Raw genomic sequence first — 53,047 nt, forward strand, 5'->3', positions numbered from 1 at the left:
GGTCGAATTCGATGAAATTTTAAAGGATCGACCCAAACAGACGTTTTCCCAAAACGTCAAAGGAAAAAAGAGCGGTTTTTTACATGAAATCCGTTTGGAGGGCCTTAAGCCGAATACCAAATACCGATACAGGGTACGGAGTACCTTTGCCAACGGTCGCGAAATGGTTAGTGAACCGTCCAGCTTTAAAACGGTGGTGGGTAATGATGATGGTGTTTTCTTTGCCTTTATCGGCGATACCCAACAACAGCCAGTTACCCCTTGGGCCTGGGGCAAAATTGCCCAACGGCTCTGGGAAGAACGTCCGCAATTCATTATCCACGCCGGTGATTTGGTCGATAAGGGCGAACAAAAGTCGGATTGGGTGGAACAGTTTTTCCCCGCAGGGCAAAAGGTGATGTCGCATTACCCCCTGTATTCCGTTTTAGGGAACCACGAACACGATGCCCAATTCTATTACGACTATATGGCCAATCCGGCACCTGAATATTATTATACGTTCCGTTATGGTCCCGTGCAGTTTTTTATGCTCGACACCAACAGGGATGTGTCGGAAGGTTCGGAGCAATACAATTGGTTGGAGTGGGCCCTGGCAGAATCGGATGCTCCTTGGAAAATGGTGGTGCACCACCATCCGCCCTATTCCACTGAGGAAGACAATGCCATTTCCACTTTTAAGAGTTTTGCCCGCAATCTTGTACCATTGTACGAGGCCTACGGGGTGGATTTTTGCCTCTTTGGGCATACGCATCTCTACGAACGTAGTTGGCCCTTGTTCAATGATCGGATCAGTATGGAAAATGGTATCGTATATATCAATTCTGGAGGTGCTGGTGGCGGATTGGACGATTTTGACCCGCATCGTTCCTGGTTTACCAAAGAACTGGAGACGGGACACCATTATACTACTTTCAGCATTTTTGAAAACCATTTATCCTTCCGTGCCATTGCGCATGACGGCCGTGTTTTCGATTTTTTTGAAATGGAAAAGGACAAATATGCCAACGGCAAACAGCTGGCCAAACTTTTGGTGCCTCCCCCACCCCGCATCGATTTTGATTATGCCGTTTTCGACAAGACAAAAGAAGTGGTGTTGACCCCGCTTTTCAAGGAACACCAGATTTATTATACCCTTGATGGTTCCGAACCTACACTGAACTCCCTAAAATATACCGGGCCTATACAGATCAAGGAAACCTGCCAACTGAAAACACGGGCCTATACCCAAGATCATAGGGCAGGAAGGGTCATCTCACGGAATTTTAAAAAAATGGATCCCCTGAAGGCCACAAAAGTAAGATCGCCCAAAAAAGGATTGCGGTTCACCTATTATGAGGGCGAGTGGATGGAGGTTCCTGATTTTGAAAAACTACAAGCCGTGGCATCCGGAGTGGTCAAAATGGTTACCGATAAAGTGGATGCCCCAATGCGTAAAGATCACTTTGGGTTGGTGTTGTCGGGCTATGTCCACATTGAAAAGACCGGAACCTATAAGTTATACCTCAATTCGGACGATGGTTCCAAAATGTATATTGACGGGCAGTTGGCGGTAGATAATGACGGCTCCCACAGTTCCAAGGTAGAAAAAGGAACCCTGGTGTTGGAAGCGGGGAAACATCGCATCCGAATCGAATATTTTGACGATTACGGAGGAGACAACCTGAGTGCCGGAATCGTAGACGAAGAAGAGGGACTTATCCCATTTACGCCTTGGCAATTGACGCATTAGTCGAAAAACAATCACGGAACAAGGTTTGTGTCTTAAACACTGATTTCGATTATCGGATTAAAATTTTAATCCGCATGAAAATCCTTTAAAACAGCATCTAGGTCCGTTTTGGGATATAGTATTGATTTTGCTTGACAAATCGTGGTGAAATCAGGTAATTTAAGCCAATGGTAAACTTCTCATAACTTCAATATATTTTCTTGTAACGAAATTTGAATTGATTTTTAACGCTATTTTTTATCATCATGAAAAATTTTGTTTTGGCTATGGGGGGCTGTCTTGCTTTTTTGAATGTGACCCAAGCCCAGTTTCGGCCCAAAAAGGAAGGGGATTTTAGAATCGCCGTCTTGGCCTGCATTCGTCAGTTTGAGCCTGCGCCTGCCTTTGCCAATTATGTAAAGGCCGACCCCGACCTCTGCCTTTGGATCGGGGATAATATTTATGCCGATGCCGATACGGAGGCCCAATGGATCCAAACCTGTTATGATACTTTGGCCGCAAAACCCCATTTCTCGGAATTGAGAAATGATTTTGATCTGATGGCCACTTGGGACGACCATGACTTTGGGTTGAACGATGCCGGAAAGGATTATCGATTTAAGAAAGAGAGCAAGGCCTTTTTTCGAAAATTCTGGGGTTTGGAGGATGTAATTCCCCAAAAACAAGACGGTATTTATTACGCCCGGGATTTCGAGATTGGTGAAAAAACCATGAAGATCATTATGCTCGATGCCCGATATAACCGAGATGACCCCGATACCGATGGCGATGTCTTGGGAGAACCCCAATGGCAATGGCTTAAATCGGAACTGCAAAAAAGCAGTGACCTTACCTTGATCGTATCCGGATTCCAGATTTTGTTGGATAAGGATGCCGGTTCGGAGACTTGGGACAAATTCCCCACGGCCAAACAACGCTTGTTCAATACGGTTCGCGAAGCACAGGCGGAAAATGTACTGTTCCTCACCGGAGACCAGCATTATGGGGAAGTGTGCCGTACCCGAAATACCATGGATTTTGATGCCATAGAACTGCAATTCGCAGGGGTCAACCAAATTGAAGGTCCCGAGTTCAACTTTAATCGGGTATCGCCGGTCATCAAATCCCTGAACAGTATTGCCCTGATCGATGTGCAAATGGAAACCACCGAGGAAGATATCCCCCATTTGCTCTTCCGTATCGCGAATGCCACCACGGGCGAAATAGAACTGATCTATCGGGTGAACCTGGATGAAATCGCCTTGGACCTCAATTTTTCGGAACCGACATCCTTTTCAGAGAATACCAAGGTGACGCTCCAGCACCGATATCCCGATTTACGCGTACGCTATACTACGGACGGAAGTGAACCTACTGTTCGTTCGTTGGAATACGCAAAACCCCTTGCCATTGAAGAGACTACGACCGTGAAAGCGCGTTTTTTCACCCAAGACAACAGACCCCGCAGCAAGGTATTTGTCCAGACCTATGAAAAATTGGAGCCCATAGCGGCTTATGCCCCAAAAGGAAAACGCCCCTCAAAAAAAGGCCTGACGTATACCTATTACGAAGGGGATTTTACGAAACTTCCGGATTTTAATGCCCTAAAACGGACAAAAAAAGGAACCGTGGCAACGGTCGATTTAAAGGAAATTCCACATCGGGAAGACCATTTTGCCATCAAGTACAGGGGTTTTGTCGACATCCCCGAAACGGATACCTATGCGTTTTATCTGATTTCGGATGATGGATCTAAATTGCATATTTCCGGAAGAGATGTCGTCAACAACGACGGTTCGCATAGCAAGCGCTTCAAAAAAGGGTTGATTTCCTTGGAAAAAGGGCTGCATCCTATTGAAATCGAGTATTTTGAAGATTACGGTGGACAAGCCTTAAAACTGGGGTATGTAAAAGAAAACGGGACACCAGTGGAGCTTTCGGCCGATATGTTTTTTCACTAGAGTGGTTGGTCGTCAGTCATTTCCCTCCATACGATCGGTAAAGAAATAGATTACCAGATATTCCACCGTGGTCGTGGTTTTGTTCAAGGGTACATGGGGCGCCATGCCATCAAAGAAGAAGGAATCCCCCTCACGGATAAAAACGGTTTCCTCGCCGATCAGGTATTCCATTTCCCCTTTGAGCACATACAGGAACTCATAGGCATCGGTACGTACTTTTGGGCGTTGATTACCGGGTTCCAAGCTCACATGCGACACCTGAAAGGAACGGTCTTGTATGGATTTGTCCAAAATGGATTTATAGCCAAAGCCCTTCGCTGTTTCTTCCTTTACATACGGAATATAGGCCTCTTTTGGAATCAACCGATGGGCATCCGAATGGGAATCGTGTTTGATTTCCTTAAAGAAATCTTCGGGGCTGATATCGAGGCAATTCATAATGTCCAAAAGCTTGGGCAAGGTCGGCACCATTCGCCCGTTCTCGATTTTGGACAGCAGGGCGTTGCTCATTCCGGTCGCCTCGGCAAAATCGGTAAGTTTCATGCCCTGCTCTTTTCGCAGTTCCCGGATTTTGGGCCCGATCAAGTGAATGGGGTAGTTTTTTGTGGATTCCATATAAGGTATTCAAAATTATGTGTTGCCAAAAATGGTACAAATGGCACATTTTCCCAAAAAAGAACCCAAATAATTTCATTATATCGAATTACTTTTTCTTTACATGAAATTTATTAAAGCTTCTAAAAATAGTATTGTTTGTGTTTTTTTCTAATAAAATAAAGGGTTTTATCGTTTTTAATTAATGTTCATTTAATCTATAGAAGATTTTATTTTTTCAAATTAAGAAATATATTTGCAATAAGTTTCTTAATTGGAAAATACAATGCGCACTATAAAAAAGGCCAAAGCTGCTATTTTTACCGGAACCGATGAAGTCATGCAGCTTAAGGAAATCAGCATCCCAGAACTCTTCAACGGACAGATTTTGGTCAAAAACCAATACACCACCCTTTGTCGGAGCGATTTGAATACCTATTCGGGAAAACGCAACGAAAAAACACCTACGATATTGGGGCATGAAATTGTAGGGACCATTGCCGAGTTTGCCAATGGTATGCCAACACAGGATTTGGCCGGGAACGACCTGAAAATTGGCGACCGAATCACTTGGGCCATTTATGCCAGTGACCCGGAAGATGCCTTGTCAAAAAGGGGCATTCCCCAAAAAGCGGCCGACCTTTTTAAATATGGCCATGAAGAAATCGCCGGGAGCAAAACCCTACATGGTGGCCTGGCCGAATATACGATCCTAAGGCAAAACACCCCGGTCTTAAAATTGAAGGAGGAGGTGCCCAATGGTATCGCTGCCTTGATCAATTGCTCGGTGGCTACCGTGGCCGGAGGTATACGTTTGGCAGGGGATATCAAGAACCGTCATGTACTGGTTAGCGGAGCGGGCATGTTGGGTGTAATGGCCTGTGCCATGGCAAAGACCATGGGTGCCAAAACAGTTAGCGCCATGGATATTAACGATGACAGGTTGAACATAGCTCTTGACTTTGGGGCGGATTATCTTTTTGACCTTAAGGAGGATTGGGAAGAACATATGATGCGTCATCTGGGAAACCCCAAACCATTTGATGTGGCCCTGGAATTCAGTGGTGCCGCTTCCGCCATGGAAAACACCTTGAGGTTGTTGGGCATTGGGGGTACGGCCATTTGGATTGGAGGAACCTTTCCGCAACGCGATTTACAGCTGAATTCCGAATATTTGATACGTAATATTCTAACGGTAAAAGGGTTGCACAACTACAATGAAACGGATTTTAAAAATGCGGTGGACTTCATCGGAACGTATCATGATCATTTTCCATTTTCACAATTGGTCGAGGATTATTGCACGTTGAATGAGGTGAACGAGGCCTTTGAACATGGGTTGAACAGCAATGCTTTTCGTGTAGGGATTAGTATAAAACATTAAATAATACAGATAGATGCAAAAGATAAAATTAGTGGTCTTTGACCTTTCGGGAACCACCGTTGAAGATGATAATGCGGTAGCCAAAAGTTTGCACCAGGCGGCCGTGGACTATGGATTGGACGTTCCCCTTGTTGAATTTCAAAAAACCATAGGTACGAACAAAATCCATCTCTACCAGTACATGATCGCCCAAAGCAAGGGGCAGGATGTCGCTATTGAGGATTTTGAGAAATATGATTTCCCCGAACTTTATGCCGAAGCGAAGGTGCTTTTTGACAACTATTCGGTGATTATGCTCGATTATTACCGCAACCATGTAAAGGCCATGCCGGGGGCGGAAGACGTTTTTGAATGGTGCCATCAAAACGATATAAAAGTGGCGACCGACACCGGTTTTCACAACGATGTAAACCGTACCATTATCGATAGTCTGGAATGGCAGGAAAGAGGTTTGGTTGATGTTAGCGTTGATGTTGAAATGACCCAAGGTACGGGGCGCCCCGCACCTTACATGCTTTTTTACGCCATGCAGCAACTGGGGGTGCAGAGTGTGCACGAGGTCGTAAAAATAGGGGATACCCCTGCCGACCTACTTTCGGGCCATAACGGGGGCTGTCGGTATAACATTGGGGTGCTGAGCGGTGCCAATGACAGGCAAACCCTTGAAAAACATCCCCACACCCATATTTTTGGTAGTGTAGCCGAACTTCCCCAACTTCTTGAGCAAGAAGCCTAGTAAAAACATGAACACTTTAGTCCCGCCCTCCACAAAGATAAAAACGGCCCTGTTCTGTATGTTCGGGGCCTTTATCACCTACTGCAGTATGTATGCCTTTCGCAAACCTTTTACGGCGGGTATGTACGAAGGCTTGTCGCTTTGGAATATCGATTATAAGATCGTATTGATTACTACCCAGGTCTTAGGCTATATGCTGTCGAAGTTCATCGGGATAAAATGGGTGTCCGAAATGGCCCCAAATAAACGGATTTCCAGTATTTTGATATTGATTGGGATAGCTTGGGCCAGCCTATTGCTCTTTGCCGTTGTACCTCATCCCTACAATTTTATTTTGCTCTTTTTCAATGGACTGCCCTTGGGGATGATTTGGGGCATTGTCTTTGCCTTTTTGGAAGGAAGGCGAAACACCGAGCTGTTGGGAGCGGCCATGGCCTCAAGTTTTGTAGTGGCCTCGGGTCTGGTCAAAGGCGTGGGGCGTTATTTGGTAGAAAACATGGGCGTCACCGAATTTTGGATGCCTTTTTTAACGGGATTGATTTTTGTGCCCTCCCTGCTTTTAGGGGTGTATTTATTGGGAAGGATTCCCCCACCCAATGCCGAGGATATTGCCCAAAGAACGGAACGGGTGCCGATGGACAAAAAACAGCGCAGGACTTTTTTCAAGACCTTTTCCCTAGGGATTGTCCTGACCGTTTCCATATATATCGCCTTGACCATTTTTAGGGATGTACGTGATAACTTTGCCGTGGAGATTTGGACGCTCTTGGGCTATACCGATGTGCCACAGGCCCTCGCCTTGGCCGAAATACCCATTGCCCTTGGGGTTTTTGCCATTATTGGGGCCATGATCTATATCAAAGACAACCGGAAGGCCTTTTTTGCCAATCTGGGCATTATCGGGTTGGGCGGGTTGTTGTTGATTTTGACCACTTTTCTCTTCAAAAACGACATCATATCACCTGTTCTATGGATGATTATGGTGGGTTTTGCCATGTACCTTTCCTATATCAGTTATCATACCATGCTCTTTGAACGATGGATCGCCCTTTTTAAATACCGTAGCAACATCGGGTTTTTAATGTACCTCGCCGATGCCTTTGGTTATTTGGGCAGTGTGGGCATCCTTTTCTATAAGAATTTTGGCCAGCAAGAGGTCGATTGGCTTTCTTTTATTTTGTCGATTTCCTATGTGGTCGGCGGGGTGACCATTATTCTTTCCGTTATAGCAGGACTTTATTTTATAAGGTCTGTGAGGGTTTTTTGACCGCATGCTATAAACAAAGTTGAAGTGGCCTTACAACTAAAAGTACAGGTTAAAAAACATAAGTTTTCAATACATTTCTCAGTAATTCAACTCATCTAATAAACTTTTCTAATCCAATTCAATAACAACTCTTAAGGTTTCCAACTTTAAAAATATGTTAGCTTTGTTTCTAAAAATCAGCATTAAACAATAATAATAAGCAGTATATGGATTTATTGAAGATTGATATCAATGAGGATTCGAGGGTTCCAAAGTATCAGCAAATAGTAGATTCCATAATGAATGATATTGCCTATGGCAAACTACCCATAGGAAGTAAAATTCCATCAATAAATGAACTAAGTGAAACATTATTGCTTTCTAGAGATACGGTTGAAAAAGCTTATCGAAAACTTAAGACACAAAAAACTATTATCTCTGTAAAAGGTAAAGGATACTACATTGCCAAAACGGACCTTATCTCTAGAGTAAACGTATTTTTTTTGATCAATAAGCCAAGCTCATATAAAATGCGGATTTACAACTCATTTGTTAATGAAATGGGAACAAATGGCCATGTTAACCTCTTCATATACCATTGCGAGGAGTCTCTTTTTGTGAGATATGTTGAGAGAAACCTTGGTGCATATGATTATTATGTAATAATGCCACACTTTAAAGATGCTGACCTAAGACATAAAAGCACCACAGAAAGAGTAATGCAGGTATTGGAAAGAATACCTAAAGAAAAACTGTTGATACTCGACAATGCAAAGATTCAATTAGATGGTAACTATGGCGCCCTTTACCAAGATTTTGAGCTTGACATCTATGAGGCACTTAAGGAAGCTAAGGATTGTCTCTCCAAATATGACAAACTCATATTAGTGTACCCCAGTAAAAGTGTATTTCCTTATCCTGCCCGTATTCTATTCGGTTTTAGAAAGTTCTGTGTGGAATTTGCCTATAATTTTGAGATTCTAGATCAGATATATGACGATATGGAACTACAAAGCAAAGATGCTTTTATTACTATAGAAGAGATGGATTTAGTAAATCTAGTAAGACAAATAAGAAAAAAGAATTTAACCATGGGAAAAGATGTTGGTATCATTTCCTATAATGACACACCTTTGAAGGATTTATTGGGTATTACCGTGGTCAGCACAGATTTTACTGCAATGGGCGAAACAGCAGCATATATGGTCCTTAAGAAAAAACAGGAAAAAGTCAAAAATGTATTTAAATACATAGAGCGAAATTCCATTTAGGCATTCCCCTTCCTTATTTTTATACATCACAGCACAGGACAGTTCCTTAGACCGAAACCTCTATTTTAGTTTTCGTACAATTATAAAAAATGATCAAAAAAAAGGGAACTACCTTATTTTATGTGCTCTTGTGCCTTTGCTTAGCCGGTATGGCACAGCAAACTGAAAAGATTTACCTGTCCGGAACTGACTTTGAGCATCCCAAAAGATGGGAATTTAAATGCACTAATGGCCAAAATTGCGAGCAATGGTCCAATATAGATGTTCCTTCAAATTGGGAGTTACAGGGTTTTGGCGAATACACCTACGGAAGATGGTACAAAGAGTTAAATCTAAAAGAGCCCAGCAAAGAACAAGGGTTATACAAGTATCATTTTAACATCCCTGCCGAATACCAGAAAAAACACATCAATATTGTTTTTGAAGGTGTAATGACCGATACCGAAGTTTTTATCAATGGTAAAAAGGCAGGCCCTACCCATCAAGGCGGTTTCTATCGGTTCAAATACGACATTACTAAACTTATAAACTTCGATTCTCAAAACTTACTGGAAGTCAATGTCAGCAAACACTCGGCCAACCATTCGGTCAACCGTGCCGAACGTTATGCCGATTGGTGGCTATTTGGAGGTATTTACAGACCCGTTTGGTTAGAAATCCTGCCAAAAGACCACATGGTTTCCTTGAGGGTCGATGCAAAACATGATGGCAAACTCACTTTGGCGACTGAAATCAACCATACGATTAAAAGCCCCTCTTTATCCATAGCTCTTAAAAAGCTGGGAGATAAAACTTATGGCCCAGAAAAATCGTTTCCTCTATCCAAAAACCAAAAAAAGGATACCATATCCACTTCATGGGAAAACATAATTCCTTGGACACCTGAAAGTCCAAATCTATATGAGTTAAAGGTTGAGCTTAAATCCAATAACGCCATTTTACATCAAAAAGTAGAACGCATTGGTTTTAGAACATTGGAATTCCTTTCCAAAGATGGCATTTATGTGAACGGAACCAAAATCATCATGAAGGGCGTGGACCGCCACAGTATTTGGCCAGAATCGGGCAGAAGTTTGAGCAAACGTATCAGCATAATGGATGTAGAGTTAATCAAAGGCATGAATATGAATGCCGTGAGGACCCACTATCCGCCTGCCACCCATTTTCTTAAGGTTTGCGATTCGTTGGGACTCTTTGTCCTAGACGAACTCGCCGGATGGCAAAATCCCTATGACGATGCTTTGGGAGCCAAACTGGCCAAATCAATGTTGGATCGAGATGCCAACCATCCTTCTATTATTATTTGGGACAACGGCAATGAAGGTGGATGGGGACCTGGAGCCGACAGGGTCTTTAAAACCGAAGACCTACAAAAAAGAATTGTTATACATCCTTGGTCAGATTTTGAGGGCTGGGACACCCACCACTACCCCACCTACCAAACGGGCGTACACCGCTTCAACAATGGGGAAAATGTATTTTTCCCTACCGAGTTTATGCACAGCACTTATGATAATGGTGGCGGTGCCGGTCTAGAGGACTTTTGGAACAAATACATCCAAAGTCCTTTGTTTACGGGTGGTTTTATCTGGGCCTTTGTTGATGAAGCCGTTTTACGAACCGACTGGAAAGGTGAACGAAAATATGATTCTGCAGGGTCTTTAGCACCAGACGGTATTGTCGGCCCTCACCGCGAAAAGGAAGGAAGCTACTTTTCAATTAAAGATATTTTTTCTCCAGTTCAGTTCAAACCCACTCGTATTTCTAAAAACTTTAATGGCGCACTTACCGTAGGTAATACTTCCCTGTACACCAATTTAAATACCTATACCTACATTTATAAAATTTTTAAACTGGATGAAAATGTGCTGTACAACCATGCCCAACCCATGGAAATACATTCTGAAACAAAACACTTTCCAGATGTGATGCCAGAAGAATTCAGAAGAATTCAACTTAAGCTACCAACAACTTTCTTTGAGGGTGATTGGGTACAGCTGGAAGCTTTTGACCAAACTGGAAAATCCATCAACACATTTACGTGGCCAATTCACCATAACAATTATTTTTCCAGTAAGCTTCAAGCAAAACAATCCGTAGAGCAAAAAGCCTACTTTAAAGATATGGACAACCAGATTTATTTATCAGCAAACGGCATGACCATCAAGCTAGATAAATCAACAGGTTTTCTTACGCAAATTACAAATGGAAAAGCCACAATTCCTTTGACCAACGGACCAAAACCAGTGGGCATGGAAGCAAAGGTTGATTCTGTAAAAAGCTACATTCAAGGTAAAGATGCGATTGCTGATGTTTTTTATTCAGGTGCTTTGGATAAAATTACATGGACCCTAACTGCAGATGGGAGACTAAACCTAAACATGACCGCTCTACAAAAAGCTAAGACTATCAATGGTTTTGACGGCCCCATTTTTGACGATAAGATAAATGCCTTCGGAATCACTTTCGATTTTCCCGAAGATGTGGTGAAAGGTTTTACCTGGTTTGGAAAGGGTCCGTACCGTGTTTGGAAGAATAGACAACGTGGGACACAATTTGGTTTATGGCAAAAAGACTACAATAATACTATTACTGGTGAAAGTTTTGATAATCTTATTTATCCAGAGTTTAAAGGCTATCACGCCAACTTTTATGCAGGGACACTAGATGCAGGTGATGGCTCCTTCAAATTTTTCAGTGAGAATGACAACACTTTTTTACGCTTATTCACTCCAGATGAACCCGAATATGCTATAAAGGGACGAAGCCACCCTCAACCTGAATTTCCAGAAGGTGACTTCTCATTTCTTTATGAAATTCCCGCCATGCGTTCCTTTAAGCCCATTCCTCATCATGGCCCCAATAGTCAACCCAGCAGCATTCGCATTAAAAAAGGTGATGAAGGAATCCATATGAGTATTTGGTTCGATTTTAGAACTATTAATCAATAACATGAAAAAAACAATTACACTTTTTTGTCTTGCGCTGAGCGCGATTTTTATCAGTTGCAATCCAAAACAAACCAAAGTACCCACCCTGTACACCGTTGGAGATTCCACCGTTAAAAACGGACATGGGGATGGTGCCGATGGACTATGGGGCTGGGGCGATTTTCTATCCCAGTTTATGGACAGCACAAAAATAAAATTGGAAAACCACGCTCTGGGTGGAACCAGTACTCGAACTTATATCGACAAAGGTCTGTGGGATTCAGTATCTACCAAACTAAAAAAAGGAGACTACATACTCATCCAATTTGGTCACAATGATGATGGACCCATCAACGACACCATACGTGCCCGAGGTACGATAAGGGGCATTGGTAATGAAACTGAGGAAATAGACAATATGTTGACAGGCAAGCACGAAGTGGTACATTCCTACGGGTGGTATCTGCGCCAAATGATTAAGGATGCCAAAAACAAAGGGGCTAAACCAATTTTGATAACACCTATCCCCAGAAACCGATGGCATGAAAACAAAGTGGCCCGAAATACCAACGACTATGGCCTATGGGTAAAACAAGTCTCGGAACAAGAGGCGGTTCCCCATATAGATCTAAATGATTTTATGGCCACTACCATGGAAAAAATTGGGAAACAGGGCATCACCAACACCTATTTTTATGATTGGGATACCACACATACCAATGACAAGGGAGCTGCCTTGGCTGCAGAACTGGTTGCAGATGCCCTTAAGGGTTTGGACTCTTTTTTTATAAAAACTGTATTGAACAATCCAGTGATAAACTATCCTTCAAAAAGAAACATCTATTTAATTGGTGACTCCACCATGGCCAATAATGATAATGAAAATGCCGTGGGTTGGGGCGTCCCCTTTCTTCAGTATGTAGATACTTTAAGAGTCAACCTATATAACAAAGCTAGGGGTGGTCGAAGTAGTAGAACATTTCGCTATGAAGGCCTATGGGATTCGGTAAAAAAAGTACTGACCCCAAGAGATTTTGTCATCATACAATTTGGCCATAACGATGCAGGAAACATCAGTACTAAAAAATACCGTGGTTCCCTATCTGGAATTGGAGAAGAAACTCAAAAGGTTACACGTAACGATAGCATTAAAGAAACCGTGCACACTTTTGGTTGGTACCTAGAGCATTACATAAAAGACTGTAAGGAAATTGGTGCCGAACCATTATTGATGAGTCTTACTCCCAGAAACGAATGGCCAAATGGAAATGTTGAACAGCGCTCGGGCACCTACATTAAATGGACCAAACAAATCGCTGAGAAAGAGAGAATAAAATATATTGACCTTAGCGATAGTATTGCCAAAACTTATCAAAAACTTGGAGCCGTAAAAGTGGCTGATTTTTTCCCAAAGGACCATACCCACACCAACATGGCAGGTGCTGATCTTAATGCCCGAATTGCAGCAGAATCTTTAAAAAAACTAAAAGGGTCGGATATTACATACTTTATTAAATTGTAATAGCTATGTTTCGCTTTTGGGCAGTAAGTAATTAATGATACACCCCGGATAAATCAACATTACTATGGCTCACCTTTACTTTGGAACTGTCTGATATCTGTAATCGGACATTATGAACACTCCAATCGTCACTATAGGCAATGTTGCCTGCTGTTATAGCATTTACAGTAACATTATTCATATGAATTGCGTTGATTTGGGATACTTCTAGACCACTAACATTTATTGCTGTTTTGGCGTTTCTAACCTCAACATTGTTAATTTTAATATCCCTAAACTTAGGAATGCCTTTTTCTTCGGGCACTACCTGAAGCATGGTTTTCCAATGGGCAGGTACTTTATCTATATCATAGCCTTCGGGCAATTTTGAATAACTGTAGGATGGGTTCCAATTCATGCTGATACTTAAAAAAGTATTTACGCTATCCATTTTCATGTTCTCAAAAACAATATCCTCGACCACACCACCACGGGTCGTTGCTGATTTTAATTTTAGACCAGCATCTGTACCATTCCCTCTAATATTTGAAGCATAAACATGGCGTATGCCTCCACTGGTCTCACTACCCAAAGTCAATAACCCAGCACCTCTTCCCGTTGTACAATCTTTGATGACAACGTATTCGGTCGGTTTGTTTACTCGAAGCCCGTCCCAATCTCTACCCGCTTTTAGACAAAAATTGTCATCATTGCAATCAATAGAACAATTTTGAACCAAAATATAACTACTGGAATCAATATCGATACCATCGGTACTTGGTCCATGGCCCCCAATATTGTTTTTGATAATTAAACCATCCACCGTTACATATGTAGAATAGAGCAATTGCACCGTCCAGAAACCGGCACGTTGTAGTTGTAATTCTTCCAATAATATATTTTCACTGTTCTGTATTAAAATGGTACGTGGTCTTTTGGCGTCATAATCCACAATCCAACGAAGACCCTTTGGTTCGTATTCATTCTTTCTCATGTTCCAGTACATGTCCCAGAAAACCTTTCCTTGCCCATCTACCAGACCTTTACCACCAATCTTTACATTTTTTTGATCAATACTGTTTATCAGTGCAGCTGGCCATTTCATTTCTATACCGGCAACACGGGTATCAATCTCTTTATAATCTCCTATATGTTGGCTTCCCAAAAGGGTGACTCCTTCATCTATTTGTAAGTGTACATTTGATCTTAAAAAGATGCTCCCTGACAAATAACGCCCCGGTTGAAATCTAACAACACCTCCACCGGAATTGGCACAACTATCCACAGCCCTTTGAATGGCATCGGTTGCCAGTGTTTCCCCATCGGGTTTAGCACCAAAAACATTCACAAAAAATTCTCTTTGAGGAATGACCACTGACTTTGCCCCAACGGTTTTCGTCCATCCGGGCTCAAGACTAATCATATTTTCCCCATTTGTTTTAGAAGCGCTTTCCCTACAACCCAAAAAAGAACTTAAAACAAATAAAAAAAAACATCTAACCAGCATACTATTCAGTTTAGGGTAAGTGAAATACTTCTTTTAATTGAAATTCTACGGGACTATTATCTTGATTAACATCCATAATATCGGCCATATAGGCCCACCATTTTTTTACGATGGGATGACTAGGAATCTGTTCTGGATCAAAGCCTTCCGCTAATTTTTGAACAGCGAATAGTGTATTTGTTCTTTCATCCAAAAAAATGGAATACTCACTAATTCCTGATTCTGAAAGTAACAAAGTTAAGTCTGGCCAAATTTCATCATGACGTTTTTTATATTCCTCGGCATGACCTGGTTTTAACTTCATGACAAAAGCGTTTCTTTTCATTTTATAACAATTTTTGGCCCATTTACAGTTGGGGCATCTTTGGCGAATTCTTGTTCCAATAATCTCAATAGTTCTTGACCTATTAAGGATTCTGATGTCCAGATATCATTTTTTTCCTCGGGATCTTTTTTCAAATGATACAATTGTAGTTTTGTCCCATTTTCTAACCGTGTCCTCACCAACTTAAAGGGAGGCTTGATGATGTTTTCCTGCAAATGGCCTCGAATATAAATGTGATTCGTTTTTGAAATATCTTTACCTTGAAAAAGCGATAAAAAACTATTTCCCTTGACGGTATTGGGCTTCGGGGTCTTCCCTACCAAATCCAATAATGTGGGCATTATATCTATCACCGAGATAAATGAATTTGAGGTATTTGGCACAATGCGGCCCTTCCAATAAGCAATTGCCGGAACCCTGATTCCGCCTTCATAATTGGATGTTTTGTAATCCTTTAAAGGTGTATTGTCTCCCAACACAGAATTTGGCCCATGCCTTCCTCCATATTGGTCTTTAGGAAACCAATTTTCCATTCCGCCATTGTCACTCATAAAAAGAACCAAGGTGTTTTCATCTTTTCCTGTTTCCTGTAATTTTCCCATCACTTTACCCAGAGCGTCATCCATATGGGTCATGGCTGCCGCAAAATCTACCCTGCTACTATCGGAAATGATGTTTCTATAGAGTGCTTTCCAGCGTTTCTCCTCCTGTAACGGAAAATGTGGTGCGCTATAAGCCAAGGTGATAAAAAATGGGGTTTCTTCAGGTTGTTCCAAATAGTCTAAAGTAGCCTTGGTCAACAAATCGGTCACATGTCCTTCCTCTTGCAGCAACTTCCCATTTTTATGCCAACTGGGGTCACCGTTCTTATATTCGTGGGTGTACTGGTCAATCTGTCCATGTAAAAATCCGTAAGAGATATCAAAACCATAGGCTTGTGGACCATTTTCAGCAGTAAGACCCAAATGCCATTTACCAAAAAGGGCAGTTCTATAGCCCAACTCTTTTAAAGCCTTGGGCAATGTGATTAAACTATCTGGCAAGGCCATCTTACTCTTGCCACTTATTGGTGCCACAATTCCCAATCTACTTGCAGGCATACCTGTCAATAAAGCCGCTCGGGTTGGTGAACAGGTGGGAGCAACATAAAAACGATCTAAAACCAATCCATTATCCGCTAGAGCATCAATGACTGGAGTTTGTATTTCCGAACCATGATATCCGACATCGTTCCAACCGGCATCATCTGCTATTACCATTAAAATATTGGGGCGTTTTTTTGTATTGTTTGAAACTGTTCTAGGTGTTTGCCTACATCCCCATAAAATGAAAGTGCAAAAAATAGCCGACCAAATGGTATGTGAAACTATTTTACTCATCCACACTAAAAATTGGGGCATCAGTAACTATGGGATGGTCATAAAATTGTACGGCGCTATCATTCATTTTGGGATTGGTATTTTCTAAAAGCAAGAGCATCTCTGCCCCAGCCAATAAGACTGGACCATAACCATGTGCCGCATAAACGTTTACCGGTCTGTAATAATAAAAAGCAGGGTCAAAACCCATACCCGTTCCCACACAAGTTCCCATTACCTGTCCTTTGTCGTTAACTTGTTCTGCCAAAGCATTCCAGGCCAAACAAACTATTGGCCCGTAGGACCTAGCATCTATGTAACCTCTATTAATGGCCCTCGCAATGGCATAAGTAAATATGGCAGTAGCCGAAGTTTCTAAATAGGAGTCGTTCTTATCCAATAATTGATGCCACAACCCCTTGGGTGATTGCAACCTTGTCAATCCATGGATATGCTCCTTTAAAATTCTTAGCACTTTTTGATAGTTGGAGTGTTCTTTCGGCAATATTTCCAACAGTTCTACCAAGGTCATGATGGCCCAACCATTCGCCCTTCCCCAAAAAAAAGCAGGGTGAGCATCCATATCTTCGATATAAGCATGCATAAACAGTCCCTTCTCTTTTACAAACATTCTTTCAGCAAATTGTATCAGTTGCTTTGTGGCATCGTCAAAATATCGTTGTTCTCCCGTATAATTTCCCATCTGGGCCAAAGCCGGCACACTCATAAATAAATCATCCAACCAGATTGAATTCTTCATAGGTCGATTTCTTACCAAGGTACCATCGGGCAAACGTAATTGCTTGTTACTGATGTAATCGATAAAATTATTTATCATAGGGTCAACATCGGCCTTAAGGCCATTCTGTTTGGCCTTGATCATTGCTGCGCAAATGGCCCCTGCATCGTCGAGAGCGTTGGGATGCAATACAGAGTGCATGGGATTTTCTCCTGATAGATTCTTCTCTTCCCAAATCTTTACCAGTGGGAAAAGCTCTGCCAAAAAAGCAATACGCTCATTGGCGTAATTTGCATATTTCTCATCTTTTGAAGCTTTTGAAGCCAATAACATTCCAGCATAGGTAACTCCCCATTCGTAACTCACTAGTCTAAAATCTGCCTTGCCAAAAGCCAAATTTTTCACCTTATTCAGTTTATTGAAATTGTTAATTTCTCCACCTGTATCTTTATTCACCAAAGTTGCCGGTGTTACAGCATCTAAATAAGAATGAATCCTTGCAAGCACTTTGTGAATCTCAATTTCATTAGGTATACCGTATGGGGTCTCGTATTGTGGTTTTATCAAATGTAAGGGTGCCGTGGCATCATTGGGCCGTTCCTGACCCCATACGATTCCACAAACCAATACCAAAATCAGTTTATATCGATATAGCATATTTCATTTATTAATAGTTCATTGGTTTAAATAGAAAATTAGAGTTTGAAATGAAATATCAATAGGTCTACCATCATTACCACAGTGAACTTTTTACAAAAAAGTATTGGGGTCAATATTGACCCCATACTCAAAATAAAAATTAACTAAATGCAAATCGATTAGTATCCTGAATTTTGGGATAAATTGGGATTGGCATCAATAGCTGCCCTTGGTATCGGATAAAGTGTTCTAAAATCTTCAGATTCTTCTTTAAACTCCCAAGCATCACCAAATTTCCCAAAACGTATCAAATCTCTTCTTCTTGCCATTTCAAAAGCCAACTCACGTCCTCTTTCATCAAGAATATCATCCAATGTAAGTGAAGCAAGAGGTGTTGCACTACTTCTTTCTCTTACTTGATTGACCAAAGGCAACGCAGCTGCAAAGTCTCCTTCCCTTGCCAAAGCTTCTGCCTTGACCAGTAAAATATCAGCATATCTAACAAAAGCAATGTCATTTCCGGCATTTCCTCCATTAGTGTTAGGGTCCAATCCCCATTTTACCCATTTAATCCCAGCATTCATAGGTTGTAAACGAATACCAGTTGCAGGAATAATCTCATAAGGAACGGGACCTTCAGTAGAAGTTGAGGAATCATATAAAGTGGAATTATTGTCTGGTACAATACGTTCCACCATAACGGTTTCACCATTTCTAGGATCTATCAGCGGACCATATCCTATAAACATATTTCTTCTATCATCATCTTCCTCATACAAGGCCAATACAGAAGGGCGTGTGCCAAATCCGTTTTGTGGAGTATAGGGCAAACCAAAAAGTCCGCCTTGTATTCCAGGCAAAACCTTTTGAACCAGTGGATGTCCAATTCCTCCAGAAATATCTGGGGAATAAACCGCACCAAATATGAACTCGGCATTGTTTTCATTGTTGTACACAAAATTGTCAAAATAGTCAGGCAACAAACTGTACTGTCCAGAATTAATTACCAAATCTGCATACTCAATAGCTTTATTGTTCATTGCACTGCCGGTATAAACCTCAGCATTAAGGTAAATGACCGCCAAAAGGGCTTGGCCCGCTTCCTGGGTCAATCTACCATAGTATTCACTTCCAGATGCGGATTTCGTTGGTAGATTTTGTAAAGCCGCCTCCATTTCCGAAGTCACAAATTCAAAAACCTCGACCCGTGTGTTTTGTACAGGTAGATTTAGTGGGTCTACTTTGGGGTCAGTAAATATGGGAACATTGCCAAACAAGTCCATCAAAAAGAAGTAAGCATAGGCCCTAAGTGTCCTTAACTCAGCAATGGGACCATCTACCAAACTTCCATCTAATCCAGAATTTTCCAAAGAAGCAATTAGTGCATTAGCTTGACCTACAGTTCTAAAATAAGTATTCCAAGCTCCATTGATATAGCCATGGTTCTCATCCCATTCATGCTCCATAAGTTGTGAGAAGTTAGCACCTCCCCACCAGCCTTGAATCTTTTCATGCACCACAACTTGATCCGCAGAAAGTTCTAAACAGCGGTATTCCACTCCCATTCCTGTTGTACCTGCAAAGAAGCGGTATACCCCAGAAAGGGATGATAATATTTGTTGTTCGTTCGCATAAAAAGTTTCTGGTGTATAAATAGAATAGGTATCTTCTTCCAACGAACAACCTAAAAGTGTGATTGCAAGACCAAAGACCATTGTCTTAGCCAAGTATTTCTTATGTTTTAAATAATTCTTCATTGCTTTTTTTTTAGAAAGTTATACTTGTTCCAATCTGAAAAATTCTTGGTCTTGGATACACCAAATAATCAATACCTACCGATCTTGTTCTAACTTCTGGATCGTAACCAGTATATCCTGTAATTACAAATAAATTACTGCCAGAAACATAGACCCGGGCCTTTTTAAATATTTTGGAATTATCAGTATTAAAATTATATCCCAATGTCACATTATCCAGTCGTAAGAAACTAGCATCTTCAATCCATTGTGATGAATATTGGGCCACTTGTTCTCTACTGGCACCCGTATCAAAAGCGGAGCGTAGCACATTTACCCCAGGAAACTGGCTTATATAGGAAAATTCTGCTCTTGTATTGTTATACAAATCGTTACCAATGGTTCCTCTCAAGTTAATATTGGCGTCAAATCTGTTGAACCTAAAGGTGTTATTGAAACCGAACACCAAATCTGGGTTGGCATCCCCAATAACTACTTCATCCGGAGTTCCATCATTGTCTTCGTCCAAATAAGTTTCCAAACCATCAGCATCATATCCAGTAAATTCCCAACCATAGAAGGTATTCAATGGAAGGCCCGGTTTAATGATTTGGGTAGACGCATTATTACCCACAACCCCTGAACCACTGGAAGTATTGATTTCTTCCCGTTCAAAGTTTTCATTGGACAAGCTTATAACCTCGTTCTTATTGGAGGAAAGGTTAATATTTGTACTCCAAAATGCTTTGTCGTTATCAATAATATCTGCATTGATACTGAATTCAATTCCTTTATTTTCCACTTCACCAACATTGGCCCATTGCGTTGTAACAACAGAAGGTGCCGCAGTTGAGAACGACAACAGCAAGTCATCAGTTTTTTTGATATAATAATCAATGGAACCGTAAACTTTATAATTGAACAATCCATAATCCAAACCAAAATTCAACTGACTTGTTTCTTCCCATTTAAGATTCGGGTTAGGATAATTTGTAGGCAATACACTTGGTACTGCTTGCCCGCCAAAAACGTAGATTGACGACCCTGAAATGGAAAGTTGTTCCAAATAGAGGTTATTTGGAATTTCTTGGTTACCAGTCACTCCATAACCAAGTCTTAATTTCAGGTTATCTATTTTAGAGTTGTCCATGAAGGTTTCATCAGTAATATTCCAAGCTAAAGCTCCGGAAGGGAATGTACCCCATTTGTTGTTGGCACCAAATCTGGAAGAGCCATCACGTCTTAAAGTAAATGTCAGTAAGTATCTATCTTTTAACTTATAATTTAATCTCCCGTAGTACGAGGCCAGACGATTGGCATCTTTGAAAGAGGTATTAGATTGAATAGAACCAGACTGTATAAGATTCCATTCTGTAGCATCTGACACAAAGTTATTTGCAGAAGTAAATGTATTTTCGGTTATAAACCTCTGAAATGAATACCCTGCCAAAAAAGTAATCTGGTTATCTTCATTTAAGGTTTTATCATAAGTCAAAGTGGTTTCCGATAAAACATTGCTGTTTGTATATTTATTAAGGGATCCAAAGCCACCTTGCCCTTCACCTGCTGGATGCGTAGAGGGTATATAAGAAAATCTACTTACCTTTTCATTAGAGTAGCCAAAGCTTGTTTTTAGGGTAAGTCCCTCTATCAATTCATAAGAAACATTAGTATTTCCCAAGAACAAAGTGCTATTGCTCTCATCTGTCACATCTCTCCATGAAACAGGGTTTATCCGCAAAGCACCTATTTGATAATAAGAACCATCTTCATTATAAACAGGCAAGGTTGGTGCCCAACGTATGGCATCCTTCAAAATATTACCGCCTTCATCCCCTATATTTGAATTCAATGCAGGACGCTGCTCGTCAATGTAAGAATAAGTCATGTTCACGCCTATTTTCAACTTATCATCCAAGGCGGCATGATTGGCATTTAACCTACCTGTGTATTTTTTAAGACGTGAGTTAAGCAAAACCCCTTCTTGATCATTTAATCCCACAGAACCTGTTACATTGGTAGTTTTTGATCCCCCAGCAAAAGAAACATTATGGTTATGGGTAAGGGCTGCCCTAAAAACTTCTTTTTGCCAATTGGTATTTGCCCCCTGATCTGAAAATGGCAAATCATTTGCATTTGCTCTTTGCCTATATTCATCAGCTGTAAGAACCGGCAAATATTCACGAACATTGGAGATTCCGGTATAAGCATCGTAAGTAATAAAATCACCATAACTTCCTTTATTCTTCGTAGTGATAACAATTACCCCATTAGCACCTCTAGAACCGTAAATGGCAGTTGCAGAGGCATCTTTTAATACATCAATGCTTTCTATATCGGCAGGATTAATTAAGCTAAGAGGGTTTGTTGCTTCTTCGGACAAGGGAGAGGAACCAGAGGTAGCGACTCTAATACTATTATTTGCACTACCAAACTGTAATGGCACCCCGTCTATTACGTAGAGAGGATCATTACCTGCAGAAATTGAACTTGTACCTCTAATACGAACCGTGGATGATGCCCCTGGCATCCCACTACTTTGAACTATATTGACACCGGCCACTTTACCTTGCAATAACTGTTCTGGCTGAATAGGTAGGGCATCAACAAAGTCATCTGACTTAATTGAGGCAATTGCCCCTGTAACATCTTTTACTTTTTGGGTGCCATAGCCTATTACCACAATTTCATCCAATACTTGAGAACTTTCTTCCAACACAATGTCTATTGCAGTTCTACCGTTGGTGCTAACTTCTTGGGTTTTAAAACCAACATAAGAAAACATTAAAATGGAAGCTGCATCTGACTGCAATTGTATGGTGTAATTCCCATCAAAGTCTGATGAAACACCATTTGCGGTTCCCTTCTGAATAATATTTACACCTGGAATAGGATCGCCGTTTACATCCGATATATTACCGGACACTGCTGACTGGGCCATAATACCCAGCGGAAAAAGCAGCAAGGTCAGAATCAGGACTGACCATAAGTTTAGTTTCGTTTTTAGCATGTTTTTAGTTTTTCAGTTTGTGTAATCGATTACAATATCAATTAAGGCTAAACTATACAAACGAATCATCTCCCCTGTCCTGTACTATCCTGAACAAAAACCATTTTAAATATTAATATCTTAAGATATTAACTTTAAAATTTCACTATTCTCAGTTTAGTGTCTTTCGATGTGGCATCAGGAACATAAACAAATAATCTTCCATCCATATACTTATATCCGCTACTATTTTCGTAGGATTTTTTTGATTCATTCAATGGTTTGCCATTTAAATAAACCTCATTAGGCGGTATTGTTAATTGCATTTCAACCGTATATGATCTATTTCCGATTTTAAAGCTTCCTTTTGGTTTATCAATATTTACTTCGATGATATTTTCACCATCTAACTTTGTGGTAATCTGCGTTATCGCATACACCTCTTTTGTGGCATATTGATTAGAGATTCCATCATCATCGTACAATTCAAAATTACCGTCACCACCATCATAAATATTCAAATTGATATGATTTACAACACTTTTATCAACATACTGCACTACCCTCTGAGTGGGTATAATGGCTCCAACTTTAACAAAAATGGGCATAATATCTGCAGGACATAATACGCTGATAAACTGTTGACCATCATATTGTTTTCCATTCCAAAAATCCACCCACTTTCCTTTTGGTAAATAAACGACCCTAGTTTTGGCCCCTTTGGTCGTTACCGGGCACACCATAAGGTTGTCCCCAAACATGTACTGATCAGTGATATTATAGGCATTTTGGTCTTCTTCATTATCCATCACCAAAGCTCTCATCAATGGCTTTCCCAATTTATACTGTTGGTATGCAGAACTGTAGATATAAGGTAGAAGTCGATATCTCAACTCGTCATATTTAACAAAATTTGAAAGTGCCTCATCTCCATAGCTCCATGGTTCTTTATAATTAGGATGTTCCATACCAAATAAGTGTGCAACCGGGCTAAGCATTCCAAATTGTACCCAACGCATATATAACTCAGGGTCAGCAACATGCTCAAAACCGCCCATGCAGTGACCCCAGTACCCTACTCCAGACAATCCTATGTTGATCCCTGCAAGAATAACAGGCTCAAAATACTGCCATTCGCTGGGCCAATCGCCTGCAAAAATGTAAGGATATCTTTGAATTCCAGCATACCCTTCTCGTGTAAGGTTCAATCCGCGCATTTGGTTGTATTCTGAAAATTTGAGGTAGGGAGCTTTGGCGTATGCCAATGGAAATAAATTGTGCATAGGTATAATATCTTCTCCTTGTGGTCCAGTTTTATCACTTTCATTGGCCTTATGCCCAAAGGCACTACCTTCATCTGTTTTTAAGAACATCGCTCCCTGATCTGCAACCTTCTTTACTCCATTGTTCCACCACCAATCAACAGAAGCATCATCAAAAAAGTTTACAAATTCTCCTTTTCCATTACTTTCAGGATAAACATAGTTGAGCTCACGGGCCTTGTCCAACAGACGCATTGTTTTACCATTATCGAACCTAGGCCTGAGGTGTAGTCCAACCATATTAAAGTTTAGGGCATATAAGCTATCGAACATTGCTTTTGGATCGCCAAATGTCTGCCGCCACTCAAAAGATGTAGCCCCTTTACCTCCATTTTCTCCAAAAATTCTCCATGTACTGTCCAAGTGCAAAACATCTACAGGAATTTTCATTTTCCTGAACTTTTTTGCCAAATTCACTACATATTGGTCTGATGTTTCTTCTTCATGACCCCAAGTCCCCCCACTATAAGTGCCCACATGTAATCCATGGGCAAATTTTGGCAACAATGGAGATTTACCTGTTAAGTTGGTATAACCATCAATTATGTCAGTAAATGATGGGCCATAGATAAAATAATAATCTAACTCTCCTCCTTCGGCATCAAAAGTGTACTGGTTATTTGAGCTATGCCCCATATCCCAATTTGTTGGATGAGCTGTATGATAGAACACCCCATACCCTCGGGTACTCATAAAAAATGGAATTGGGCTATAATTGGCCTCAAGAATATTGTAAGCGCCAACAATGTGGGGCAATCCCTGGCCTCTCCCCACATTTAATCTTGTCTTTTTTCCTCGACAATCCAACCCATCCATCCTTTCACCAAGACCAAAAAAATGTTCGCCTGGAAAAAGCTTCTTTACAGACCCTACGGTTTTATTATTTTTAAAACTACCTGTTATCTCCTCAGAAAGCACCTTTCCATCAGATCCTTCAATTGCAATAGTAAAAGGTGTTTTATTCAGTACTACTGTTAATTGACTTGTTTTAAGCCGAATCTTATCTAGGTTTTCTGTTTTTTCAAAGTCTACCTTTGGCCAATTGTAATTAACAACCATGTAATCCTCTTCTGGAAGAAATTCTGCCCCCCAACTGGCCCTAAAACGTAACGCTTTGCTAGTGCATAGCTCTAACAACACCTTGCCAGAAGTGGTTTCAATTAACAACTCATTATCTTCTATTTGCTTTATATTTTTAAAATCTCCTAATGATTGTTGAGACAATAACAGTTTAAAAGTGAATAGGAAAAGTAAACAAACTAATTTTTTCATGGATATATTTTTGTTTCAAGCAAATTAGGGTTTTAACGATATAACACTATCCTGTTCCATATGGGTATTGCATTGGTTTTCGCAGGACGCCACAGGACACTCTTTATTAGCCTACCTGTTATATTTGACTGTAATCAAATTTCCTTATGCGATATAAAATCAACACCAAAACCCTGGCATATTCTGTTTGCACCATTTTGTTAACCATAGTGGCATGTAAAAAAACCAAAGAAGAAAAACATAAGGAAGCAAAAGTCTCTTATCCAATTCTAGAGACAGGGTTGGGCAAAACAATGCCCAAAATCTGGATTGATAAACATACTGGGCATAAAATCACAAGATTAACTGACTCTGAAAAAGGTGGGCGTAGTTTTTATTTTCATAATAGACCATTTTTACCTGCTCAAAATCAAAAAGGCTGGTTAATGGTTTTTTATGCCCCTGATAGTTTAGGAAATCAATTACACACTTTAAACCTTAATACTGGGAAAATAAATCAAATCACCTTTGGTGAAGGTAGAAAACGCGGTGAAATTATTGGGCAAAAATCAAGAAAAGCATTCTATATGGTTAAAGACAGTATTTTTTCTGTGGATATTGACAAAAAAACAACTAGGTTCATCGCAAAATTCCCTTCACATGTCAAGGGGAGCATCACAACTTTAAACGCCTCAGAAAGTCTTTTGGGTGGAGCATTTATAGATAAAAAGGAAGAAGAAATACTTAAAAAACATCCTACAAAGCGTAGTTACTTTGAACGTATTTACGAAGCTAAACTTGAGCGCAGTTTAATCACTATGGATGTTGAAACAGGGAGTACTGATGTGATTTTGACCGAAAACGCTTGGCTCAACCATATTCAATTTTCACCCACCGACCCCAAGATCCTTATGTATTGCCATGAAGGCCCTTGGCACAAAGTGGACCGTATTTGGAACATTGATATAGAGACGAAGGAGAACAAATTAATGCACAAAAGAACTATTCATAGGGAAATTGCAGGTCACGAATATTTTAGTCCCGATGGAAAAACAATTTGGTACGATTTGCAAATTCCCAGAGGAGAGACTTTTCATCTGGCTGGTCGTTCAGTGCATTCTGACAGCACTATAAAATATAAGCTCAAAAGGGATGAATGGTCTATCCATTTCAACAGTTCTCCAGATCAAAAAACCTTTGCTGGTGATGGAGGTGATTCAACCCAAGTGGCACGAGCAAAAAATGGTATGTGGTTATATCATTTCAAGCCTGTAACTGATAGTCTTCAATCTGTAAAACTAGTAAACATGAAACATCATGATTACGAACTGGAACCCAATGTCCATTTTACACCAGATGGAAGACAAGTGATTTTTAGGGCCAATTTTGAAGGAAAGACACACATCTATGCAGTCGATTTAAAAAAGTACCATGATTAGGACTTTAGATGCCATATTATTCACAGGAATGTTTGTTTTACTTGGTTCGTGCAAAAGTGAGTTCCAAAAAAAGGAAGCAGCAGTATGGCCAAAAACAACCAACTCAACAAAGCCTTGGACACGTTGGTGGTGGATGGGGAATTCTTTGGACAAGGAAAATTTGACCCAACATTTGGTGAGATTTAAAAATGCAGGTTTAGGAGGAGTTGAGATTGAGCCTATCTATGGTATTCAGGGTCTGGAGGACAAGGAAATCGATTTTCTCTCCCAAAAATGGGTGGAAATGTTAACACATACTATTCGTACTGCCGATAGCCTTAATCTCGGCGTAGACCTTACCCTCGGCACCGGCTGGCCCTATGGCGGCCCTCATGTTTCTGTTCATGATGCCGCGACAAAACTGGTGGTAGATTCTTATACAATCCCAAAAGGAAGTAGCATCAAACAACCTATGCTCCCCCAAAATCCCATGGAAAAAAATGCCATATTGAACCATGTACTTGCTTTTGGCAAGACTTCTGGTTATGAAAATATTACCTATCAGGTTAAAGACGGGGTTTTGAATTGGCAAGCAATGAACGATGCTTATACTCTGTATGCCATTTATACCGGTAAAACTGGACAAAAAGTAAAACGTGCCGCACCGGGCGGTGCAGGCTTCACCTTGGATCATTATTCCCGAAAAGCATTAATTGAATATCTTAAACCATTCAAAAAGGCCTTAGATACTTTGGCCTCAAAACCAAGAGCTGTTTTTAATGACAGTTATGAAGTATATGGCACCGATTTCACGCCAAACTTCTTTAAAGAATTTGAACAGAAAAGGGGTTATGATCTACTTCCACATTTCAACAGATTGATGGATACAGTTCCATCCCCTTTGGGGAATAGAATCAAAAGTGATTACCGAGAAACCCTGAACGATCTGTTGCTGGAGGATTTTGACAAACCTTGGACAGACTGGGCCAATGAAAATGGTATGAAAAGCAGGTTACAGGCGCATGGTTCCCCAGGAAATTTAATCGATCTCTATGCCTCGGCAGACATTCCAGAATGTGAAACTTTTGGCTCCATGCCCTATCCCATCAAAGGATTCAGAAGGCTGCCCGAAAACATACGGGAAGGCGATGCCGACCCCATAATGCTGAAGTTCTCCTCGTCAGCAGCACATGTGGCCAATAGGCCCTTGGTATCCTCAGAAACCTTTACATGGCTCCGCGACCATTTTAAAACGGCACTCTCGCAGTGCAAACCCGAAGTGGAAGACCTTTTCCTTAATGGCATAAACCACATTTTTCTTCACGGATCCACCTATTCGCCAAAAGAAGCTGCATGGCCTGGTTGGAAATTCTACGCATCGGTCAATTTTAATCCCAACAACACCATTTGGAAAGATGCTCCATCCCTTTTTGAATATATTACAAGGTGCCAATCGTTCTTGCAATTGGGAAAACCGGACAACGAACTGTTGCTCTATTGGCCCATTTATGATGTTTGGAACAAGGACTTGCCCCTATTCTTTCAGTTTAAGATCCATTCCCTGGACGAATGGCTTACAGATTCACCATTTTATGAACTTTCCAAAAATTTGCAACAAAGAGGATGGTCCACAGATTTTATTTCGGACAGGATTCTACAAAATGTGACTGTTGAAAATGGCCTTATCCAATTGCCCGGCGGAAATTATAAAGGCTTAGTAGTGCCAAGTTGCGATATGATGCCACTACCCACATTAAAAAAATTAATTGCCTTAAAAAAAGAAGGGGCAAACATCATTTTTAATGGGGTTCCAAAATCGGTTCCTGGTTTTTCTGATTTTGAGGAGTTGAACAAAGAGCTTAATGCCGTAATCAATGAAAATGGTCTCGCTTCAGAAATCGTTACTGACGTTCCAAAAAAGTTGGAATCATTGCAAATTCTCCCTGAAGAATTGGCTTCAACTGGGCTAAAATTCATTAGAAGAGATAATGGTGGTTCCAAAATATATTATCTGGTCAATCATACCGCAAAAGACTTTGATGATTATGTTCTTCTAAATGGTGAGTTAGAAAATGCAGTCATATTCAACCCGATGGATGGTCGTAAGGGAAAGGCGAAAATCCGTAAGGAAAACAGCAGCACATACATTCGTCTACAGATCCCTTCTGGGGGTTCCTTGATCGTGAATACAAACGTGAACAGTGATGCCCCATGGAAATACAATACTCCTGCCAATGCCCCCATCACCCTTTCGGGTAAATGGAGCGTCACTTTTTTGAAAGGCGGTCCAAAACTTCCCAAAGAACAAAAAATCAGCGATTTAGTATCATGGACCGAATTTGACGAGGATGCCTCAAACTTTTCAGGAACGGCTACATATGTAATTGAATTTATGATTGATTCTACGGATGGCAATACATGGCGAATTGATCTGGGTGATGTTCGCGAAAGTGCCAAAGTATGGCTAAACGGAACCTATCTCGGAACCGCATGGGCAAATCCCTTTCAACTGGTGGCAAAGAATGTGCAAAAGGGCAAGAACACTTTAAAGGTTGAGGTCACCAATCTGCCCGCCAATAGAATCAGAGCCAAAGAACTCAGAGGGGAAAAGTGGCAGATTTTTAAGGAAATCAATATGGTCAACAAAGACTATGTCCCTTTTGATGCCACACAGTGGAATCCTTTGCCATCTGGATTGTTGGGCCCCGTTACATTAACCAAACTAAAAATAGAAAACTAAAAATGAGACAATTAATATTTGTACTTCTTTTTTGTTCAACCTTACCAATAGTAAGCTCACAAGAAATTGATAAAAAAGACGTGCTGAACACAATGATATTAGCCAACGATTATTTTATGAATAAATGGCAAGATGTGGGCAAGACCATCATCACTAACAAAGAGCGACCCAGCAATATTTGGACGCGTGGTGTGTACTATGAAGGATTGATGGCATTGTACAGCATATGGCCCAAAGAAGAATATTATGCCTATGCCCTAGATTGGGCCAATTTTCACAAATGGGGATTTAGGTACGACACGGCCAATAGAAATGCCGATGATTATTGTGCTGCCCAGACCTATATTGACCTTTACAAATTGGAGCCACAACCCCACAAGTTGAGAAAGACCAAGGCAACAATGAATATGCTCCTTAACACTCCTCAATTGGATGATTGGTCATGGATCGATGCCATACAAATGGGTATGCCGGTTTTTGCAAAAATGGGCGTATTGGAATCTGACGAACGTTATTTTGAAAAAATGTACCAAATGTACATGTACACTCGAAACCAACATGGCGACAATGGACTATACAATCCAGTGGACGGACTCTGGTGGCGCGATGCTGATTTTGACCCGCCCTACACCGAACCAAATGGTGAAGATTGTTATTGGAGTCGTGGAAACGGCTGGGTCATTGGAGCCTTGGCAAAAACTTTGTCAATAATTCCAGCTAATGCACTATATCGTGAACAATATATTTCCGATCTAAAAAGCATGGCGGAAGCTCTTGCAAAAATCCAACGAAAAGATGGTTTTTGGAACGTAAGCCTACATGACCCCAAAAATTATGGAGGAAAAGAGACTTCGGGAACGGCCCTCTTTACATACGCCATGGCCTATGGGGTGAACAATGATATCTTGGATAGGGATATCTATTTACCAATTATACAAAAGGCTTGGAATGCCATGGTAAAAGAGGCCTTGCATGAAAACGGATTTTTAGGATATTTGCAATCGACAGGAAAAGAACCCAAGGACGGGCAACCGCTTTCGTATGACAAGATTCCCGATTTTGAAGACTACGGTCTGGGTTGTTTTTTATTGGCAGGATGTGAAGTTTATAAACTATAGAATTCATCTAAATATTTCAATTGATTAAAAAACTGTTACTTTTTACAATATTGTCAGTTCCAATACTGGCTTTGGCCCAAAATTCCATTAAGCTTTGGCCCAATGGTACGCCTAGTACTAAAAATGACAAAAATTATATTGAGGAAACCCAATATGATACCATGGGCAATATTCGGGGGTATAGCAAAATCAGTGAAGCTGTTCTTACAGTCTTTCCTGCACCGCAAGAAATAGCAAATGGCACTTCGGTGGTCATTTGTCCTGGGGGCGGTTATTCCCATCTGGCCATAAATAAAGAAGGGTATAAAGTGGCCCGTTGGTTGAACTCGTTGGGCATAACTGCTTTTGTGCTTAAATACAGAATGCCCAGTGATAAGGTAATGAAAAACAAGACCATCGGTCCGCTACAAGATGTGCAAGAAGCCGTTCGAATGGTCAGGGCCCATTCCGACACTTATACCATCTCCCCTGACAAAATCGGCATTCTGGGCTTTTCCGCAGGGGGTCATCTAGCATCTACCTTGAGTACCCATTTTAATGATACCGTGTATTCCAGTAGCTATGACGTGAGTGCGCGCCCCGATTTTTCCATTCTTATTTACCCTGTGGTGACCCTAAAAGACGATTATACCCATCAAGGTTCCAAAAAAAACCTACTGGGGGAGTATCCTTCCGAAGCGGACATCAAAAAATTTTCCAACGAACTACAGGTCTCCAAAGATACTCCGGCCACTTTTTTAGTACATGCCACAGACGATAGGGCCGTTCCAGTTGAAAATAGCATTCAATACTATCATGCTTTAAAAGATAATGGGGTAAAGGCTGAACTTCACTTATATGAAGATGGCGGTCACGGGTTTGGTTTGGGAACCCAAGGAACCCACACAGAATGGCCCAAAGCCTGTGAAAATTGGTTGAAACAGCACAATTTCATCCAAAAAAAAGAGGCGTATCTATTCTCTTATTTTAAAGATAATGGACAGGATGGGCTGCATTTGGCCTACAGTTTGGACGGTCTAAAATGGAAAAGTCTGAATAACGACAAATCCTTTTTGCGACCCATTGTGGGTAAGGACAGCCTTATGCGCGACCCTTGTATCATACGTGGTCCCAAAGGACTGTTCCATATGGTCTGGACGGTAAGTTGGACCGATAAGGGCATAGGATACGCACATTCCAAAGACTTGGTGAACTGGAGCGAACAAAAATTTATTCCCGTCATGGAAAAATTTGAAGGAACCCGGAACACATGGGCTCCTGAAATTACCTATGACCCAAAGAGCCATGAGTATTTGATTTATTGGGCCTCTACCATTACGGGAAAATTTCCCGAGACACAATCCAAAATGGACAACGGCTACAACCACCGGATGTACTACACCAAAACAAAGGATTTTAAAACTTTTGCGCCCACTAAGCTATTTTATGAGCCAGGCTTTAACGTTATAGATGCCACTTTGCAGCAACTCGAAGACGGCTATGTAATGTTTTTAAAGGACGAAACCAGGGAACCTCCACAAAAAAATATAAGGACAGCGTTTGCTGAGAAAGCAGAAGGGCCTTATTCTGAGGCAAGTGCGCCAATCACTGGAGATTATTGGGCCGAGGGGCCTACGGCCATTAAAATAGGCAACCGATGGCTGGTCTATTTTGATAAGTATAGAAACCATAACTACGGGGCGGTAGCTTCAAAAGACCTGAAACATTGGGAGGATATTTCCGATACGGTTTCCTTTCCCAAGGGATTTCGGCACGGAACGGTATTTAAGGTATCAGAATCATTTCTACTGCAACTGCAGACCAAAAAATAACGTATTTCCCTTAAGGTTATTTGCTGAACCTATGTCTATAAAATCTCTTATTTTTTTGTATTGAACAATGCCAGTTTTGCAACGAAATCCTCAAACATTAGCCTAACATCCAATTGGTTATAGACTCTGATATTTCGTCCTTCGACATTCTCTTCATAACGTCCTTTTTCATTGATTCTGGGAACGGGCTTTATCACATATTTACTGGATGATGGGTCAACTTCCCATGAAGACTGAAGTGCAGTCAATAACACCAACGGGTTGTCACCAAGCACATAAGCTTCGCCCAACCTTCGTTTTGCCCTCATCATTAAATCGTCCAGCTTTTCAACAAGATATGCTCCTGTGGCCCCTTTGTCCTTTATTTTATATAGTATCTCGGCATAAGACACCAATGCCTGTCTATAGGCATCCCGTGTTACCTGCCAAATGGGTATTTCCGAATGGTTGAAAATTATCTGGCTTGCCTTAATGTCGATTCCCGTATTGTATTCTGTCCTAACCTTTCCTGGAGGTGGAAATGCTAGTCCCTTATATTCTTCTCCCCCAATCCAAACCAAGGTGATGCGCTCAGCAATTTTTGGCTCCATCAAATAGGCACTGGCAATATTGGTCAATCCAGCACCACAAACCACATAGAGTGGTATTTTTGTGTTTTCTCGCATGGCTTCCCTAACTATTATTTTGGCCCCTTCAGATTCAATTGGTGTTCCTAAATCCTTTAAATCAAAATTTGCACCTTCATAAACCTTAAAATCTTCAGACATCTGCATCACTTGCAATAACTCATCAACAAGCGTACATGCATAGGTTGCCGTACCTGGAGAACCATAAAATCCACTTTTATAATGCTTGGATCCAATAATTGCTTCAATAATAACGCTAGGTGACAACAAATGATGGGCCAATTGAAACAATCCATCCGGATCTCCTCCAAAATCATTATCTATGATAACACGAACCCTTTTGTCTACTGTACCATAAAAATCTGAATAGTCTTGAGCCCGGGAATTCATCCCTATTGAGATAAAAAATCCCAACAAAAATATTTTGGTGCCATATGTCATTTTACCTATTAGCTTCAAATTTAATTTCCTTGCTCCTGAACGCATAATTTACAAAATAGCCCCTCTATTTCACTTATCCCAATCATACAATGCTATTTCTTTTTGGCCAGCACCAAAAACAAAGCCCCACAAAGCAACCAAGCTGGCAATGTTAGAAAAGAAAGAAACACATCATACTGAACAGAGATAAAATAGCAGGCACCAAAACTTACCGCCCAAGCTAAAAATACCGATAAATTAAATTTAATATTGACCTTTTCGGCATAGTCGATAATGATTCCCACCTTGTTGCCAAAGAAATGCTGGAATACGATTATGGCACCTACTGGAGCCAAAATAAATCCGTAAAGAGCAACAAAGTCTAGAAGTTTCATCGCAAAAGCTGGGAAAATACCGGCTATAGTAGCTACGGTTCCAGCCAAAATGGTAACCCAAAAAGTAGATGCTTTGGGAAATATGGCCTGAAATGCAAGACCTGCCCTATATATGGTAGGGTTCGCGGTTGTCCATCCAGCTAAAATCACAACGATTATCCCAAAAACTCCAATAGCATTGTTGGCCAAAGGCCCGGGTGCCACGGTAGGAGCCTCTCCATTTGACAAAAGTGATTGGGCTTCTGGAGATTTTAGATAAACCGCATATAGCAAAGCAGCAGCGATCCAAGCCATAAAATGACCTACATACATTCCCGCTGCGGTTGTCCAGCCAGAACTTGCTTTTTTGGCAAACCTAAAAACCGATAGGTCCGACATTCCAATATGCATAGCTGCATTTGCAAACCAAGACCAGATTGCCACATGCCAGAATGTGTATTTTATCTGTCCGGGAAAGGGCTCGCTGCCTTCTCCCCAGATATTCCAAAAATCGGAAAAACTATTTACCTCAAGTTGATTAAGGGCCACAATGCCACTAAGCAAAAAACCCAGTACTATGATAGGTGCCATCCAGTTGGCGGCTTTTGATACCGTTTCATAGCCCTTAGCGGCAATTAATGAGATTACGGTACCCAAACACAGCACAATAATTACCCAAGTGATACCATTGGGCATGGTATCGGTAAGTTTTGGCATTTCCATATTAAAGGGGATGCCCACAGCGGTTGCGGAAACAGTAATCATAGAACCTGCCAAAAAACAGAACAGTACCCCATTGGCCAGGTTATAGCCTGTCACCAACTTTTTACCTACTATTTTCTCTAATTGGTAATAAAGTGTCAATCGATACTTAACTGCAATTTCAGCAGTTAAAAAACGCCAGCTCAACACGGCCATAAGATTGCCCAAAAGCAGTCCGGCTATTAAATCAAATGCGCTAACACCGGTCGTCAAAAACAAAGGGCCAATAACAAACTCTGTTCCGGCAGCATGCTCCCCAGCATACATGCCCAAAAAGCTTTTCCAGCTCTTTAGTTTTGATTGTGGCACGGGAACTCTTTCAAACTCACCACCAGATAGTTGTTCTATGTCTTCTTCTATATTGTATTGACTCATAAGCTATTGGTTGTTTACATCAAATGTTGGTGCAAGTCTTCTATTTTTTCGCAACAAAGTTGATCCATGACTTGTTTTAGTTGGGTTTTCAGCATACCAATGGTGTGGTCGCCCCCTTTTTTTTCCAAGGCTCCAACCCCATACATAAAGGAGCGTCCCATAAATGTAAATTCGGCTCCACAGGCAATTGATCGGGCAATATCTGGTCCAGACCGCATACCGCTGTCCATCATTATATTGATTTTTCCGTTGTATTTTTTTTTGATTCGTTGGGTTGGGACAATGGTAGATTCTCCTGCATCGAGTTGACGCCCTCCATGGTTGGAGACGATAATACCATCAAGGCCTAATTTTATGGCTTCTTCGGTATCTTCTTCTGAGGCGACCCCTTTGAGCACCAATTTGCCTTTCCATTTATCACGAATGGGTTTTATCCTTTCTGCATTTAACCGCCCCGAAAAAGTTTTGTCCATAAAGGCCCCCAATTGTTTTAGGTTTAAACCTTCGGGCGTGTATGGTTTAAGGGTTTCAAATGTTGGGATACCGTATTTTAATGTGTTAAAAGCCCATTTCGGCCTCCCCAAAATCTGAAGGATATTCTCCATTGTCATTTTCGGGGGTAACGCCAAACCATTACGGAAATCCCTTGGGCGATACCCAAATGTGGGAACATCACAGAGCAACACCAAAACTTGGCATTCGGCGGCGGCGGCCCGTTCAATAATATCGTTTCGCACTTCGTCCTCGGCGGGGTTGTACAATTGAAACCAAAATTTACCTTCGGTCAGTTCACTTGCCCGTTCAATATCCATTGTGGTCACAGTACTCAAAACAAAGGGAATGTTATGTTCAAATGCTGCTCTTGCAAGTATTTCTGGTGAATTGGGCCACATGAGGCCTTGTAGGCCGACCGGAGCAATGCCAAAGGGGGCATCGTATTCATGTCCAAATAGCTTCGTCTTTAATGATGAGTTCGAAAATTCCCGGATATATCGAGGTTTAAGAATGACTTTTCTAATATCATCCGTATTTCGTTTTAGATTAATATCTTCATTGCAACCGCCATCCAAGTATTCAAAGGCAAAACGCGGCATTTTTTTCATGGCCCTGTTTCGCAAGTCATCCATTGATGGGTATCGGGTATCAAAATTCTGCCGCATAATCAATTCACTATTAGGGGTTGGTGCTTTTTAAGGGCATAATTGTTTTTTAAAAATTTGGAGTCCAATTCTACATTGGAGATGACCAAAGCCGCTCCAAGGGCGGAACCCAAGGAGGCATCGGTAGTCTTGATTTTTATATTATCGAGCCCTAATGACAAAAATTCTATAAAGACAGGATTGTTGGCAAAACCACCATCAATGAACAAATGCTTAATTTTTTTTGCCCCAATGGCCATTTTGATGCTTTGAATTTGTAACTGCACCAATTCATAGACCAACTGGTGAAAAGCTTCTTCGTACGAGTCAAAAGTATAATTGGTCTTTTGTGGCATATTTGGGGCATCTAAACTGTTCCATCGGAACTTATTTTCAAAGTTCACCAGTATTTTGGTGTATAGCTTATGGTCAAAAGCAACCTGTTTATGATAGTCTTCCGGCTTATTGTATTTAAGGGCAAGCTCAGCTATTTTTTCGTTGTATTCATTGCCCAGAAAAAGGCGGGATGCCTTTACTGGCGCACCATTGATTCGCATATAATTGATGGCGTTGGCAGCCACGTCTTCATAGCTTAGTACACCATCGGAAAAGGGGTTTAAAGCAATGCTCCAAGTTCCTGTGGAAAGCAGTAAAAAATCCTTTTTAATACTTCGCACATAGGGCAACAAGGCAGAAGAACTATCATGAATGCCAACACCTATTTTTATCGTTCTCCCATTATAGGTCATGTTAATACTGGTCTCGGTAGATACTACTGAGGGCATTATTTTGTGCAGGCCTTCCTTATAGACCCATTTATGATAATCTTGTTTAGTATAATCCCACAAAGCCGTGTGGCTTCCAATACTGGTATAATCACTGACCTTTATTCCTGTAAAAACATAGCTGAGGTATTGTGGAAGGTGAAGTGAACAATTTATTTTTGAGAAAAGCTTGGGCTTCGTGTATTTTAACCAATACAGTTGCATACCAGAGTTCAACATCCCTGAATTTAAACTTCCGGTCGTTCTTGAAAACTCGTCTTCAGGCCCATAGGAATCATAAAATTGTGAGATGATATCCGACTGCATTTCCTTGGTATAATTGTATAATGGGGCAACCACCTGCCCTTTGTCATCCAAATGTACAAGGCTGGCCCCATAGGAGGAAAAGTTAATTGCGGTTACCTTGTACTGGGTCGAAGTTAAAATTGAATGGAACACCTTTTTCATCCAATCATGGAGTGCAATTATGTTTTCCGTTGGGTGCCCATCTTCGTCCTCTATCTGCTCCAAACGGGTATAATCGCGGTAGACCTCTTTAAAGTCCTTGTCAAAAAGAAAGAATTTCTTATTGGTCTTTCCTATATCAAATATTGCGATTACTTCTTTGCCCATTATATAGTGGTTTATAACCCTGAGGCAACGGAATTTTTGCCCCTTTCTTTGACCAACTGGGCCCTAATGTCCAATTCCCGGTAACTTTTTAATGGATTGATTGCACCTCCGGCCTGTAGTCTGGCCCTTTCCAATAGAGGGCGTACATCGGTACGATAGGCATTTTGCAAAATTTCTTGGCAGGCCACCACATCGTGTTTTTGTTGGGCCTGCTTAAGGGCATCTTGATCGACCAAAAGTGCCTTGGCATAGGCCTCTAAAATGGCTTCAAGGGATTGTATCAAGTCTTCCAACGGATCTTTTATGTTGTGACTGGCATCGATCATCCAAGCAGGATAAGGGTTTTGGGGATTGTTTTCCATACCGTATACCAACTCATTGAAAATCAAAAATAAAGCATAGGGTTTAATACTTCCAACCGTTAGGTCATCATCGCCATATTTGCTATCGTTAAAATGAAACCCGCCCAATTTACCTTTGTACATAAGGGTTGCCACAATCTGCTCAATATTGGTGTTAGGCAAGTGGTGGCCTAGATCGACCAAGGTATAGGCTTTTTCACCACAGGCATTGGCCAACATGAACGAAGTGCCCCAGTCTTGTATCACCGTACTGTAAAAATTGGGCTCGTAGGGCTTATACTCAATGAGCATTTTCCAATCATCGGATAATTCGGCGTAAATTTTCTTTAGACTGTCCTCCGTGTTTTCAAGGGCTTTTTGAAAATTGGATTGCCCGGGAAAATTGGCGCCATCTGCCAGCCATACCGTTAAACTTTTTGACCCCAATTGTTCCCCAATCCTGATGACGTCAATATTATGTTGTACAGCCTGCTCACGCGATTCTTGTGATGTATTGCACAACGAACCAAACTTATAACTATGCTCATTGTTCGCTTGGTCTTGAAAGGTGTTGGAGTTAACCGCATCAAACACCAATCCATGGAGTTTGGCCCTTTCTTTTATAGTATTGTAATCTTGTGGAATATCCCAAGGAATGTGCAATGAAACAGCACCTGCGGCTTTTGTGAGGTTGTGCAATATACCGACATCGTCCAATTTTTGCTCTAGAGTTGCAGGTTCCCCGTAAAAGGAAAAACGTCCAAATCGGGTGCCTCCCGCACCAAGGGCCCAACTGGGAACAGCCACTTGAAATTCTGCGAGCTGATCAACAATTTCTATGACATTTATTCCTTTTTTTTCAAGGGAATAAGCCAAAAAATCATACCCTCGATTGTGGGAATCGAGCAGTTGTTGATTTTCCTGGGCAATCTGTTCTTTATCAATTATCATTTGGTATTACGTATAGATTAAACCCTACGGAAGAACCCCAGGATATTGATTAAGTTATAAAAAACAACTGAAATCGGTTATCGTACAAAGGCATTAGCGATTCCTCCATCAACATTGATGATGTTTCCAGTACTTTTGTCAAGTATGGCAACAAGGGCAAAAACCCCATTTGCTATATCCTTTGGTTGAATGATTTTATTCAATAGGTTCCTTTTTGCATAGTGGGCTGGCAACTCTTCAACAGTAATACCATATGCCTTAGCTCGGCCTTCTGCCCATTCGCCTTCCCATATTTTACTTCCAACGATAACACCATCAGGATTTACGGTATTGACCCTAATATTATGACTTCCCAATTCGGCGGCCAATAATCGAACCATGTGTTGCTGGGCCGCTTTTGCCGTACCATAACCAACATTGTTGGGCCCAGAAACTAGTCCATTCTTACTAGCGATACTGATAAGGTCACCGCCCAAACCTTGTTTTTGTAATAGGGCAACAGCTTGTTTTGACAATTCGAACTGGCCCCTCACCAATACGTTTTGGAGAATATCCCAATCTTTTTCTGTGGTATCACCCAAAGGTTTTGAAATTGCCAAACCAGCACTATGTACCACAATATCTATTCCTCCAAATTCCAAACAGGCTGTTTTATAGGCTTCTGCGATAGATTCGGCAGATGTTACATCACAAACCGCATAAGTAGCAACATCTTTTCCGTAGGTGTTTGCCGCTGCTTTCAGTCTATCTTCCACAATATCGGTCAAGACCACATTGGCTCCTTCATCTGCCAACTTATCTGCAATAGCTTTTCCAATGCCTCCGCCGCCGCCCGTTATTAGGGCTACTTTTCTTGAAAGTGGTTTTTCTTTGGGCATCCGTTGAAGTTTGGCCTCTTCCAACAACCAATATTCAATATCAAATGCCTCTTGCCGTGGCAATGAAGTGTATTCCGTAATCGCTTCGGCACCACGCATGACATTAATGGCATTTATGTAAAACTCACTTGCAACACGTGCAGTTTGTTTATTTTTTGCAAAACTGAACATTCCCAAACCTGGATAAATAATTATTACTGGGTTTGAGTCTCGCATTGCGGGACTATTGCTCCTTTTGCATGACTCATAGTACTCTTGGTATTCTTTTCGGTACTGTTCAAAAGCAGGGTTCAACCTTTCCAAAAGCTTTTCAGTATCACTCAAATCTTCAGATGTGGACAAATCCAAGACCAAAGGTTGTATTTTGGTTCTTAAAAAGTGGTCTGGACAAGATGTTCCCATAGGTGCCAATCGTCTCAAATCATTGCTGTTGATGTACTGCATGACTATATCCGTATCGGTGAAATGGCCAATCATTCGATTTTCTGAAGAACACAGACCTCGAAGCATGGGCATCAACTGTGCTGCTTTTTCTTTTCTTTCCGCAGCAGGCAACGATTCTATTTTTTGACCTCCAAAAATATTCCCTTTTTCCTCGATTTTCTTGGCGATGTATTCCGAGGCCATTTCAATAACCTCCAAGCTGTTCACATAACATTCATATGAAGTGTCGCCCCAAGTAAATAGTCCGTGGCTTCCAAGAACAATTCCTCTGATTCCAGGATTTTCATTTAGGCATTTTTCCAGTTGAAGGCCCAAGTCAAACCCAGGTCTTTGCCACGGCACCCAACCCATGGTATCCCCCCAAATTTCTTTGGTCACCTTTTCACTGTCTTTTGCCGCAGCCACAGCTATCAGTGCATCTGGGTGCAAATGATCTATATGTTTAAAGGGCAATAATCCGTGCAAGGGCGTATCAATTGATGGCGCCCTGCTGTCCAAATCATATACACAATGATTGAAGAGACCTACCATACGGTCTTCATCGTGCAAACCTTCATATACATTTTTCAGGTTCCTAAGTCTTTCAGTATAAAGACCTGCAATGCCAGCCCTTGTTAGAGTTCCAATGTCACCGCCAGATCCTTTTATCCACATAACCTCTGCCTCCTCATTGGTCAAAGGGTCGCGCTCAATGGTTTTGCAACTAGTATTGCCACCTCCATAGTTGGTAATTCTTAAATCGGAACCTAATATATTAGAACGATATAGGAATAATGCCACTTGATCATCTCCCAATTCTTTGGCATTAGTTTCGTTCCATAGATAATCTACATGCTTAAAAGTAGTTGTCATGAAATATTGTTAATGTACTTGATTTCTAATTATGTATAGTATAGGAATGTAAAAATATGTAATCAATATATTGTCACTGTCCTGTGCTATGCTGTAATAATCACGTGAAAATTTGAATAGGTTCAAATTTGAAGCGTTAATGCAAGAAATCGAGAAATACTTTTCGACATAGTTTATTTCTCCGCAAGTCTACGTATATAAAAAAGGAAAAGTTCTAATAAAGGTTTTTAATACCTCATGTTGTTTTTCTTAATCAGATTACTTTGGTCGATTAAGGAAAAGTTATGTTTTGGTTTTTCATCAAAAAATAAATCCTTTTTTTAGTTTCTTTGATTAAAACCAATTGACAAACATCTCATTATCAAACCTTGGGTGAAGTTGACTACAAACTACTGTTGAAGGAGTTAAAAAACTCAAATGAAGCTGCCTTTAAAAATCTCTTCCAGGACTATTGCCCTAAGGTCAAATCTTTTCTCATCTCAGTTAATCTAAAAAAGGATTTGGAAGATGTAATACAAGAGACCTTTATCACCGTCTGGAACAAAAGAGAAACTATAGACCTTGAAAAATCTTTTGATTCGTATCTCTTCACCATTGCAAAAAACTATGCTTTAAAAACATTGCGCAAACAGGTTTTTGTTGAACTTCAAACACCAGAAATCAAAATTGAGGAAGATTCTCAAAATCCTGAAAACGGACTAGACCTCGCATTTTACAACAAGACCATAAGTTCCTCTCTGGACAGACTTCCTCCAAAATCAAAAGAGGTTTTTAAAATGAGACGATACGAGGGAATGTCCACAAAACAAGTTGCTGAAAAGTTGGGAATTGCACCCAAAACTGTTGAAAATTACATGAATACCGCTTTGTCCAAGCTCAGAAAAGACCTGGAACATTTAACTCCATTGATAGTTTTCTTTTTGCTCCCGTAAACCTTTTTACAAAAAGGAAAAGATTTCGTAATGTTTTCATAACGTAATCTGATAGGGTGTTTTTCCCTGTTCATGGATATACCCAATGTTCAAGTTGATATTTAGCATATGACATCCATCAGGGAAATTTGGAGCAAGTATAATAAAGGAAAAGCTTCTATAGAGGAGAAAAAAAAGCTACTGCAGGCCATAGACAATAATGATCAAGAGCTGGATCAAATCTTATCTGAAAAATGGAGCTCTGCCCAGCCCGGTAATGAAGACACAGAGGGACAACATAAGTTATGGGATAACATAGCTGTTCAACTAAGGGCCAAAAACCAAAAAAAGAAACATTTCTATCGCTATGGAATTGCTGCCGGAATCGCAATTCTTGTCTCTCTATTCTTATTGCTGAAAACCTACAACAATCCCATAATGAAAGTGGAAGTTGCCTCTGGAGAAAAAGTGAAGGAAATAATGCTTCCTGATGGCTCCAAAGTTTGGATAGATCATGGTTCAGGTATTTCATACCCCAAAACGTTTACATCTGAAGCTCGGAACATTAAACTTAACGGACATGCCTTTTTTGAGGTCGCCAAAAATCCTGAAAAACCTTTTCTTATAAAGACAGAAGGAATGGAAGTCAAGGTTTTGGGAACCTCTTTTGATGTTTATAATTTCAAGAATGAACCACAAAGTGTATCAGTAAGAACGGGTAAAGTAGAAGTTTTGCACACAAGGTCCAACTCCAAAATATATCTTGAAAAAAATGAAAAGACCTTTTATGATCCATTTCAAGAAACCCTCATCAAAGTTCCTGTAGATTCTGAAATAGCAATTGCTTGGAGAAATAATGTCCTGCATTTTGAAAACATTCCATTGTATCAGGCCATCAGACAAATTGAACGTAAATATGATGTCAACATCAATTGTTCCGACTCCACTTTATTACTTAAAAAAATAAGGGCTGTTTATAAAAATGAACCTCTTGATACTGTCTTGAGCGACATAACTTTTGTGACCAGTTCCACATACACCAATATGAAAAATGAAATAATCCTTAAATCCAACTGATGCCAATGACAAACTAAAAAAGACCTCAAACTAAAAAAAAGGGTTGAAACCAGTGCAATGGCCCAACCCAGATTATAAAGAAATTTACTTAAGCAACTAAATCTCTCTAATTACAAACATATGAAAACCACTATTGATGGCAAACCACGACAAGCCATTTTTAAACTCTACATATGCATACTACTGTTCAATATCTCACTAAGTGCCCAAGCAAACAACTTTTTGGACACCGAAATAAGTATTGAGGTATACGAACAAACTGTAGACAGAATACTGAAGGAAATAGAAAACGAGACATCCTTCTCATTCCGGTATGCTGATGATATTATGCAAGATCAACGAAAGTTTTCCATTGCATACAAGAACACTTTATTAAAAACCATACTTAACGATCTTAGTGAAAAAGCAGGATTGGAGTATAAAATATCTGGCAATTATATTTCCGTTAAAAGATCCCAAGAAAAATGGAAGCTAAAGGGCAGTGTCATAGACAAACAAAACACGCCAATTCCAGGTGCCAATGTATCCATAAAGAACAGTGCAGTTGGTACCATTTCTGATTTTGATGGAAAGTTTGAACTAGAAGTTTCCCCTGGTGACATTCTTGTTTTTTCCTATATAGGTTTTACAACACAGGAAGTATCCATTACAAATCAGCAAGAACTTACGGTCAGTTTAAATGAAAATGTGGACCAGCTTCAAGAAGTAATTGTATATGGTTATGGTACCGGAACCAAGGAAAAATTCAATGGGGCCGTATCAAAGGTAGATTCAGAAAAATTAAATAATTTTTCCTCTGCAAACTTTGAACAAGCCTTGGCAGGCAATGTGGCTGGGGTTCAAGTAGTAGGTAACGGAAAAAATCCTGGAGAAAATTCAGTAATTCAAATCCGTGGATTGAACACCTTAACGGCAGGGACGAATCCTTTGATCGTTGTTGACGGAAATCCACTTACGGAAGGTTCTTCTTTTAGTTCAATCAGTAATCAAGACATAGCATCCATTAATATTCTTAAGGATGCAGCTTCTGCTGCCATTTATGGATCTAGGGCATCTAACGGAGTTATTTTGATCACAACAAAAAAAGGAAAACAAGGAGACCTTAAAGTTACTTACGACACTTACTATGGTTTTCAAAATCGCATCGACAATTTTGAATTGGCAGATGCCTACGATACTGCACTTTTTGACCTTGACGCCCGTAATTTTGGTTATATATCCGGTGGAACTGGAAGGAGCATCGCAGACGACAATGCTACTAGGGATGCCAATGGCGGAGGTAAACGTAGTAGAGTGCAACCATTTTTACAAGATTATGTTAATGGACAAACTGGTTTAACAAATACCGATTGGACAGATGCCGTATTTAGAACAGCACACCAACAAAATCACTATATAAATCTAAGTGGTGGCACTGAAAAAACGGATTATTCTGTATCCTTTGGATATTTAGACCAAGAAAACATCATTATAAGTTCAGATTACAAGCGGTACACGACCAATTTACAGCTGAACACACAAATAAGTGACCGAGTGCGATTTGGAATTACTTCCAATATCTCCTTGGTAAACTCCAATCCAACTGGGAAAAGAGGTTGGTCCTCCCATGACGCAAGGACAAACAATCAACCAGACCCGGCTTATGCTGTTGTCTTGATGCATCCCTATTACCCTATTTATAATGCAGATGGTTCTTTTGCCATTGCCAATCAGATTGACGATAACAATGACAACTGGGATGGTCCAATTTCAGAAAATGTGGTTGCCAAGGCAGAATTGACCAACTTTTTTGAGCGCCGACTCAGAGTTTTTGGAAACACCTATCTAGAAGCTGACATCTACGATGGTTTACGGTTTAAAACTTCCTTTGGAGGTGATTACAATACCATTTTCAGTGAATTCTTTGCCCCTTCGAACATAGGGAATTACAGAACCCCCGTGGCCAACAATTTAGCTGTGGCTTTTGAGAACAATAACAGAAGGGAAAATTATATCACGGAAAATTTATTGACCTATAATAAAACCTTCGGCAAACATACCATTGACGCACTATTCGGTTTTAGTTATCAACAGGAAAGTCGTTTCAATACCAGATTGGAGAGTAATAATTTTGCAGATGATAACCTTAGAAATATTGCAGGTGCTACTAATCCTTCCTCTCAAGTACAAAGAAGAAAATGGGCCTTAACATCTTACTTCAGCAGATTGCAATATGATTATGATGGGAAATATTCAATATCTGGTTCTTTAAGAAGAGACGGTTCTTCAAGATTTGGGGCCAATACCAAGTTCGGTAATTTCGCTTCCCTTTCAGGTGGCTGGGTATTGAGCAATGAAGCTTTCTTTCCTGATAACAAGCTTGTAAGCTTTGCCAAATTAAGAGCAAGTTGGGGACAGACCGGAAACAACCAAATTGGTGATTTTGCTGCAATAGCATTGGTGGAACCTGACAATTACGTAATTGACAATCAATTGGTTTCTGGATCTTACACTAGCACTTCTCCAAATCCAAATCTTTCATGGGAAACCAATACAGCATTAAATTTAGGGGTTGACTTAGGATTCTTGGACAACAAACTGTTTTTGACCGCCGAGTATTACAATTCCAAAACAACAGACCTTTTATTAGATGTTCCAGTACCTCAACAATCCGGTTTTGAAGAGTCATTACAAAACATCGGGGAATTGGAAAACAGAGGTTTTGAATTTGAGTTACGGGGTAGCAACTTCCAAGTAGGAGAGTTAAATATTGGATTCAACGCCAACCTAACCACCAATAAAAATGAAATCTTGGCCCTTGGTGATGGACAGGAACAAATTATTGATAGTAGGGGTGGCATGGGTTTCTTGACCAAAGTAGGTGGAAGTATTGCCGAATTTTATGCCTATGATATTATAGGAGTATACCGTTCCCAAGCGCAACTGGATGCTGAGACCATTACTCCGCTATCTGGAACAGAAGTAGGTGACTACGTGGTTAGAGATGTAGATGGTGATGGAGAAATAACTCCTGATGACAGAACTACCCTAGGGCAATACAATCCAAAGTTCACTTACGGTTTTGGAATCAGTTTAAATTACAAAGGCTTTGACCTTAATGCCCAATTTAATGGTATTGAGGGCAGAAAAGTGACAGATAACATGCTTTACGATGCAGAAAGCGGTGAAGGTTTTTTTGTGCCAACTAAATATTATGTGGACAATTATTTTAACGACAGAAATCCTGATGGATTTTTTAGAAGACCAGATTTCTCAAGTTTCTCTTCAGCGGGTAGATTGACCAGAGCCTCTAGCCTATCTGTTTATGATGCAGATTACTTCAGATTACGAAGTATTCAATTGGGGTATAATTTCCAATCAAATATTACGGATTATTTAGGGGTTGACGCACTTAGACTTTACATGACGGGAAACAATATTTTCAACATCACGAATTATAGAGGGTACAATTCCGATGGTATTACGGCAACAAGTAACGAGGCCCAGACATTGACAAGAGGTTTCATTAATTCTACGAGTCCTTTAACTCGATTTGTGGCCCTTGGATTAAACGTGAAATTTTAAATCTAAAGATTCATAAAATGAAATTCTATAAATATATATTTCTTATCACAGTAGTTTCACTGGGCTTTATCTCTTGTGAAGACGAATTGGATATTCTCCCTATTACGGAAAAATCTGCGAACAGCTTCTTTTCCAACGAGGCAGAAATTGAAAGTGCAATTGCAGGGGTCTATGGACAATTGCAAAATGGAGGTTTGTATGGTCTAGATTTGATTGGCGTTGGTGAAATCTCAGGAGAAGATTCCTTTGAAGAAATTGCCGCTAACGATGGTGGCCGTTTTGGACAATTGGACGATTTTTCCACCAATGCTGGAAATGATTTGGTGGGTGACATTTGGGAGCAATCTTACAGAGGTATTCAACGTGCCAATGTGGTGTTGAACAGAATTACGGATATTGAGTTCGAAGATGCATCAGTAAAAACCAATAGAATTGGGGAAATGAAGTTCGTGCGCGCCCTATTGTACTTCAATTTGGTACGTCTCTATGGGGATGTTCCTTTGGTGGTTGAAGAAACCGCAAGCCCTTTTGATTACTTTGGACAAGGAAGGACCCCTGCTGATCAAGTCTATACACAAATTGAAACCGATCTTTTGGATGCCATTCAAGATTTGCCATCTACAAAATCTCCTGCAAGACCTGCAGAAGGTGCGGCCCGTGCCCTACTTGCTGATGTACAATTGACCCAAGGTAATTTTACAGGAGCCCTTACCAACTTGGAAACTGTGGTAAACTCTGGGGAATATGAGCTCATGCCTACTACTGCCGAAGTTTTTGGAGTAGCCAATGAAGGAAATGCCGAGATTTTATTCGAAGTACAATTTGCAAGTGGATTCAATGCTGATGGAAACATTGAGGGAAGTCCAGCTGGATCACAATTTAGACCTTCGGGAACAACAGCAAATGCAAAGGGGCATAATTTACCTACACAGGCATTTATTGATTCCTTTGAAGCTGGTGATACTAGACTCGATGATTATGTTGCTGTAGATCCAGATGCCAATCCATTCTATTTCTCTTTAAAATATGAAGTTTCCTCAACAGGTGCCAACGATGGTGGCAGCGATCATCTTATAATTCGCTATGCAGATGTACTTTTAAAATATGCCGAGGCCTTGAACGAAAATGGAAGAACGGGAGATGCTATCACCCAATTGAATGCAGTTAGAGCCAGAGCGGGATTGGGTGCTACATCAGCAACATCAGAAGAAGAAGTAAGAACGGCAATTCGCCAAGAACGCCGCTTTGAATTAATGGGCGAAGGACATCGCTGGTTTGACCTTAAACGATATGGAACAGCTATTGAAGTTATGAATGCTTTCTTTGAAAGCACCGGGGCAACAACAAGAATTGACCAAAACAATTTACTGCTGCCTGTTCCTCAAAGTCAGATAGATACAGACCCAGATTTCATTATACAAAATCCAGGATATTAATCTAAAAGGGGCATGGAAAACCATGCCCCTTACTTTATAATTTATGAAAACACTTCTATACAAGTTGAGTATTTGTTGCATACTGTTCATTTCCTATCAAGGACAATCGCAGCAGCTTGAAAACACTGCAGGAAAAGTCATTTCTGTTAATGACATGATCAACAATCTTAAGGATTCCTCAAATGACCAAATAATTGTTGTGGCACATAGGGGAGACTGGAGAAATGCTCCTGAAAATTCTCTCCAGGCTATAAAAAATTGCATCGCCTTGGGAGTGGATATGGTAGAAATTGATGTTAGGGAAACCAAAGATGGCCAACTTGTTTTAATGCACGACAAAACCATTGATAGGACCACCACAGGAAAAGGAAAAGTAGCTGAACTCACATGGAAATACCTACAAACATTACAATTACGCGATGGCATTGGTCACGAAACTCCACATAAAATCCCAACATTGGAAGATGCCTTGGAAGTGGCCAAAGGAAAAATTTTGGTAAACCTGGATAAAAGCTATGACATTTTTGATAAATGTTTTGAAATCGTCAAAAAGACAGGCACCCAAAATCAAGTGGTCATTAAAGGAGCAATTCCTTATAAACAGGTAAAAAAAGAGTTTGGAACCTATTTGGACAAGGTTTTCTTTATGCCCATTGTACGCTTGAAAAACAAAGGCTCCAAAGTAATTGTCAATGAATATTTGGATAACCTAAATCCAGTAGCATTTGAATTTACGGTCCCACAAGATACCCTAGAGATGATTTCCCAATTTGATGACATTAGAGCCAAAGGTTCTTCGGTTTGGGTCAACTCTCTTTGGCCCTACCACAATGGTGGGCATGATGATGAAAAAGCCGCATTGGATCCAACTGTATATGATTGGTACATCGAGAACCATATTGATATCATTCAAACGGACAGGCCCAAATTGCTAATTGACTACTTAAGAAAAAAAGGCTTGCACAAATAGAGTTCATACCATGAAATCGATAACATATCTTACTTCTTCTCTTGCCCTATTTGTATGTATTGCTTTAATGCTTGCAGCTTCGGTTCATGATTCAAAAAGTTCTGAAGCTGAAAAGAAAGACCCAACAACTTTACAAAAGCTTAAAAAATGGGAAGAAGGTTATTTGGACATTCATCATATCAATACAGGAAGTGGCGATGCCTGTTTTATGATCCTGCCAGATGGGACCACCTTATTATTCGATGCCGGTGCATTAAACAAACAAGAGTTTGAGGAAAGGGCTGCACCTCTTAAAGCAACTTCTCCTGTTCCAAATGATTCTTTGCCAACCGCCCATTGGATAGCCAACTACATTCAAAAAACGCATCCTAATGGCGCTGATGCCAATATCGACTATGCTTTAGTATCTCACTTTCATGGTGATCATTATGGAAGTTTAGTTGCCTTGGGCAATGCTGTTCCCATCAAAAAGGTCATCGACAGAAACTATCCAGAATATGATTTTCCAGTTGACTTAAGAAAACATCATTTGGAAAATAAAACCTTTCAAGACTACTTGGCATTTCTAGCAAAAGATGAAATAACTGCAGAAAGTTTAAAGGTTGGCCAAAGCAATCAAATACAATTGATGAAGAATCCAATCGCATATCCAAATTTTTCAATCACCAATGTAAAAGCAAATGCCGCTATTTGGACCGGTATGGGTGAAAGCACCCAAGAACATTTTACAAAAGAACAAATACTGAACCACTATAATGGCAAATACAATGAAAACCCCTTGAGTTTGGCCATTAAAATCAGCTATGGAAGCTTCGATTATTTTACCGGAGGTGACAACACAGGGCTGCAAGGTTTCGGTTTGCCCAAATGGTTTGATGTTGAAACCCCAATTGCCAAAGCTGTTGGAAAAGTAGAAGCATTAACACTCAACCATCATGGCAATAGGGACGCAACCAATCTATTTTTTGTAAACAAGCTAGATCCTAAAGTGGTGATACAACAATTATGGTGTTCGGATCACCCTGGGCAGGAAGTTTACCAACGTTTAATTCACCAGAATGACTCTATGGAAAAGCGGGAAATTTTTTCTACCAATATGCATCCAGAGACTTTGGTCACCTACGGCCCATGGTTCGCAAAAAACTATAAAAGTACCCAAGGACATATTTTAATACGAATCTATCCAAAAGGAAAAGAGTATGAGGTCATAATTATTAATGAAGAAACTTTTAGAGTAAAAAAAGTATATGGCCCATATAGTTCTCAATGAGTGTATTTGTAAATTTTCATAATTAGTTTAATTTGTTTTGCGTTAGTTTTATGCCTAAAAGCGCGGTCCTTTTGACTGCGCTTTTTTTGTTATGTCCCTTATTTAAAAATCACACAAAACTAACCACCAAACCATATTGCCCATTCGTTAGATGAAACAGGGCATCCATTAGGTAAACACTAAATAAATCGAATGAACATTCTATGTTTGTAGTGCAAGTACGTGTTGGCATATTGAGAATTAAATCAATTCAACACGATTATATATAGTAATGCACTTTTAGGCTGTTGGTCATAAAGTGTTTAGTTTAGTTGAGGTTTCCATTACGCCAAGGAATTAATCACATTCCTTGGTGGTAATGGGTTTTTTAAGACATTCTTCAAAAAGTATTCCCTTTATTTTATTCCTGATATCTACAAGAGTCGTTTTTAACAGCTCTTTCTTTTAAATTAATGAATCCCCGATTTTTCTAAAAATTGTATTGGAAAAATAAACTCAAAAATAGTCGATTCTTCTCTTTTGAGATTTTCTAACGTTGATCCATTTATGCTTTTCGTCAATTCTAGTCCCGCATAGGTTAATTACCCTTAACAGATATAAAATCAGGGCAGTACTTTAATTCTTTGTTAACATGAATCATGTGTTCATCCCAAAGTTCTCATAAAAAAACCTACTGCTTATGATTGGATTTTTACATTTTCAACTACATCAACAAGACAGACAAAAATATCTGAAGAACTTGTTGCACTTTGTCATAACACTCCTTGTTTTCTTATGTTCTGGAATCCAACTGAGAGCACAGCAATTGGACACTTGGTTCACGGCAGATAGGGCTGTGAATTCTGCCCCCTTGCCAAGCCCGGGCAGTATTCACCTTTTTACACCTTATGCCCCTGCTGATGGTACTACGGTCACCACCTGGTATGATTTTATAGATTTCACCCCACAAGATGCGCTATCCCATCCTGCGCCAGCTGATTATCCTTTACCTCCTCCAGCTGGATTTGATTACCCTTTTCCAAACAGTGTTTTCCCCTTGTTTCTTTCACCAACAGGATCTATTCCGGGACAGCCCATCTTGGAAAGAAATGAAATGAATTTCAATCCTGTGGTTAGGTTCGATGGAAGTGGAAACGGACAGGCACTTCATTTCGACTCAGATTCCCGAAACGACGTAACCGTAATTGTGGTTTTTAGGGCAGCTGGTGCAGGAACCACCGCAGAAACCCAACGCCTCCTTTTTGGGGGGGATGTAGACACACACCATTTAAGTTTCAATCCTGACGATATTACAACAAACCTATCACTGGGCGTATCAGCTGGAGATCGATTTTCCATAGGTAGAACTTGGTCAGGTGATGGAGGTACTGGTTACTTTCAGGGTGGTGGCATCAATTTATTAAGAAAACCAACCATCGGTCTCTTTCAAAGAACCGCAGGCGCAGATCAAGAAACTTTTTTAACCCATGTAAATGGGGTTCAGGATATCAGCACCACGCGTAATCATCCTTTGGCAGACAATTCACTTTTCTTCTTTAATCGTTTAGGAAAACATTTTAACAGTAATGACTCCGCTCGTAACCTTACAGGGGATATTTCTGAAGTTATGCTTCTTGATGGTGCTATTCCTCCTACAGCAGTACAAGTGGCAGAAAGTTATCTTGCTATTAAATATGGTATTACCTTATCCAATGGTCCTACCTTGGGTAGTGAAGATGGAAATACCAACTATAATTATGTAGCTGCAGATGGAACTGTAATATGGACTGCTGAATCTACATACATATATGATATTGCAGGGATTGGGGCTGATAGGTATGAAGATTTTGATGCTGGATTGCCTGGAACTACTGGTGATCTCAAACTACGTTTCAATTTACATCAACGTATCTCTAAGAGTGAAAACCCCGAGGCCATTGTCACCATGTCCACAAATACGGATTTCATTCAAGATAACCTAGATACCAGTAGAACAGAAGTTGATAATGGCACTTCTGTATTTTCTTACTTACATAACTATCTTATGTGGGCTAGTGATAGACAGCCAATCACCGAAGTAACAACTGAGTTGCCCCCGGCACTACCACAAATTACATCAAGAATAGAAAGGGAATGGAGGGTTCAAATGGACAACTCCCCAGGGTTGACTCCAATAGGCGGTGTTAGTGTCCGAATCAATCTCACAGGATCAACCATAATCAACAATGGTGATTGTGCACTCCATCTGATGATTGACACTGATAATGATGGGGATTTCACAACCGGTCCCATCACCTTGCTACAAGCAACAAGTATTGATGCTTTTGGCAATGTTTATTTTGATGGGGTGGATTTTGCACATCAAAACGTATTTACAGTAGGTTTTGGGGACATTGAAGATCCTACAGCCTCAAATCCAGACCCTTTAGTAGTATGTGATACAGCTCCTGCTCCAGACCCTTTGGTTGTTGATGATGAGGCAGACAATTGCGCCGTGGATTCTGTCACACACATAAGCGATGTTTCAGATGGCTTAACCAATCCAGAAACCATTACCCGAACCTATAGAATAACAGATACTTCTGGAAACTTTATAGATGTTCAGCAAACAATAGAAGTATATACCTCTCCAAATGCAGGAACCAGTAATACTATTTCCATATGCCAAGGAGATACAACCACAATAGACCTCTTTGGAGAACTTTCGGGATCACCCGACACGGGCGGTACATGGACCGATGTGAACAACCTCCTCGGCGGCGGTGCTAATGCCCCTATAGCCGATGCAACCGCGGCAGCCATGAATTTTTCTGGTGCGGCCTCCGGAACTTATATTTTCAATTATACCATAACACCAACAGCTCCTTCACCTTGCCCTGCGGATTCTGCAACTGTGACCGTCATAATAGTAAATCAACCAGATGCGGGGACAAACGGAACGCTCACCATCTGTACGGGGGACACCCTTACCGATGCACAGCTGTTCGCAGCTCTTGG

33 protein-coding genes (1 of these 33 running past the window's edge) are annotated in these 53,047 nt (G+C 40.5%); 19 read left to right on the forward strand and 14 right to left on the reverse strand.

Annotated elements, in window-relative coordinates:
• Window positions 1-1,729 carry the 3' portion of a metallophosphoesterase gene (locus HJC33_RS15665; RefSeq protein WP_171659792.1) on the forward strand. 155 nt of this gene lie to the left of the window's left edge, so only the last 1,729 of its 1,884 coding nucleotides appear in the window; its start codon lies off the left edge, out of view; its stop codon occupies window positions 1,727-1,729.
• Window positions 1,730-1,974: 245 nt separating this feature from the next.
• A complete protein-coding gene (locus HJC33_RS15670; RefSeq protein WP_171659793.1) occupies window positions 1,975-3,669 on the forward strand; it encodes an alkaline phosphatase D family protein in 1,695 nt (564 codons plus the stop codon).
• A 12-nt stretch (window positions 3,670-3,681) separates the two neighbouring features.
• On the opposite strand, the gene HJC33_RS15675 is transcribed toward HJC33_RS15670, so the two are convergent.
• A complete protein-coding gene (locus HJC33_RS15675; protein ID WP_171659794.1) occupies window positions 3,682-4,284 on the reverse strand; it encodes a helix-turn-helix domain-containing protein in 603 nt (200 codons plus the stop codon).
• 265 nt (window positions 4,285-4,549) lie between these two features.
• Here HJC33_RS15675 and HJC33_RS15680 point away from each other — a divergent pair, with 265 nt between their 5' ends.
• The 6 genes from HJC33_RS15680 to HJC33_RS15705 all read left to right on the forward strand — a co-directional run bounded on the left by HJC33_RS15680 (window position 4,550) and on the right by HJC33_RS15705 (window position 13,352).
• A complete protein-coding gene (locus tag HJC33_RS15680) occupies window positions 4,550-5,647 on the forward strand; it encodes a zinc-binding dehydrogenase (protein ID WP_171659795.1) in 1,098 nt (365 codons plus the stop codon).
• Window positions 5,648-5,660: 13 nt separating this feature from the next.
• On the forward strand, window positions 5,661-6,383 hold the full coding sequence (locus HJC33_RS15685) for an HAD family hydrolase (RefSeq protein WP_171659796.1): 723 nt from the start codon (window positions 5,661-5,663) through the stop codon (window positions 6,381-6,383).
• 7 nt (window positions 6,384-6,390) lie between these two features.
• Window positions 6,391-7,650, forward strand: a complete 1,260-nt coding sequence (locus HJC33_RS15690; RefSeq protein ID WP_171659797.1) for a DUF5690 family protein — start codon at window positions 6,391-6,393, stop codon at window positions 7,648-7,650.
• Window positions 7,651-7,856: 206 nt separating this feature from the next.
• On the forward strand, window positions 7,857-8,900 hold the full coding sequence (locus tag HJC33_RS15695; RefSeq protein ID WP_171659798.1) for a GntR family transcriptional regulator: 1,044 nt from the start codon (window positions 7,857-7,859) through the stop codon (window positions 8,898-8,900).
• Window positions 8,901-8,989: 89 nt separating this feature from the next.
• Window positions 8,990-11,851: a glycoside hydrolase family 2 TIM barrel-domain containing protein gene (locus tag HJC33_RS15700; protein WP_171659799.1), complete on the forward strand. Its 2,862-nt coding sequence runs from the start codon at window positions 8,990-8,992 to the stop codon at window positions 11,849-11,851.
• 1 nt (window position 11,852) lies between these two features.
• A complete protein-coding gene (locus tag HJC33_RS15705) occupies window positions 11,853-13,352 on the forward strand; it encodes a rhamnogalacturonan acetylesterase (RefSeq protein WP_171659800.1) in 1,500 nt (499 codons plus the stop codon).
• Between the two features lie 31 nt (window positions 13,353-13,383).
• On the opposite strand, the gene HJC33_RS15710 is transcribed toward HJC33_RS15705, so the two are convergent.
• The 7 genes from HJC33_RS15710 to HJC33_RS15740 form a co-directional block, all read right to left on the reverse strand.
• Entirely contained in the window at window positions 13,384-14,754 is a 1,371-nt protein-coding gene (locus HJC33_RS15710; RefSeq protein WP_246245582.1) for a glycoside hydrolase family 28 protein, read from the reverse strand.
• A 94-nt stretch (window positions 14,755-14,848) separates the two neighbouring features.
• Window positions 14,849-15,163, reverse strand: a complete 315-nt coding sequence (rhaM, locus tag HJC33_RS15715) for an L-rhamnose mutarotase (protein WP_171659802.1) — start codon at window positions 15,161-15,163, stop codon at window positions 14,849-14,851.
• On the reverse strand, window positions 15,160-16,542 hold the full coding sequence (locus HJC33_RS15720) for a sulfatase-like hydrolase/transferase (RefSeq protein ID WP_171659803.1): 1,383 nt from the start codon (window positions 16,540-16,542) through the stop codon (window positions 15,160-15,162). Before HJC33_RS15720 ends, rhaM begins: the two co-directional genes overlap by 4 nt.
• On the reverse strand, window positions 16,535-17,917 hold the full coding sequence (locus HJC33_RS15725; protein WP_171659804.1) for a glycoside hydrolase family 88/105 protein: 1,383 nt from the start codon (window positions 17,915-17,917) through the stop codon (window positions 16,535-16,537). The genes HJC33_RS15720 and HJC33_RS15725 overlap by 8 nt, the downstream gene beginning before the upstream one ends.
• Before the next feature lie 161 nt (window positions 17,918-18,078).
• The gene (locus HJC33_RS15730) at window positions 18,079-19,656 is read right to left on the reverse strand and encodes a RagB/SusD family nutrient uptake outer membrane protein (protein ID WP_171659805.1); all 1,578 of its coding nucleotides are present in this window, start codon (window positions 19,654-19,656) and stop codon (window positions 18,079-18,081) included.
• A gap of 10 nt (window positions 19,657-19,666) precedes the next feature.
• Window positions 19,667-22,645, reverse strand: coding sequence for a SusC/RagA family TonB-linked outer membrane protein (locus tag HJC33_RS15735; RefSeq protein ID WP_171659806.1), 2,979 nt, complete (start codon window positions 22,643-22,645; stop codon window positions 19,667-19,669).
• A gap of 134 nt (window positions 22,646-22,779) precedes the next feature.
• Window positions 22,780-25,218, reverse strand: coding sequence for a glycoside hydrolase family 31 protein (locus HJC33_RS15740; protein WP_171659807.1), 2,439 nt, complete (start codon window positions 25,216-25,218; stop codon window positions 22,780-22,782).
• Window positions 25,219-25,364: 146 nt separating this feature from the next.
• Here HJC33_RS15740 and HJC33_RS15745 point away from each other — a divergent pair, with 146 nt between their 5' ends.
• From HJC33_RS15745 to HJC33_RS15760, 4 genes are read left to right on the forward strand one after another with little or no spacing between them, the layout of a single operon-like run.
• On the forward strand, window positions 25,365-26,636 hold the full coding sequence (locus tag HJC33_RS15745) for an oligogalacturonate lyase family protein (RefSeq protein ID WP_171659808.1): 1,272 nt from the start codon (window positions 25,365-25,367) through the stop codon (window positions 26,634-26,636).
• Window positions 26,629-29,355, forward strand: a complete 2,727-nt coding sequence (locus HJC33_RS15750) for a glycosyl hydrolase (RefSeq protein WP_246245583.1) — start codon at window positions 26,629-26,631, stop codon at window positions 29,353-29,355. Before HJC33_RS15745 ends, HJC33_RS15750 begins: the two co-directional genes overlap by 8 nt.
• 2 nt (window positions 29,356-29,357) lie before the next feature.
• Window positions 29,358-30,473, forward strand: coding sequence for a glycoside hydrolase family 88/105 protein (locus tag HJC33_RS15755; RefSeq protein WP_171659809.1), 1,116 nt, complete (start codon window positions 29,358-29,360; stop codon window positions 30,471-30,473).
• Between the two features lie 20 nt (window positions 30,474-30,493).
• Entirely contained in the window at window positions 30,494-32,284 is a 1,791-nt protein-coding gene (locus HJC33_RS15760) for a prolyl oligopeptidase family serine peptidase (protein WP_216366719.1), read from the forward strand.
• A gap of 47 nt (window positions 32,285-32,331) precedes the next feature.
• Here HJC33_RS15760 and HJC33_RS15765 read toward each other — a convergent pair whose 3' ends face one another.
• The 6 genes from HJC33_RS15765 to HJC33_RS15790 form a co-directional block, all read right to left on the reverse strand.
• Window positions 32,332-33,300 carry a nucleoside hydrolase gene (locus HJC33_RS15765; protein ID WP_246245584.1) on the reverse strand — a complete coding sequence of 323 codons (969 nt, stop codon included), beginning with the start codon at window positions 33,298-33,300 and terminating at the stop codon, window positions 32,332-32,334.
• Window positions 33,301-33,443: 143 nt separating this feature from the next.
• Window positions 33,444-34,841: a purine-cytosine permease family protein gene (locus tag HJC33_RS15770; RefSeq protein WP_171659810.1), complete on the reverse strand. Its 1,398-nt coding sequence runs from the start codon at window positions 34,839-34,841 to the stop codon at window positions 33,444-33,446.
• Window positions 34,842-34,855: 14 nt separating this feature from the next.
• Window positions 34,856-36,001, reverse strand: a complete 1,146-nt coding sequence (locus HJC33_RS15775) for an alpha-hydroxy acid oxidase (protein ID WP_171659811.1) — start codon at window positions 35,999-36,001, stop codon at window positions 34,856-34,858.
• 2 nt (window positions 36,002-36,003) lie between these two features.
• Window positions 36,004-37,377 (reverse strand): FGGY-family carbohydrate kinase, encoded by a 1,374-nt coding sequence (locus HJC33_RS15780; protein WP_171659812.1) that lies wholly within the window; start codon window positions 37,375-37,377, stop codon window positions 36,004-36,006.
• Between the two features lie 11 nt (window positions 37,378-37,388).
• Complete coding sequence (locus tag HJC33_RS15785) at window positions 37,389-38,669, reverse strand: sugar isomerase (protein ID WP_171659813.1); 1,281 nt, start codon at window positions 38,667-38,669, stop codon at window positions 37,389-37,391.
• Window positions 38,670-38,746: 77 nt separating this feature from the next.
• Window positions 38,747-40,843, reverse strand: coding sequence for a bifunctional aldolase/short-chain dehydrogenase (locus HJC33_RS15790; protein ID WP_171659814.1), 2,097 nt, complete (start codon window positions 40,841-40,843; stop codon window positions 38,747-38,749).
• Window positions 40,844-41,211: 368 nt separating this feature from the next.
• Between HJC33_RS15790 and HJC33_RS15795 the strand changes: the two genes are divergently transcribed.
• The 7 genes from HJC33_RS15795 to HJC33_RS15825 all read left to right on the forward strand — a co-directional run.
• On the forward strand, window positions 41,212-41,775 hold the full coding sequence (locus HJC33_RS15795) for an RNA polymerase sigma-70 factor (protein WP_171659815.1): 564 nt from the start codon (window positions 41,212-41,214) through the stop codon (window positions 41,773-41,775).
• A gap of 108 nt (window positions 41,776-41,883) precedes the next feature.
• On the forward strand, window positions 41,884-42,831 hold the full coding sequence (locus HJC33_RS15800; protein WP_171659816.1) for a FecR family protein: 948 nt from the start codon (window positions 41,884-41,886) through the stop codon (window positions 42,829-42,831).
• Between the two features lie 120 nt (window positions 42,832-42,951).
• Window positions 42,952-46,395: a SusC/RagA family TonB-linked outer membrane protein gene (locus tag HJC33_RS15805; protein ID WP_171659817.1), complete on the forward strand. Its 3,444-nt coding sequence runs from the start codon at window positions 42,952-42,954 to the stop codon at window positions 46,393-46,395.
• Between the two features lie 17 nt (window positions 46,396-46,412).
• The gene (locus tag HJC33_RS15810; protein ID WP_171659818.1) at window positions 46,413-47,831 is read left to right on the forward strand and encodes a RagB/SusD family nutrient uptake outer membrane protein; all 1,419 of its coding nucleotides are present in this window, start codon (window positions 46,413-46,415) and stop codon (window positions 47,829-47,831) included.
• A 43-nt stretch (window positions 47,832-47,874) separates the two neighbouring features.
• On the forward strand, window positions 47,875-48,801 hold the full coding sequence (locus tag HJC33_RS15815; RefSeq protein ID WP_171659819.1) for a glycerophosphodiester phosphodiesterase family protein: 927 nt from the start codon (window positions 47,875-47,877) through the stop codon (window positions 48,799-48,801).
• A gap of 10 nt (window positions 48,802-48,811) precedes the next feature.
• Entirely contained in the window at window positions 48,812-50,071 is a 1,260-nt protein-coding gene (locus HJC33_RS15820; protein ID WP_171659820.1) for a ComEC/Rec2 family competence protein, read from the forward strand.
• Window positions 50,072-50,750: 679 nt separating this feature from the next.
• On the forward strand, window positions 50,751-53,047 hold a 2,297-nt coding region (locus HJC33_RS15825; RefSeq protein WP_470295086.1), incomplete at its 3' end, for a DUF8202 domain-containing protein.

Source organism: Flagellimonas amphidinii (assembly GCF_013090115.1).
Lineage (GTDB): Bacteria > Bacteroidota > Bacteroidia > Flavobacteriales > Flavobacteriaceae > Flagellimonas > Flagellimonas amphidinii.

Coding starts and splice junctions, on each gene's coding strand:
- HJC33_RS15750 (WP_246245583.1), top strand. CDS start 26,629: ATGATTAGGACTTTAGATGCCATATTATTCACAGGAATGTTTGTTTTA.
- HJC33_RS15810 (WP_171659818.1), top strand. CDS start 46,413: ATGAAATTCTATAAATATATATTTCTTATCACAGTAGTTTCACTGGGC.
- HJC33_RS15700 (WP_171659799.1), top strand. CDS start 8,990: ATGATCAAAAAAAAGGGAACTACCTTATTTTATGTGCTCTTGTGCCTT.
- HJC33_RS15770 (WP_171659810.1), bottom strand. CDS start 34,841: ATGAGTCAATACAATATAGAAGAAGACATAGAACAACTATCTGGTGGT.
- HJC33_RS15775 (WP_171659811.1), bottom strand. CDS start 36,001: ATGCGGCAGAATTTTGATACCCGATACCCATCAATGGATGACTTGCGA.
- HJC33_RS15745 (WP_171659808.1), top strand. CDS start 25,365: ATGCGATATAAAATCAACACCAAAACCCTGGCATATTCTGTTTGCACC.
- HJC33_RS15675 (WP_171659794.1), bottom strand. CDS start 4,284: ATGGAATCCACAAAAAACTACCCCATTCACTTGATCGGGCCCAAAATC.
- HJC33_RS15670 (WP_171659793.1), top strand. CDS start 1,975: ATGAAAAATTTTGTTTTGGCTATGGGGGGCTGTCTTGCTTTTTTGAAT.
- HJC33_RS15820 (WP_171659820.1), top strand. CDS start 48,812: ATGAAATCGATAACATATCTTACTTCTTCTCTTGCCCTATTTGTATGT.
- HJC33_RS15690 (WP_171659797.1), top strand. CDS start 6,391: ATGAACACTTTAGTCCCGCCCTCCACAAAGATAAAAACGGCCCTGTTC.
- HJC33_RS15765 (WP_246245584.1), bottom strand. CDS start 33,300: ATGAATTCCCGGGCTCAAGACTATTCAGATTTTTATGGTACAGTAGAC.
- HJC33_RS15725 (WP_171659804.1), bottom strand. CDS start 17,917: ATGCTATATCGATATAAACTGATTTTGGTATTGGTTTGTGGAATCGTA.
- HJC33_RS15755 (WP_171659809.1), top strand. CDS start 29,358: ATGAGACAATTAATATTTGTACTTCTTTTTTGTTCAACCTTACCAATA.
- rhaM (WP_171659802.1), bottom strand. CDS start 15,163: ATGAAAAGAAACGCTTTTGTCATGAAGTTAAAACCAGGTCATGCCGAG.
- HJC33_RS15790 (WP_171659814.1), bottom strand. CDS start 40,843: ATGACAACTACTTTTAAGCATGTAGATTATCTATGGAACGAAACTAAT.
- HJC33_RS15805 (WP_171659817.1), top strand. CDS start 42,952: ATGAAAACCACTATTGATGGCAAACCACGACAAGCCATTTTTAAACTC.
- HJC33_RS15740 (WP_171659807.1), bottom strand. CDS start 25,218: ATGAAAAAATTAGTTTGTTTACTTTTCCTATTCACTTTTAAACTGTTA.
- HJC33_RS15710 (WP_246245582.1), bottom strand. CDS start 14,754: ATGATTAGTCTTGAGCCCGGATGGACGAAAACCGTTGGGGCAAAGTCA.
- HJC33_RS15680 (WP_171659795.1), top strand. CDS start 4,550: ATGCGCACTATAAAAAAGGCCAAAGCTGCTATTTTTACCGGAACCGAT.
- HJC33_RS15800 (WP_171659816.1), top strand. CDS start 41,884: ATGACATCCATCAGGGAAATTTGGAGCAAGTATAATAAAGGAAAAGCT.
- HJC33_RS15730 (WP_171659805.1), bottom strand. CDS start 19,656: ATGAAGAATTATTTAAAACATAAGAAATACTTGGCTAAGACAATGGTC.
- HJC33_RS15780 (WP_171659812.1), bottom strand. CDS start 37,377: ATGGGCAAAGAAGTAATCGCAATATTTGATATAGGAAAGACCAATAAG.
- HJC33_RS15695 (WP_171659798.1), top strand. CDS start 7,857: ATGGATTTATTGAAGATTGATATCAATGAGGATTCGAGGGTTCCAAAG.
- HJC33_RS15815 (WP_171659819.1), top strand. CDS start 47,875: ATGAAAACACTTCTATACAAGTTGAGTATTTGTTGCATACTGTTCATT.
- HJC33_RS15685 (WP_171659796.1), top strand. CDS start 5,661: ATGCAAAAGATAAAATTAGTGGTCTTTGACCTTTCGGGAACCACCGTT.
- HJC33_RS15720 (WP_171659803.1), bottom strand. CDS start 16,542: ATGAGTAAAATAGTTTCACATACCATTTGGTCGGCTATTTTTTGCACT.
- HJC33_RS15785 (WP_171659813.1), bottom strand. CDS start 38,669: ATGATAATTGATAAAGAACAGATTGCCCAGGAAAATCAACAACTGCTC.
- HJC33_RS15705 (WP_171659800.1), top strand. CDS start 11,853: ATGAAAAAAACAATTACACTTTTTTGTCTTGCGCTGAGCGCGATTTTT.
- HJC33_RS15735 (WP_171659806.1), bottom strand. CDS start 22,645: ATGCTAAAAACGAAACTAAACTTATGGTCAGTCCTGATTCTGACCTTG.